Source organism: Achromobacter sp. RTa (assembly GCF_000757485.1).
Taxonomy (GTDB): Bacteria; Pseudomonadota; Gammaproteobacteria; order Burkholderiales; family Burkholderiaceae_B; genus Achromobacter.
Genome location: NZ_JPYO01000047.1, coordinates 1 through 55,240, shown reverse-complemented (window position 1 = coordinate 55,240; position 55,240 = coordinate 1). Strand labels below are relative to the sequence as shown.

At 66.2% G+C, this 55,240-nt stretch carries 56 protein-coding genes and 1 tRNA gene (1 of these 57 cut by a window edge); 40 read left to right on the top strand and 17 right to left on the bottom strand.

Translation table 11 applies throughout. From position 1 onward, the window contains the following. From JL37_RS29405 to JL37_RS29395, 3 genes are all read right to left on the bottom strand, one after another. Positions 1-920, bottom strand: the 5' portion of a protein-coding gene (locus JL37_RS29405) for an aromatic ring-hydroxylating dioxygenase subunit alpha (RefSeq protein WP_043548990.1). The gene continues 229 nt to the left of window position 1, outside the view; the window shows 920 of its 1,149 coding nt (coding positions 1-920); it begins with the start codon at positions 918-920; its stop codon lies beyond the left edge, outside the window. Positions 921-1,273: 353 nt separating this feature from the next. Further along, on the bottom strand, positions 1,274-2,284 hold the full coding sequence (locus JL37_RS29400; RefSeq protein ID WP_043548987.1) for an acyltransferase: 1,011 nt from the start codon (positions 2,282-2,284) through the stop codon (positions 1,274-1,276). A 104-nt stretch (positions 2,285-2,388) separates the two neighbouring features. Then, positions 2,389-3,357: a tripartite tricarboxylate transporter substrate binding protein gene (locus tag JL37_RS29395; RefSeq protein ID WP_043548985.1), complete on the bottom strand. Its 969-nt coding sequence runs from the start codon at positions 3,355-3,357 to the stop codon at positions 2,389-2,391. A gap of 142 nt (positions 3,358-3,499) precedes the next feature. On the opposite strand from JL37_RS29395, the gene JL37_RS29390 reads away from it, so the two are divergent. The 12 genes from JL37_RS29390 (at position 3,500) to JL37_RS29335 (ending at position 13,575) form a co-directional block, all read left to right on the top strand. Next, on the top strand, positions 3,500-4,354 hold the full coding sequence (locus JL37_RS29390) for an IclR family transcriptional regulator (RefSeq protein WP_043548983.1): 855 nt from the start codon (positions 3,500-3,502) through the stop codon (positions 4,352-4,354). Between the two features lie 82 nt (positions 4,355-4,436). Then, complete coding sequence (locus JL37_RS29385) at positions 4,437-4,703, top strand: exodeoxyribonuclease VII small subunit (protein ID WP_043548981.1); 267 nt, start codon at positions 4,437-4,439, stop codon at positions 4,701-4,703. A gap of 7 nt (positions 4,704-4,710) precedes the next feature. Then, a complete protein-coding gene (locus JL37_RS29380; RefSeq protein ID WP_043549063.1) occupies positions 4,711-5,622 on the top strand; it encodes a polyprenyl synthetase family protein in 912 nt (303 codons plus the stop codon). A 53-nt stretch (positions 5,623-5,675) separates the two neighbouring features. After that, on the top strand, positions 5,676-7,538 hold the full coding sequence (gene dxs / locus JL37_RS29375) for a 1-deoxy-D-xylulose-5-phosphate synthase (RefSeq protein WP_043548978.1): 1,863 nt from the start codon (positions 5,676-5,678) through the stop codon (positions 7,536-7,538). A gap of 190 nt (positions 7,539-7,728) precedes the next feature. Then, positions 7,729-8,526 carry a GTP cyclohydrolase FolE2 gene (folE2, locus tag JL37_RS29370; RefSeq protein WP_043548977.1) on the top strand — a complete coding sequence of 266 codons (798 nt, stop codon included), beginning with the start codon at positions 7,729-7,731 and terminating at the stop codon, positions 8,524-8,526. Between the two features lie 8 nt (positions 8,527-8,534). Continuing rightward, positions 8,535-9,449, top strand: coding sequence for a DUF817 domain-containing protein (locus tag JL37_RS29365; protein WP_043548976.1), 915 nt, complete (start codon positions 8,535-8,537; stop codon positions 9,447-9,449). Between the two features lie 219 nt (positions 9,450-9,668). Further along, the gene (gene rpsF / locus JL37_RS29360; RefSeq protein ID WP_043548974.1) at positions 9,669-10,043 is read left to right on the top strand and encodes a 30S ribosomal protein S6; all 375 of its coding nucleotides are present in this window, start codon (positions 9,669-9,671) and stop codon (positions 10,041-10,043) included. A 51-nt stretch (positions 10,044-10,094) separates the two neighbouring features. Beyond that, positions 10,095-10,418: a primosomal replication protein N gene (gene priB / locus JL37_RS29355; protein ID WP_043548971.1), complete on the top strand. Its 324-nt coding sequence runs from the start codon at positions 10,095-10,097 to the stop codon at positions 10,416-10,418. 109 nt (positions 10,419-10,527) lie between these two features. After that, on the top strand, positions 10,528-10,800 hold the full coding sequence (rpsR, locus tag JL37_RS29350) for a 30S ribosomal protein S18 (RefSeq protein ID WP_006218308.1): 273 nt from the start codon (positions 10,528-10,530) through the stop codon (positions 10,798-10,800). A gap of 14 nt (positions 10,801-10,814) precedes the next feature. Then, on the top strand, positions 10,815-11,270 hold the full coding sequence (gene rplI, locus JL37_RS29345) for a 50S ribosomal protein L9 (RefSeq protein WP_043548970.1): 456 nt from the start codon (positions 10,815-10,817) through the stop codon (positions 11,268-11,270). Positions 11,271-11,356: 86 nt separating this feature from the next. Further along, the gene (locus JL37_RS29340; protein WP_043548969.1) at positions 11,357-12,196 is read left to right on the top strand and encodes a hypothetical protein; all 840 of its coding nucleotides are present in this window, start codon (positions 11,357-11,359) and stop codon (positions 12,194-12,196) included. Continuing rightward, positions 12,193-13,575 carry a replicative DNA helicase gene (locus tag JL37_RS29335; RefSeq protein ID WP_043548965.1) on the top strand — a complete coding sequence of 461 codons (1,383 nt, stop codon included), beginning with the start codon at positions 12,193-12,195 and terminating at the stop codon, positions 13,573-13,575. Before JL37_RS29340 ends, JL37_RS29335 begins: the two co-directional genes overlap by 4 nt. 821 nt (positions 13,576-14,396) lie before the next feature. On the opposite strand, the gene JL37_RS29330 is transcribed toward JL37_RS29335, so the two are convergent. The 5 genes from JL37_RS29330 to JL37_RS29310 all read right to left on the bottom strand — a co-directional run bounded on the left by JL37_RS29330 (position 14,397) and on the right by JL37_RS29310 (position 18,095). Next, positions 14,397-15,374, bottom strand: coding sequence for a bile acid:sodium symporter family protein (locus tag JL37_RS29330; RefSeq protein WP_043548964.1), 978 nt, complete (start codon positions 15,372-15,374; stop codon positions 14,397-14,399). Between the two features lie 157 nt (positions 15,375-15,531). Next, on the bottom strand, positions 15,532-16,512 hold the full coding sequence (pdxA, locus tag JL37_RS29325) for a 4-hydroxythreonine-4-phosphate dehydrogenase PdxA (RefSeq protein ID WP_043548963.1): 981 nt from the start codon (positions 16,510-16,512) through the stop codon (positions 15,532-15,534). A gap of 72 nt (positions 16,513-16,584) precedes the next feature. Beyond that, positions 16,585-16,893 carry a hypothetical protein gene (locus JL37_RS29320; RefSeq protein ID WP_043548959.1) on the bottom strand — a complete coding sequence of 103 codons (309 nt, stop codon included), beginning with the start codon at positions 16,891-16,893 and terminating at the stop codon, positions 16,585-16,587. Between the two features lie 42 nt (positions 16,894-16,935). Then, positions 16,936-17,394, bottom strand: a complete 459-nt coding sequence (locus JL37_RS29315) for an Lrp/AsnC family transcriptional regulator (protein ID WP_043548957.1) — start codon at positions 17,392-17,394, stop codon at positions 16,936-16,938. 95 nt (positions 17,395-17,489) lie between these two features. After that, a complete protein-coding gene (locus JL37_RS29310; protein WP_043548954.1) occupies positions 17,490-18,095 on the bottom strand; it encodes a hypothetical protein in 606 nt (201 codons plus the stop codon). Positions 18,096-18,266: 171 nt separating this feature from the next. On the opposite strand from JL37_RS29310, the gene JL37_RS29305 reads away from it, so the two are divergent. Further along, complete coding sequence (locus JL37_RS29305) at positions 18,267-18,512, top strand: hypothetical protein (protein ID WP_043548951.1); 246 nt, start codon at positions 18,267-18,269, stop codon at positions 18,510-18,512. 233 nt (positions 18,513-18,745) lie between these two features. Beyond that, complete coding sequence (locus JL37_RS29300; RefSeq protein ID WP_231570459.1) at positions 18,746-18,973, top strand: hypothetical protein; 228 nt, start codon at positions 18,746-18,748, stop codon at positions 18,971-18,973. Between the two features lie 10 nt (positions 18,974-18,983). Here the strand turns inward: JL37_RS29300 and JL37_RS29295 are convergent, their stop codons facing one another. After that, a complete protein-coding gene (locus JL37_RS29295) occupies positions 18,984-19,547 on the bottom strand; it encodes a DedA family protein (protein ID WP_043548948.1) in 564 nt (187 codons plus the stop codon). Continuing rightward, positions 19,544-20,986 carry a PLP-dependent aminotransferase family protein gene (locus JL37_RS29290; protein WP_043548946.1) on the bottom strand — a complete coding sequence of 481 codons (1,443 nt, stop codon included), beginning with the start codon at positions 20,984-20,986 and terminating at the stop codon, positions 19,544-19,546. Before JL37_RS29290 ends, JL37_RS29295 begins: the two co-directional genes overlap by 4 nt. Positions 20,987-21,155: 169 nt before the next feature. On the opposite strand from JL37_RS29290, the gene JL37_RS29285 reads away from it, so the two are divergent. The 4 genes from JL37_RS29285 to JL37_RS29270 all read left to right on the top strand — a co-directional run bounded on the left by JL37_RS29285 (position 21,156) and on the right by JL37_RS29270 (position 23,781). Further along, a complete protein-coding gene (locus JL37_RS29285; protein ID WP_043548943.1) occupies positions 21,156-21,536 on the top strand; it encodes a hypothetical protein in 381 nt (126 codons plus the stop codon). A gap of 20 nt (positions 21,537-21,556) precedes the next feature. Next, a tRNA-Met gene (locus JL37_RS29280) sits at positions 21,557-21,633 on the top strand. Between the two features lie 225 nt (positions 21,634-21,858). Then, on the top strand, positions 21,859-22,203 hold the full coding sequence (locus tag JL37_RS29275; RefSeq protein ID WP_043548941.1) for a hypothetical protein: 345 nt from the start codon (positions 21,859-21,861) through the stop codon (positions 22,201-22,203). 300 nt (positions 22,204-22,503) lie between these two features. Further along, complete coding sequence (locus tag JL37_RS29270; protein WP_043548940.1) at positions 22,504-23,781, top strand: TIGR03862 family flavoprotein; 1,278 nt, start codon at positions 22,504-22,506, stop codon at positions 23,779-23,781. Here JL37_RS29270 and JL37_RS29265 read toward each other — a convergent pair. Together JL37_RS29265 and JL37_RS29260 are read right to left on the bottom strand one after the other, a co-directional pair. Continuing rightward, a complete protein-coding gene (locus JL37_RS29265) occupies positions 23,763-24,167 on the bottom strand; it encodes a hypothetical protein (RefSeq protein ID WP_043548938.1) in 405 nt (134 codons plus the stop codon). The genes JL37_RS29270 and JL37_RS29265 overlap by 19 nt on opposite strands. A 58-nt stretch (positions 24,168-24,225) precedes the next feature. Next, complete coding sequence (locus JL37_RS29260) at positions 24,226-24,495, bottom strand: hypothetical protein (protein WP_231570458.1); 270 nt, start codon at positions 24,493-24,495, stop codon at positions 24,226-24,228. 206 nt (positions 24,496-24,701) lie between these two features. Here JL37_RS29260 and JL37_RS29255 point away from each other — a divergent pair, with 206 nt between their 5' ends. From JL37_RS29255 to JL37_RS29235, 5 genes are all read left to right on the top strand, one after another. Beyond that, a complete protein-coding gene (locus JL37_RS29255) occupies positions 24,702-24,833 on the top strand; it encodes an entericidin A/B family lipoprotein (RefSeq protein ID WP_042792633.1) in 132 nt (43 codons plus the stop codon). Between the two features lie 186 nt (positions 24,834-25,019). Then, positions 25,020-25,454, top strand: a complete 435-nt coding sequence (locus tag JL37_RS29250; protein WP_043548934.1) for a BPTD_2524 family lipoprotein — start codon at positions 25,020-25,022, stop codon at positions 25,452-25,454. A 3-nt stretch (positions 25,455-25,457) separates the two neighbouring features. Then, positions 25,458-25,868, top strand: a complete 411-nt coding sequence (locus tag JL37_RS29245) for a hypothetical protein (RefSeq protein WP_043548931.1) — start codon at positions 25,458-25,460, stop codon at positions 25,866-25,868. A gap of 97 nt (positions 25,869-25,965) precedes the next feature. After that, a complete protein-coding gene (locus JL37_RS29240; protein ID WP_043548928.1) occupies positions 25,966-27,258 on the top strand; it encodes an aspartate carbamoyltransferase in 1,293 nt (430 codons plus the stop codon). Positions 27,259-27,398: 140 nt separating this feature from the next. Further along, a complete protein-coding gene (locus tag JL37_RS29235) occupies positions 27,399-28,826 on the top strand; it encodes a diguanylate cyclase (RefSeq protein ID WP_043548926.1) in 1,428 nt (475 codons plus the stop codon). Positions 28,827-28,902: 76 nt separating this feature from the next. Here the strand turns inward: JL37_RS29235 and JL37_RS29230 are convergent, their stop codons facing one another. Beyond that, positions 28,903-29,802, bottom strand: coding sequence for a recombination-associated protein RdgC (locus JL37_RS29230; RefSeq protein ID WP_043548923.1), 900 nt, complete (start codon positions 29,800-29,802; stop codon positions 28,903-28,905). A gap of 150 nt (positions 29,803-29,952) precedes the next feature. Between JL37_RS29230 and JL37_RS29225 the strand changes: the two genes are divergently transcribed. After that, positions 29,953-30,162, top strand: coding sequence for a hypothetical protein (locus tag JL37_RS29225; protein WP_043548922.1), 210 nt, complete (start codon positions 29,953-29,955; stop codon positions 30,160-30,162). A gap of 672 nt (positions 30,163-30,834) precedes the next feature. On the opposite strand, the gene JL37_RS29220 is transcribed toward JL37_RS29225, so the two are convergent. The 3 genes from JL37_RS29220 to JL37_RS29210 form a co-directional block, all read right to left on the bottom strand. Next, positions 30,835-32,496 (bottom strand): MFS transporter, encoded by a 1,662-nt coding sequence (locus JL37_RS29220; protein ID WP_043548921.1) that lies wholly within the window; start codon positions 32,494-32,496, stop codon positions 30,835-30,837. Between the two features lie 197 nt (positions 32,497-32,693). Continuing rightward, positions 32,694-34,070 (bottom strand): sensor histidine kinase, encoded by a 1,377-nt coding sequence (locus JL37_RS29215; RefSeq protein WP_156124439.1) that lies wholly within the window; start codon positions 34,068-34,070, stop codon positions 32,694-32,696. A 115-nt stretch (positions 34,071-34,185) separates the two neighbouring features. Then, entirely contained in the window at positions 34,186-34,875 is a 690-nt protein-coding gene (locus tag JL37_RS29210; RefSeq protein ID WP_043548919.1) for a response regulator transcription factor, read from the bottom strand. A gap of 317 nt (positions 34,876-35,192) precedes the next feature. On the opposite strand from JL37_RS29210, the gene recA reads away from it, so the two are divergent. Both recA and recX read left to right on the top strand, forming a co-directional pair. After that, positions 35,193-36,254 (top strand): recombinase RecA, encoded by a 1,062-nt coding sequence (gene recA / locus JL37_RS29205; protein WP_043548914.1) that lies wholly within the window; start codon positions 35,193-35,195, stop codon positions 36,252-36,254. 73 nt (positions 36,255-36,327) lie between these two features. After that, the gene (gene recX / locus JL37_RS29200) at positions 36,328-36,999 is read left to right on the top strand and encodes a recombination regulator RecX (protein WP_043548912.1); all 672 of its coding nucleotides are present in this window, start codon (positions 36,328-36,330) and stop codon (positions 36,997-36,999) included. Between the two features lie 43 nt (positions 37,000-37,042). Here recX and JL37_RS29195 read toward each other — a convergent pair whose 3' ends face one another. After that, complete coding sequence (locus tag JL37_RS29195; RefSeq protein ID WP_043548909.1) at positions 37,043-37,960, bottom strand: LysR family transcriptional regulator; 918 nt, start codon at positions 37,958-37,960, stop codon at positions 37,043-37,045. A gap of 189 nt (positions 37,961-38,149) precedes the next feature. Between JL37_RS29195 and metE the strand changes: the two genes are divergently transcribed. The 14 genes from metE (at position 38,150) to ppa (ending at position 55,063) form a co-directional block, all read left to right on the top strand. After that, positions 38,150-40,447, top strand: coding sequence for a 5-methyltetrahydropteroyltriglutamate--homocysteine S-methyltransferase (metE, locus tag JL37_RS29190; protein ID WP_043548908.1), 2,298 nt, complete (start codon positions 38,150-38,152; stop codon positions 40,445-40,447). 165 nt (positions 40,448-40,612) lie between these two features. Continuing rightward, positions 40,613-44,578, top strand: coding sequence for a Pls/PosA family non-ribosomal peptide synthetase (locus JL37_RS29185; RefSeq protein WP_043548906.1), 3,966 nt, complete (start codon positions 40,613-40,615; stop codon positions 44,576-44,578). Continuing rightward, a complete protein-coding gene (locus JL37_RS29180) occupies positions 44,563-45,135 on the top strand; it encodes a 4'-phosphopantetheinyl transferase superfamily protein (protein ID WP_231570457.1) in 573 nt (190 codons plus the stop codon). Before JL37_RS29185 ends, JL37_RS29180 begins: the two co-directional genes overlap by 16 nt. A gap of 82 nt (positions 45,136-45,217) precedes the next feature. Beyond that, entirely contained in the window at positions 45,218-45,820 is a 603-nt protein-coding gene (locus JL37_RS29175; RefSeq protein WP_043548905.1) for a DUF2889 domain-containing protein, read from the top strand. Positions 45,821-45,830: 10 nt separating this feature from the next. After that, positions 45,831-46,991 carry an ADP-forming succinate--CoA ligase subunit beta gene (gene sucC / locus JL37_RS29170; protein ID WP_043548904.1) on the top strand — a complete coding sequence of 387 codons (1,161 nt, stop codon included), beginning with the start codon at positions 45,831-45,833 and terminating at the stop codon, positions 46,989-46,991. Between the two features lie 100 nt (positions 46,992-47,091). Further along, positions 47,092-47,973, top strand: coding sequence for a succinate--CoA ligase subunit alpha (gene sucD / locus JL37_RS29165; protein ID WP_043548903.1), 882 nt, complete (start codon positions 47,092-47,094; stop codon positions 47,971-47,973). 261 nt (positions 47,974-48,234) lie between these two features. Continuing rightward, positions 48,235-48,933 (top strand): TerC family protein, encoded by a 699-nt coding sequence (locus JL37_RS29160; RefSeq protein ID WP_043548902.1) that lies wholly within the window; start codon positions 48,235-48,237, stop codon positions 48,931-48,933. Between the two features lie 113 nt (positions 48,934-49,046). Further along, positions 49,047-49,766, top strand: coding sequence for a TerC family protein (locus tag JL37_RS29155; protein ID WP_043548900.1), 720 nt, complete (start codon positions 49,047-49,049; stop codon positions 49,764-49,766). Next, complete coding sequence (locus JL37_RS31005) at positions 49,753-49,875, top strand: hypothetical protein (protein WP_042792647.1); 123 nt, start codon at positions 49,753-49,755, stop codon at positions 49,873-49,875. Before JL37_RS29155 ends, JL37_RS31005 begins: the two co-directional genes overlap by 14 nt. A 9-nt stretch (positions 49,876-49,884) precedes the next feature. Next, the gene (gene hemC / locus JL37_RS29145; RefSeq protein WP_043548899.1) at positions 49,885-50,832 is read left to right on the top strand and encodes a hydroxymethylbilane synthase; all 948 of its coding nucleotides are present in this window, start codon (positions 49,885-49,887) and stop codon (positions 50,830-50,832) included. Further along, positions 50,832-51,650: a uroporphyrinogen-III synthase gene (locus JL37_RS29140; protein WP_052097694.1), complete on the top strand. Its 819-nt coding sequence runs from the start codon at positions 50,832-50,834 to the stop codon at positions 51,648-51,650. Before hemC ends, JL37_RS29140 begins: the two co-directional genes overlap by 1 nt. Before the next feature lie 37 nt (positions 51,651-51,687). Then, positions 51,688-52,878, top strand: coding sequence for a uroporphyrinogen-III C-methyltransferase (locus JL37_RS29135; protein ID WP_052097700.1), 1,191 nt, complete (start codon positions 51,688-51,690; stop codon positions 52,876-52,878). Positions 52,879-52,883: 5 nt separating this feature from the next. Then, positions 52,884-54,500 (top strand): heme biosynthesis HemY N-terminal domain-containing protein, encoded by a 1,617-nt coding sequence (locus JL37_RS29130; protein WP_043548897.1) that lies wholly within the window; start codon positions 52,884-52,886, stop codon positions 54,498-54,500. Positions 54,501-54,532: 32 nt separating this feature from the next. Further along, the gene (gene ppa / locus JL37_RS29125; RefSeq protein ID WP_043548895.1) at positions 54,533-55,063 is read left to right on the top strand and encodes an inorganic diphosphatase; all 531 of its coding nucleotides are present in this window, start codon (positions 54,533-54,535) and stop codon (positions 55,061-55,063) included. The last annotated feature ends 177 nt before the right edge of the window (positions 55,064-55,240 follow it).

The following is a 55,240-nucleotide window of genomic DNA, read 5'->3' as shown; positions in this document are numbered from 1 at the left end:
TAGAACTCGACCACGTTCACCGTTTCCTGCGGGCTCTTCGGGTACAGCGTGGAGAGCACCAGCACGTGCGGATAGAGCTCGATCATGTGGGTAGGGAAATACGTGACCCACACGGCGCCGAAATCGGGCGCGTCGCCTTCACGGAACGCCAGCAGGCGGTCATGCCACTGCCTGTAGACATCCGATCCCGGCTGCGCCAGCGCATTGTGCACGCCGACCCGCTGCAGGCTGTACCAGTCGTTGAACTCCCAGGTCAGGTCGTCGCACGTGACGAAGCGGCCCAGGCCGGGATGGAACGGACCGACGTGGTAGTCCTCGAGGTAGACCTCGATGAAGGTCTTCCAGTTGTAATTGCACTGGTGCACTTCGACGTGGTCCAGCACGTAGTCGCCGAAGTCGAACTCGGGACGCGAGAACAGCGGGGCCATGTCGGAGGCCGGATCGCGCGGACCTTCGAACAGCAGGCCGTGGCAATCGCGCAGCCGGAATTTCTGCAGGTTCATGCAGGGTGTGGTGTCGAACTGGGGCGCGCCCAACAACTCGCCCTGGTTGTTGTACGTCCAACGGTGCAGCGGACACACGATGTTGCCGCCGGTAGCCTTCAGATTGCCTGCCGTGTTGCAGTTGCCGGCCACATTGCCGGCCTCGCCGCCAAGCATCAACGCCTGCCGGTGGCGGCAGACATTTGAGATGAGTTCGACGCCTTGCTGGTTGCGGACCAGCACGCGCCCTCCGTTTTCCTGGACCAGCGTACGCCAGTCCCCGGTTTCGGGCACCAATTTCTGGTGGCCGACGTATTGCGAGGATTGCTTGAAAATGAGTTCTTGCTCGCGGGCAAAGAGGGCTTCGTCAAAATATGCGCTGACGGGTAGCTGGGTGCGAGCTGGCACTACATGTGCCATCCGACCGATGTCGGTCATGATTCCCTCCGCTCGGATAAAAAAGCCAGGACGGTTGAGCTTTTGCCAGGCAGCTTTACGTGGTGGCCTTGCCCAGCGTGCATGGTGCGGCTGTCCGGCCGGGCCCGGGGGCTTGGCCGAATCAGCCGGTTGATGCCGGTTGAATTCCGCTGGGCAAATCCGCCAAGTGAATCCGCTGGGTGAATTCCGTTCTGGCGCGAAGAAAAATCGGTGTCTGGCCGATCAAATAAGCCGTGAATTGTACCCCAAGCCCTTCCCCCGCGCCCGTGAAGATCCGTGACGCGTCATGAAGCCGCGGCTGATGCCTTTTGGCCGGCGCGCGAACCCGGTTTCCGACCGTCCGTGTCGGCCTTTCAGACGAGCCTGCGGGTGGCCGGATGCCGCCGCAGCAGCCAGCTGCTTGCCGCCGATAGCGTGAAGACGGACGCGGCCAGCAGGGGCACGGTCCAGGCATCGCTGCGCGCGCCGGTCATGGCGCCGGCGCGGCGCGCCAGGTCCAGGAACAATGGGTGAATCAGGTAGACGCCGAAGGTCAGCGGCGCCAGCGGGGCCAGGCGCGGCACGCGTTGCGACGACACGATCCATTGGAACGCGGCCAGCGACATGAACGGCACGGTCAGGCTGAAATAGTCATAGAAATAGGTATCCAGTGTCCGGTTGCTGGACATCGTGTAGACGCCCAGGGCGGTTGCGGCCACGCTGGCCGCCAGCATCAGGCCCGGCCGCGGCACGCGCATCTGGCCGTCGAAGATCAGGCGGCCGGCCACGAAGTAGCCCAGGTAGGGAAGGAACCAGGTCAGGAAAAAGCCGGCCGGCGCGCCCAGGGCGCGGCGGTACAGGGCGTCCAGGATCGCCACTCCCAGGATGCCGACCACCCATAGTCCGCGCGCCCGGGGAGTGCTGCGGGCATAGAGCAGCCGGGTGAGGGGGGCGAACAGGTACAGCCCTACGATCATGTACAGGTACCAAAGGTGGTAGTAGGGCTCGCCCTGGACGACCTTTCGGGGCCAGAACGAAAAATCGATGCGGCCGTCGTCCCACCAGTCCAGCGCGGTGCGCCACGCCAGGTAGAAAAGCGTCCAGAACACGAGAGGAGCGCAGATCCGGGCCATCCGCCGGCTGTAGAACTGACGGGCGTCTTGGGGCTTGTCGGGATCCAGCAGCAGGGCGCCGCTCACCATGACGAAGACAGGCACGCACCAGCGCGCCGCCGAATCGTAGAGATTCGCGGCCAGCCAAGCTCCCCCGCCGTAGGCGGCGGGGTTGCTGACGATCACGGCGGCGCTGTGCAACAGGACGACGGCCAGGGCCGCCAGCCAGCGCGCCGCGTCCAGGCGCGCATATCTTTCTTCCAGGTACGGCATCGGACTCCCGGCTAGGTGTTTTTTTCACCATAGCAGCCGGGAGTGCGGGGCTGGTGTATCCAGGGGTTAGGGCCTGTTAACGGGGCCTGTTAACGCCGTCCCTCTTACTGCAGGACGATGTTGGCCTGCTTGATCAACTGCGAGACGATCGGCTGTTCGGTCTTGATCTGCTTGTCCAGTTCGGCGGGCGTGCCGGACCGCGGATCGATGCCCATGTCCAGCATGCGCTTCTTCACCGCTTCGTCCTGCAGCGTTTCGGCCAGCGCCTGTTGCAGTTTCTCCATGACGGGGGCGGGCGTGCCCTTGGGCGCCACGAAGCTGAACCAGGCGGTCAGGTCGAACGAGGGGTAGCCCTGCTCGGACAGCGTTTCCAGCTTGGGCAGCGTGGCCAGGCGCGAAGGGCTGGTGATGGCGAACACCTTGACCTTGCCCGCGTCGGCCTGCGGTATGCCGGTGGCCACCATGTCGAAGAACAGGTCCACATCGCCGCTGATGAGCGCGGGCAGCGCCTGGGTCGCGCCCTTGAAGGGCACGTGCAGGATGTCGATGCCGGCGCGCTTCTTGAAGAGCTCGCCGGCGAGGTGGGACGAGGTGCCCGGGCCGAAAGTGGCGAAAGTCAGCTTGCCCGGGTTCTGCTTGGCGTAGGCAACGATGTCCTGGGTGCTCTTGAAAGGTTGCTTGGGGCTGGCCAGCAGGACCAGGGGACCCACGCCCACCATGCCGATGTGGGCGAAACCATCCGGGTCATAGGGCAGTTCCTTGTACAGATAGCGGTTCGTGACCAGCGTGGAGTTGGTGGCCATCAGGATGGTGTAGCCGTCCGGCGCCTCGCGCGAGACGAACGCCGCCCCGATGGAGGTGCCGGCGCCGGCCTTGTTCTCGACGATCATGGGCTGGCCCAGCGTCTTGGCCATGCGCTCGGCCAGCACGCGCGTCAGCACGTCGGTGGCGCCGCCGGCCGGGAAGGGCGAAACGACCTTGATCGGCCGGGAGGGATAGGTGTCGGCCTGGGCGCCCAGCGCCGCGGCGCTGAGGAGCAGGGTGGCCAGCAGTTTGAAGCTCGTGCGTATCATGTGTTCCCCTTGATGTCGCGTACGGGTGTGGGTCGTCGGGTCCGGCTTTGTGCTTGCCAGTTCCCTATGGATGCTTTAAATTCCGTAAAATGGAATTTAATTTTGTTATTCGAAATAAACTATAAAAACGAAGCGAATAGAAATGCAATCTTTTTCTGACTCCAAGCGCATCGTCCACCCCGCCGCCAAGCCGGACGGCAAGGTCGAACTGAGCCTGCCCGCGCGCCGCAAGCGCGCGGCCGGCGGGGGCGAGGGCGCAAACTCGCCCGATTTCATTACGGCGCTGGCGCGCGGGCTGGACGTGCTGCGCTGCTTCCGCCACGGCGTCACCGCGCTCGGCAACCTGGACCTGGCGCGGCTGACCGGCCTGCCCAAGCCCACCATCAGCCGCATCACCTTCACCCTGACCGAGCTGGGCTATCTGCGCTACCACCCGGACACGGGCAAGTATTCGCCGGGCTACGGGGTCCTGGCGCTGGGCTTCGGCCTTCTGGCCGGCCTGGAAGTGCGCGAACTGGCCAAGGCGTCCATGACCGAACTGGCCCGCGGCACGGGCGGCGCGGTCGCCCTGGGCGCCTTCGATGGCGACGCCATGACGTATGTGGAGGCCATCCACGGATCCTCCGCGCTCTACCTGCGCCTGCCGGTCGGCTACCGGGCGAGCCTGGACAGCGCCATGGGCCGGGCCTATCTGGCCAGCCTGCCCGTCTCCGCATGCGACGACGCGCTGTCGCGCCTGGGCCAGGCCGCGCCGGAGGCGGCCGCCATCGAGCGCGCCCGCGTGGAATTGCGCGAGTCGGGCTGCTGTTTCGCCATCGGCGAGTGGCAATCGGGGATCAACGCCGCTGCGGTTCCGTTCTCGTCGGTCACGGGCGAGGGCGTGTTCGTCATGAGCTGCGGAGGGCCGGCCAGCCTGCTGCCGGAGGCAGAGCTGCGGACGCGCGTGGCGCCATCGCTGCGGGCGGCGATCGCGGGGCTGGCGGGGGCGCCCGCCTGAGGCGCGCCACCCATCGGGGTTGGGCCTGGGTATCTCGTACAATTCACGGATTGATCCACCCCTAGCGTCCTCGGAGACCCGTTTGGCCAAACCCTCACAAGCCGACCCGCAGGTCGATGACCGTCCCTTGCCCCAGGATTTCGAAACGGCGCTGGCCGAACTCGAATCGCTGGTCGCGGCCATGGAAGACGGATCGTTGCCGCTCGAGCAATCGCTGGCGGCCTACCGGCGCGGCGTGGCGCTCACGCGAGTCTGCCAGGATCGCCTGGCGCAGGCCGAGCAGCAGGTGAAGGTCCTGGAAGGCGACTTGCTGCGCCCGCTGGATCCGACGGCGCTGGATGACGAATAAGAACCTGATGAAGCAAATTCAACTCGCCTTTCCGGAGTGGCTGCAAGGACGCGTGCGTCACGTCGAAGAGGTCCTGGACGATCTTCTGCCTCCTGCAGACGCGCTACCCGCCCGCCTGCACGAAGCCATGCGGTACGCCGTGCTCGGTGGCGGCAAGCGGGTGCGGGCCGCGCTGGTCTATGCGGCGGGGCAGGCCTGCCCGGTCAGCGGCAGCGTCCTGGCCGTCGAGGCCTCGCTGGACCGCGCCGCCGCGGCGGTGGAACTGATCCACGCATATTCCCTGGTGCATGACGACCTGCCATGCATGGACGACGATACGCTGCGTCGCGGGCGGCCCACCACGCATGTGCAATTCGACGAAGCCACCGCCATGCTGGCGGGCGACGCCCTGCAGCCGCTGGCCTTCGATCTGCTGGCCTCCATGCCCATCGCGCCGGCGCTGATCGTGCAGGCGACCCAGTCGCTGGCGCGCGCCGCGGGCAGCCAGGGCATGGCGGGCGGCCAGGCCATCGATCTGTTCAGCGTGGGCAGGTCGCTGTCGCGCGACGAGCTCCAGACCATGCACAGCATGAAAACGGGCGCCATGCTCGCCTGCAGCGTGGCCCTGGGCGGGATCGTGGCGGGCGCCAGTTCTGCCGCGCGCCAGGCGCTGGACTCCTATGCCCAGGCCATGGGCCTGGCCTTCCAGGTCGTGGACGACATTCTCGACGTGACCGCCGACAGCGCCAGCCTGGGCAAGACGCCGGGCAAGGACGCGGCGGAGAACAAACCTACGTACGTATCGCTCCTTGGGCTGTCCGAGGCGCGGGCATTTGCCGAGGAATTGCGCGAGGACGCGCTGACCGCGTTGGCCCCGCTGGGCGAGGCGGGCTCGCGCCTGGCCCAGTTGGCGGACTTCATCGTCCTCCGAGACCGTTGAGCCGAGACAAGCCCGGGCTGGATGCAGGCCGGGCCAACGAACCATATAAAAGCATGACGACAGATTTATTGGACCGCATTCAATCCCCGGCAGACCTCAAGCGCCTGGACCGCCGCGAGCTGAAGAAGCTTGCGGACGAGCTGCGAGGCTTCGTGCTGGAATCGGTATCCAAAACGGGCGGACACCTGTCGTCCAACCTGGGCACCGTCGAGCTCACGCTGGCCCTGCACCAGGTATTCGACACGCCCCATGACCGCATCGTCTGGGACGTGGGCCATCAGTCCTACCCCCACAAGATCCTGACCGGGCGCCGAGCCGGCATGGCCCGGCTGCGGCAGCAGGGCGGGATCTCGGGCTTTCCGAAGCGCAGCGAATCCGAGTACGACGCCTTCGGCACGGCGCACTCGTCGACCTCGATCTCGGCCGCGCTCGGCATGGCGGTCGCATCGCGCAACGCCGGCGTGCAGCGGCAGCATATCGCCATCATCGGCGACGGCGCGATGTCCGCCGGCATGGCGTTCGAGGCCATGAACAACGCGGGCGTCACGCCCAACATCAATCTGCTGGTGATCCTGAACGACAACGACATGTCGATCTCGCCGCCGGTGGGGGCGTTGAACCGCTATCTGGCCCGCCTGATGTCGGGCCGCTTCTACGCGGCGGCCAAGAACGTCGGCCGCGCGGTATTGCAGCACGTGCCGCCGGTGCTGGAACTGGCGCGCCGCTTCGAAGAACATGCCAAGGGCATGGTCACGCCGGCCACGCTGTTCGAGGAATTCGGCTTCAACTACGTCGGCCCCATCGATGGGCACGACCTGGACGCGCTGGTGCCCACCCTGCAGAACCTGAAGGCGCTGCAGGGCCTGCAATTCCTGCACGTGGTGACGCGGAAAGGGCAGGGCTACAAGCTGGCCGAGGCGGATCCGGTGCTGTATCACGGCCCCGGCAAGTTCGACCCCGCGATCGGCATCCAGCAATCGAAGGCGCCGGGCAAGCGCACCTTCACGCAGGTGTTCGGCCAGTGGTTGTGCGACATGGCCGAGCAGGACGAGCGCCTGGTCGGCATCACCCCCGCCATGCGCGAAGGCAGCGGGCTGGTGGAGTTCGAAAAGCGCTTCCCGCAGCGGTATTTCGACGTGGGCATCGCCGAGCAGCATGCGGTGACCTTCGCCGCCGGCATCGCCTGCGAAGGCCAGAAGCCCGTGGTTGCGATCTATTCCACTTTCCTGCAGCGCGGCTACGACCAGTTCATCCACGACGTTGCCCTGCAGAACCTGGACGTCACCTTCGCGCTGGATCGCGCCGGTATCGTGGGCGCGGATGGCGCCACCCATGCCGGCAACTACGACATCGCTTTCCTGCGCTGCGTGCCCAACATGGTGGTGGCCACGCCGTCGGACGAAAACGAAACGCGCTTGCTGCTGTCCACCTGTTATCAACATCCGGGCCCGGCGTCGGTGCGCTATCCGCGCGGCGCCGGCTGCGGCGCGGCGGAAGCGCCCGGGCTGGAGACCGTCGAACTCGGACGCGGCGTGGTCCGCCGCGAAGGCGTCCGGATCGCCATCCTTGGCTTCGGCACGCTGGTCCAGGCGGCGCTGGGCGCCGCCGAAAAGCTGGATGCCACCGTGGCCGACATGCGCTTCGTCAAGCCGATCGACCGCGAACTGGTGCTTGACCTGGCTTCCCGGCACGATGCGCTGGTCACGCTGGAAGACGCATCCGTCATGGGCGGAGCGGGCAGCGCCGTGCTGGAAACGCTGGCCGCGGCCGGCGTGCAGATTCCGGTGCTGCAACTGGGGTTGCCTGACGAGTTCATCGATCATGGCGAGCAATCGGCCTTGCTGGCCGGCATCGGCCTGGATGCCGCTGGCATCGAGCGTTCGATCCGCGCCCGCTATGCCGACCTGCTCGGCTGAGCGGTTTGCGCGCGGGGCGGGCCGGGCGCCCGGGCCCGCTCCGGTGAAACACACTGTTCCGGCCCCGCCAACCTACGAAGAAAAGGGTTTTCCCTGGCGATTGCCGGAGTATGGGCGATAATGGCCCCCTTCTTTTAGATTCCTAGGTCCGTGCGTATCCACGGTTGAATGCCTAGACAGGTAAGCCGAAATGAATTCTCCGATCGACCCCGCCATTGTGATGCCCGACGTCCAGAGTTCGGCGGACACCCGGCATATCCCGATCCAGCGCGTGGGCATCCGTGGCGTGCGCCACCCCATGCTGATTGAAGGCGGCGACGGTTCGCCCCAGGGCACCGTGGCCAACTGGACGCTGACGGTGGCCTTGCCTCCCGAAGAAAAAGGGACGCACATGTCCCGCTTCGTGGCCCTGCTGGAAAAGTATCGCAGCACGCCCATGACGCCGGCCTTGTTCCGCGCCATGGCGGCCGACATGCTGCCCCTGCTGCATGCCGAACGCGGCGACATCACCGCGTCGTTCCCGTATTTCATCAACAAGTCCGCCCCGATCTCCGGCGTGCAGAGCCTCCTGGACTACGAAGTCCAGTGGATCGCCCGCGCCCAGGGCGAAGAGGTCGAGTTTGAGCTGATCGTGCAGGTGCCCGTCACCAGCCTCTGTCCGTGCTCCAAGGCCATCTCCGAGTACGGCGCGCACAACCAGCGTTCGCATGTCACCGTGTCGGCCATCTTGAATGGCGACATCGGCATGGACAGCGTCATCCGACTGATCGAAGAGGAAGGCTCGTGCGAGCTCTGGGGCCTGCTGAAGCGTCCCGACGAAAAGTACGTCACCGAGCGCGCCTACGACAATCCCAAGTTCGTCGAAGACCTGGTGCGCGACGTGGCGGCCCGCCTGAACGCCCACCCCGGCATCGCCCGCTATCGCGTGGAAGCCGAGAACTTCGAATCGATCCACAACCACTCGGCCTACGCCGTCGTGGAAGGCTGAGCCTTCCGATGCGCCACCCAGCGGCCAGCGATTGGCCGCTAATCGCCCGGTTGCAGGGCTGGGAATCGCGGCTGGCCAGCAATCTGGCCGGCCGCGGCCGTTTCGGCGTCGCGCTCTACGAGTTCTTCCGCTTCGGCGTGAAGCAGGCCTGGGCCTGCCTGTTCGGCGGCCTGATGTGCGCGCTGCTCCTGGGCACGCACTGGTGGTATCCCAAGGACGCCTTCCTGGCCCGTTACGATTTCCTGACCCTGGCCGCGCTGGGTTTGCAGGCGGCGCTGCTGGCGCTGCGCATGGAAACCTGGAGCGAGGCTCGCGTGATCCTGATTTTCCACATCGTGGGCACCGGGATGGAGCTGTTCAAGACGGCGGCGGGGTCCTGGATCTACCCGGAGGCCAGCGTGCTGCGCATCGGCGGCGTGCCGCTGTTCACGGGCTTCATGTACGCGGCGGTGGGCAGCTACCTGGCGCGGGTGTGGCGCCTGTTCGACTTCCGCTTCCGGGCGCATCCGCCTCTGGCGGCCACGGCGCTGCTGTCCGCGCTGATCTACGTGAATTTCTTCGCGCACCATTTCATCCCGGATTTCCGGCTGCTGCTTTTTGCGCTGACCGCCGTCCTTTTCGCCCGCACCTGGGTGTACTTCCGGATCTGGCGCGATTACCGGCGCATGCCCCTCCTGCTGGGGTTTATCCTGGTGGCGCTGTTCATCTGGTTCGCCGAGAACATCGGAACCTTCGCCAACGCCTGGCGCTATCCGAGCCAGTCCGGAGGTTGGCAGTGGGTGTCGGTCGCCAAGCTGGGCTCCTGGTTCCTGCTCATGATCATCAGCTACGTGATGGTCAGCGTGGTGAATCGGCCACGGGAGATCGAGCCGGCCGACGCGGCTTCGGGTCCGGATGCCGGCCCCGAGATGGCCCGTCCCTGATTGTTCAGGGCAGTGTGGCTTGCGCCGAGCAGCCTGATCGGCGATAATCGAGAGCTTTCTTGCTCGACCGCCCATGGTTTTTTGGGCAGCGGGCTGCCCCTTGCGGGCCGGCGTCATCCGTTTTTGCGCGTGAAAACATCCATGCGCAGTGAACATCCGTGATGGAAAGCGCGGATGCAGGACGCCCGGCCAGCAAGACATCCTCAAGGAGTTTTACTCATGCGTCACTACGAAGTGGTGTTTATCGTTCACCCCGACCAAAGCGAGCAAGTGCCCGCCATGGTCGAGCGTTACCAAGCGCTGGTCACGGGCCAAGGCGGCTCGGTTCACCGCCTGGAAGACTGGGGCCGCCGCCAACTGGCCTACCCGATCCAGAAGCTCGTCAAGGCTCACTACGTCTGCCTGAACATCGAGTGCGGCCAAGCCACGCTGGATGAGCTGGAACACTCGTTCCGCTACAACGACGCCGTGCTGCGCCACCTGGTCATCAAGACCAAGAAGGCCCAGACCGCTCCCTCGATCATGATGAAGTCGGTCGAGCGCGAAGAAGCCCGCAAGGCTTCGGCGGAAGCGACCGCGGCTCAGGCCGAGTAAGCAGGGCTCACGCAGAGCTCTTCCCATGTGGTCCCCTCGGTGCCTGGCAGGATGAACAAGCTGGAACTCAGCGCCCGCGTTATCGAATGCGAGCCTTTGCGCCATACTCCCGCCGGACTGCCAGCGCTGGAAATGCTGCTGGCCCACGAGTCCGAAGTCATTGAAGCCGGCCTTCCGCGCCGCGTCGAATTGACGATCACGGCCGTGGCGTTGGGCGATCTGGCGTTGCTGTTGAAGAACACCGCGTTAGGGTCCGAATTGCTGGTGCAGGGGTTTCTGGCTCCCGCCCGCAAGGACTCGGTGAAGGTCAAGCTGCATTTGCAGCAGGCGCGCAAGATCGGTGGCAGTGCTGGACGCGATCCGGTGGTGGCCTGAAGGGAATGAGCAAGTGGCGCGATGAGCGCCTTCTGAATACGGATAGGTTATGGGGATTCGGGCCCGATTCGGGTAAAACCCAGTCCCCTCAAACAAAGAGGCACATATCATGGCTTTCTTCGGAAAACGCAAGGAAAAACGCAAATTCACGCAGCAGAACCCGCTCTTCAAGCGTCGTAAGTTCTGCCGCTTCACCGCAGCCGGTGTGGAAGAGATCGACTACAAGGATCTGGACACCCTGCGCGACTTCGTGCAAGAAAACGGCAAGATCATCCCGGCTCGCCTGACCGGCACCAAGGCAATCTACCAGCGCCAGCTGGACACCGCCATCAAGCGCGCGCGCTTCCTGGCCCTGTTGCCTTACACCGACAACCACAACTAATCCGGGGCACTGAAATGCAAGTTATTCTGCTCGAAAAAGTCGTCAACCTGGGTAACCTCGGCGAAGTCGTCCGCGTGCGTGATGGCTACGCCCGCAACTTCCTGATCCCCCAGAAGAAGGCCCGTCGCGCAACCGACGCCGCCATGAAGGAATTCGAAGCCCGCCGCGCCGAGCTGGAAAAGGCCCAGGCTGAAAAGCTGGCCGCCGCCCAGGCCCTGGGCGAGCGCCTGTCCGGCTTCCAGCTGAAGGTCGTTCAGAAGGCTGGCGTCGACGGCCGTCTGTTCGGCTCGGTCACGAACGCCGACGTCGCCGACGGCCTGCGCAAGGCTGGTTTCGAAGCCGTCGAAAAGGCCCAGGTGCGCATGCCCACCGGCCAACTGAAGTCGGTCGGCGAGTTCCCGATCCAGGTTGCCCTGCACGCCGACGTTCTGGTCGACGTGACGGTCCTGGTCGAAGGCGAACTGTCCTAAGCCGGTACCGGCAGTGAAAAAAAGCCGGCCCGCGCGCCGGCTTTTTTTTGCCTTGTATCGGGCGCGGCATTTCCTCAGAGGCCTCCTTGACCCAGCCACCCGTCCATCACAACGCCCCTCCCGGCTTACGAGCCTGGCTCGACAGCGTGGACGCGTCGCGTGAGCCCTCGGTGCGGGATGTGACCATAGACGGCGTGCGCTGCATCATCAAGCGTCGCCGCCCCAGCTTCGGCCGGGGCGTCAGCTACGTCATGCGCTATGCGCGCGCCCTGTTCCTGGGCATGGGATGCAAGCTTTTCCTGGGTGAATTCCCGCGGCCCGGCGTGTTGCTGCGCAATGGCCTGGCGCACGAATCGCAACGGCTCGGCCAGCTGCTGAAAGCCGGTTGCCGCGTTCCCGAGGTGTGGTGGCAGGAGCAGGGCCTGCTCGTGCTGGAGTACGTGGGCGAGGACCTGGCCGACCTGATCCGCAACGAAGACACGACCTCGAGGCTCTGGCTGGCCCGGGCGGCCGCGGCCGATCTGGCCTCGTTCCATGCCCGGGGCATGTGGCACGGCGGCGCGCAGATCAGGAACGTCACGCTGCAGGACGGCGAGCTGTGGCGCATCGATTTCGAAGAGAATATCGGTTCGACCCTGTCGCGTCCGCTTGCCCAGGCCTATGATCTGTTCCAGATGCTGGCCTCGCTGGCGTCGTTGCGGAAGTTGCCCGACGACGCGGCCCGGACGCTGGGTAAACTGGCGCTCGACGTTTATTTCGAGCACAACCCGGATCCCGAGGTCAAGGCCCGCCTTACGCGCCTGGCGCGGCTCCTCTGCTTTATCGCCGCACCCTTGCGGGTCGTGCTGGGACGCGTGCCCTCACGCGATATCCAGGGGTTCTTCCGCGTCGCGGACATCCTGCAGCCGTTACTATTGAAGCCATGAATACACCTGCCGATCCCCAGCTCGAATACCTGCGCGTTCCTCCCCATTCCATCGAGGCGGAGCAGTCGGTTCTGGGCGGCCTGCTGCTCGATAACGCGGCCTGGGACCGAATCGCCGACGTGCTGGTCGAAGAGGACTTCTACCGCCACGATCACCGGCTGATCTGGCACCACATCGCCCGCCTGATCGGGTTGGCGCGCCCGGCCGACGTCATCACGGTCCACGAGTCGCTGGTCAGCGCCGGCAAGGCCGAAGATTCCGGCGGCCTGGCATACCTGAACGCGCTGGCGCACAACACGCCTTCGGCCGCCAACATCCGGCGCTACGGCGAGATCGTGCGCGAACGCGCCATGCTGCGCAAGCTGGTGTCGATCGCCGACGAAATTTCCTCTGCAGCCATGAATCCGCAGGGCAAGGAAGCGCGCCAGCTGCTGGACGAGGCCGAATCCAAGGTGTTCCAGATCGCCCAGGAGGGCGCGCGTGGCGCCGCCGGCTTCCAGGAGATCCAGCCGCTGCTGACGCAGGTGGTCGAGCGCATCGACGAGCTCTACCACCGCGAAAGCACGTCCGACGTGACGGGCGTGCCTACCGGCTTTACCGACCTGGACAAGATGACGTCCGGCATGCAGGGCGGCGACCTGATCATCGTGGCCGGCCGTCCGTCCATGGGCAAGACCTCTTTTTCCATGAACATCGGCGAGCACGTGGCCATCGAGGAAGGGCTGCCCGTGGCGGTGTTCTCGATGGAAATGGGCGCGGTGCAGCTGGCCATGCGTATGCTGGGCTCGGTCGGCCTGCTGGACCAGCACCGCATGCGTACCGGCAAGCTCATCGCCGAGGACTGGCCGCGCGTGACCCACGCGGTGCAGCTGATGCAGGATGCCCAGGTCTACATCGACGAGTCCCCCGCGCTCAGCCCCATGGAAGTGCGCGCCCGCGCGCGCCGCCTGGCGCGCCAGTGCGGCCAGCTCGGCCTGATCATCATCGACTACCTGCAGCTCATGTCGGGCAATGGCTCGGGCGAGAACCGGGCCACCGAAGTGTCGGAAATCAGCCGCTCGCTCAAGGGCCTGGCCAAGGAATTGAACTGTCCGCTGATCGCGCTGTCGCAGTTGAACCGCAGCCTGGAACAGCGCCCCAACAAGCGCCCGGTGATGAGCGACCTGCGGGAATCCGGCGCTATCGAACAGGACGCGGACGTGATCCTCTTCATTTACCGCGACGAGGTCTACAACCCGGATTCGCCGGACAAGGGCACGGCCGAGATCATCATCGGCAAGCAGCGTAACGGCCCGATCGGCACCGTGCGTCTGACCTTCCAAGGGTCCAGCACGCGCTTCCTGAATTTCTCCGGCGCGCAGCCGCGGGATATGTATTGATTGATAGCGCTCGGTGTCTGACACCCGGCTGGATTCCTTCAATCCGTACGATCTTCCCGTAAGGGTGTCAGACACTAGCTTCACGAGGCTGCCAGGCATCAGCCCGGAGAAATCGGCCTGCGCCAGTGTCTGACGCCCGGCTGGATCCCTTCAATCCGTGCGATCTTCCCGTAAGGGTGTCAGACACTAGCTTCATGAGGCTGCCAGGCATCAGCCCGGAGAAATCGGCCTGCGCCAGTGTCTGACACCCGGCTGGATCCCTTCAGTCCGTACGATCTTCCCGTAAGGGTGTCACAGACACTAGCTTCACGAGGCAGCCAGGCATCAGCCTAGAGAAATCGGCCTGCGCCAGTGTCTGACACCCGTACGGGATGGCCTTGCGGCCCGAGGCCGGCCGTCCTGGGTGTCAGACACTAGCTTCATGAGGCAGCCAGGCATCAGCCCGGAGAAACCGGCCTGCGCCAGTGTCTGACACCCGTACGAGATGGCCTTGCGGCCCGAGGCCGGCCGTCCCGGGTGTCAGACACTAGCTTCATGAGGCTGCCAGGCATCAGCCCGGAGAAACCGGCCTGCGCCAGTGTCTGACACCCGTACGAGATGGCCTTGCGGCCCGAGGCCGGCCGTCCCGGGTGTCAGACACTAGCTTCATGAGGCTGCCAGGCATCAGGCCGGAGAAACCGGCCTGCGCCAGTGTCTGACACCCGTACGAGATGGCCTTGCGGCCCGAGGCCGGCCGTCCTGGGTGTCAGACACTAGCTTCATAAGGGGGTGTCGGGCACTAGCCTCGATCATCCCGCCGTGGGTGTCTGACACTTGTACCTCTAGCCATCGCTCTCCGGCCGCTGACCGAAGCGCGCGGCAAGCACGCCGCAGACCATCAGCTGGATCTGGTGGAACAGCATCAGCGGCAGCACGATTGCGCCTACGGCGTGGCCGGCGAACAGCACCTGCGCCATCGGGATTCCGCTGGCCAGGCTTTTCTTCGAGCCGCAGAACAGCAGTGTGATGCGGTCTTCGACGTTAAAGCCCAGCGCCTTGCCGGCCAGGGCGGACAAGCCCAGCGCCAGCGCCAGGATCACGGCGCAGCACACGACCAGCCCGAGCAGTGCCGGAATGGGCGTGGAGCTCCACAGGCCTTCATTGATGGCCTCGGAGAACGCCGTGTACACCACCAGCAGGATGGAGCCCTGGTCGACGAACTTCAGCATGGCCTTGCGCTTGTGGACCCAGGCGCCGATCCAGCGGCGGGCGAATTGGCCAAGCACGAAGGGCAGCAGCAACTGCAGCATGATCTTGACGACGGCGTCGAACGACACCGGCGCGCTGCCCGCGTTGGCCACCACGGTGCCCACCAGCAGGGGCGTCAGGAAGATGCCCAGCAGGCTGGAGGCCGACGCGCTGCACACGGCGGCGGGCACGTTCCCGCGGGCCATCGAAGTGAACGCGATGGCTGATTGCACGGTGGCGGGCAGGCAGCACAGGAACAGGATGCCCAGGTACAGTTCGGGCGTGACCAGCGGTTCCAGCACGGGCTTGAGCGCCAGGCCCAGCACGGGAAACATCAGGAAAGTCGCCGAGAAGATCGTCAGGTGGAGCTTCCAGTGCGTCAGGCCGGCGATGATCGCTTCGCGGGACAGCCGCGCCCCGTGCAGGAAAAACAGCAGGCCGACCGCGATGTTGGTGATCCATCCGAACACGACCACGCCTTGCCCATGGGCGGGCAGGATGCTGGCGATGACGACGGTGCAGATCAGGTAGAGGGTGAAGCGGTCGGGAAGAAGGCGGGCAAGGCGTGACATTGGAGGGATCGGGGGACGGACGGAAAGCGCCGCAAGGCGCCGGAAACGGGGCGTATTGTAGACCCGGGGCGGCCCGGCTTCCTGACAGGCAGGTGTCGGCCGCGCGCAAGGCGCGGCTTTGACGGGGATATCGATGGGAACGCGGCGCTTGCCGCGTTCAGGGAGTCATGGCGAGCGCGAGGTCGAACGCCGCCACCAGCGAGGCGTGATCGGCCACACCCTTGCCGGCGATGTCGAAGGCCGTGCCGTGATCGACGCTGGTGCGCACGAAGGGCAGCCCGACGGTCACGTTCACGCCATGGTCCAGCCCCAGGTACTTCACCGGGATGAGGCCCTGGTCGTGATATTGAGCTACGACGATGTCGAACTCGCCGCGCCGGGCGCGCATGAAGATCGTGTCGCCGGGCCAGGGGCCGCTGGCGTCGATGCCCTGCGCGCGCGCGGCGGCGATCGCGGGTTCGATGATGTCGATGTCTTCGCGTCCGAACTTCCCGCCTTCGCCGGCATGCGGGTTCAGGCCCGCCACGGCGATCCGGGGATGCGCGATGCCCATTTGCCGGCAGGCCTTGTCCGCCAGCCGCATGGCCGTCAGTTCGGCTTCCGGCGTGATGCGCGCGATCACGTCGGCCAGCGCCACGTGTATGGTCACCAGCAGCACGCGCAACTCGTCGTTGGCGAGCATCATCGCGAAGTCGCGCGTGGCGGAGCGCTCGGCCAGGATCTCGGTGTGGCCCGGGTAGTCGATCCCCGCGGCGTGCATGGATTTCTTGTTCAGAGGCGCCGTGACGATGGCGCGGATACGGCCGGCCTGCGCGTCGTCGATGGCGGCGCAGACGTAGTCGTAGGCCGCGCGTCCGGCGGCCGCATCGATCCGCCCCAGCGGCAGGTGGGCGGGCAGGGCGGGGCTGCAGGCGATGACGTCGATATGCCCTGCGTCGCTGCTCGCCTCGCCGACATCGGCGATTTCCTTCACCGTCAGCCTGGCGCCCAGCTGGGCCGCGGCGCGGCGCAGAGCGCCTGCGTCGCCGTACACCACGCAAGGCGCGCCCAGGCCCTGGGCGCATGCCTTGACGACGATTTCGGGGCCGATGCCTGCGGCATCGCCCATGGTGATTCCCACGGGCAGGGAGGTGTTCACGATGCTTGGTGTCGAGGTTGCGATGCCGATAATGCTACACCCGTTCGCGGGCGCCGCCCGTGGCCGATGGCGCTACTGCTTGTCTTCCTTCGGCGGCTCGATGACGCCGCATTCGAAGGTGACCGTGGCGCGCTTGGAGCCCAGGCCGGTAGCATGGTTGGAGGTGATCTTCGGTTTCTGCAGCTTGCGTCCGATGGACTGGCAGTACTGTTCGGCGCGTTGCAGCGTCTGGTTCTTGAGTTCGACCCACGTCAGCAGCTGGGTGCCGGAACTGTAGGTGACGCTGTAGGTGTCCTTGCCGACGGGGGTGACCTCGCTCATGCTGGAACAGGCGGCCAGCAAGGCGAGCAGGGCGGCGGCGGGGGCAAGACGAGCAAGCATGGAGGGTCCTGAAATCGCGGTAGACATCATTACACCATCATTTCACGGCGCGCCCACGGCGCTGCGGCGGTCCACCTTGCGGCTGAGGACGATGGAGGTCTGCGTCTGCTTGACGCCATCGATGAGCCCGATCCGGTCCAGCAGCCCGTCGAGCTGCTCATGGGTTTCGCAGCGCAGGAAGATCAGGTAATCGTACGGTCCGCTGACGGACGACACTTCCTCCACTTCGGGCATCTTTTCGAGCTCGCGGATCACGGCGGCCGGCGTCTTGGGCAGCACGCTGATGAAGCAATAGGCGCGCACCGCGGCTTCTTCCAGCAGGCGTCCCAGGCGCACGCCATAGCCGGCCACGATGTGTTCGCGTTCCAGCCGGGCGATGCGCGCCACCACGGTGGTGCGGGCCAGCCCGAGCTTGCGCGCCAGAATGGCGGCGGGCTCGCGCGCATTGGCTTGCAGCAGGCTGAGCAATTGCCGGTCGATGGCGTCGAGTCTTTCGTTCATGCGTTTGGGCGGTGGCGTTGGGCGCGGGGGGCGAGACTGCCGACGGTACAGGGCCCGGCCGGCCTGCGTCAATGCGGCGTCCGCGCGAACCCGGCCTAGCCGTCCGATTCCGGCGGAATGCCGCCCTGGTAGATGCGGCCATCGAACTCGAATCGGGTGATGGTCTTGCGCGCCGCGTCGAAGATGCGGTCGCGGCTGGCGGCGTCCAGGCCGTCATGGTCGGCGAAGCTGAAGCGGCAGAGATCGATGTCGCTGTCGTAGAAGGCGGAATGCACGAAGCGGCTGACGTCGAGTTCATGGGCGAAATGCGCGAATTCGCGCAGCTGCTCCATTTCGTGGAAAGACCCGTTGCGGCTGATCAGCAGCATGCCGAACTTGCGCTCTTCGTCCGCGGCGGGCTCCGGGGCCGGCGGGGCGCTGGCGGCCTGCGGTTCCGCATAGTCGAAGCGGGCGCCCAGCTCGTGCATGGAGGCCAGCACGCGCTGCCAGGCGTCTTCGTCCAGGGCGAGGCGGGCCGCCACGAAGAACAGGCGTTGCCGGCCCAGCGAGCGCGGCTCGGGGCCGCCGACAAAACCGGACCACGGGGTGGCGGCGTCCAGGCCCGCCAGCTCCGTCATGCGTGCGTCGCTGTATCCCAGCCTGTCCTGCAGGCACCGCAGGGACCGGGCATCCGGGGGGACGTAGTTCTGGATCGTCTTCATGAGCGCGCTCCGTTTGGCTGCGGGCGCCGCGAAACGGGCCGGCGGCGTGCGCCCGGGCGCCCTTGCGGCTACGCTTTCATGCTAGCGCGCCGCGCCGGGCTTGCCTAGCGCCGGCCCCGCCGGGGCCCATGCTAGGATTTGCGCCGACTTTCAATGCCAGGAGGCTTACCCATGGACATCCAGGAACAAATCGCCGTCATCGTGCACACCATTTCGCACCAGGGCGGCCGTATCGACGCGCTGAATTCGACCCTGCTGTCGATGCTGCATTTGGTGAAGGCCTCGCCCGGCTTGCGCGAGGCGATCGAAGCCCAGCTGGAGCAGAATTACTCCAGCCTGCTGGCCCGCTCCGAGAATCCGCAGTACGTGGCGGGATTCGAAAGCGTGCGCGACATGATCGCGGCGGCCCTAAAGTAGGCGCGGCAAGACGGGGAGTTACCCACAACTTCTGTGGACAAGCCTTGGGATAGCGCGGGCATAGCTGCGCAAATCCCTTTGATTACAACGGCTTGCCGACGGCGCTCAAAGGCGGCTCCCCGCGCGCATTTCCGCAGCGCGCCGCGGACATCGTCATGAGGCGTCCAAGCCGGGTAATATGCGCCCCCATGCGGAATCAGTATTCAATGGAATGCCGGGGCGGATCGATGGCGATGCGCGTTTCGGAAGCGGCAAAGCTGGCGGCATTCGACCCCGGCAAACTCTCGCCCGAGGCGCGCCGGAGCTGGGAGCGCATGGGGCATGGTTTCAAGGCCTGGCACGACTTCGACCAGCGCCATCCCATCCTGCGCCGCCTGGCGCGGCTGCCCCTGATCGGCGGCTGGTATCGCAAGGCCCGCCGCCGTCACGTGCTGCGGGCGAGCGGCCAACTGGTGGTCTGACGCCCTGCGGTCACTTCCGGCGCCGGGCATACAGGTGATAGGCCAGCGCGATGGCTGCACCGATCGCGGCCGCCACCGCCAGCTTGGTCTCGACGCCATGCAGGCGGCCGAGCATGGATTCGATCGTCTGTCCGAACGCATAGCCCAGCGCGCTGAAACACACCGCCCAGATGGCGGCCGCGATGGCGTTCAGCACGAGAAAGCGCAGCGGCGATACGCGCAACACGCCCAGCGCCACGGGGCCGACCGTGCGCAGGCCGTAGAGGAAGCGCAGGGTCAGGATGAAGCCGTGGGGATAGCGGTCTACCAGCGCGAGCGCCTTCTCGAAGGCGGGCTGCTCGCGGACCCGCCTGACGTAGCGGTGGTCGCGGTAACGCCGGCCCAGGTAGAACAGCGTCTGGTCCGCCATGAAAGATCCCGCGAACGCGCACAGCATGACGTCGGGCAGGTGCAGAAGGCGCTGGTGCGCCAGGAAGCCAGCAAGCACCACCACGCTTTCGCCTTCAAGGAAAGTGCCGGCCAGCACCGCCCACAGGCCGTAGTCGACGATGAATTGATGCAGCGCCGGGTTCATTTCTTGGGCCGCTCGCCGACGATGCGGGCCAGGGTCTGCAGGGCCTGGGTGATGTCGGGCGAGATGCGCTGCCCGCAGCTGATACGCAGGAAGTGGTCGTAGCGGGTGCCGTTCGAGAACATGGAGCCCGGCGCAACCCGTATGCCCTGGCGCAGGGCGGCCTCGAATACATCCATGCCGGAGCGGCCGCCCGGCATTTCCACCCACAGCAGCATGCCCCCCTGAGGCATGCTCAGGCGAGTGCCCTGGGGAAAGTGCGCGGCGATCGTTTCGGCGGTCTGGTCGCGCTGGGCCTTCAGGTGCCGGCGCAGTCGCGACAGGTGGCGGTCATAGGCGCGGGACCCCATGAATTCCGCCACGGCTATTTGCGCGAGCGGTTCGTTGGGACGGCTCTGGGCGAATTTCAGCATGGCGATGCGGGCTTTCCAGCGTCCGCCGATCAGCCAGCCCAGGCGCATGCCCGGGGCCAGCGTTTTGTGCATGGACGAGCAATAGATGACATTGCCGGTCGCGTCCCAGGATTTGGCCGCGGGCAGCGGCGTGTCGTCGTCGGTCAGTGCGCCGTAGGTGTCGTCCTCGATCAGCGGCACCTGCTGGCGTTCGCACAGCGCCACCAGCCTGGCCTTTTCCGCTTCGGGCATGACGCAGCCAAGCGGGTTCTGGAAATTGGGCACCACGACCACGGCACGGATGTTGCCGTGCGTCTGGAAGGCCAGGTCCAGCGCCTCGATCGACAGGCCGTGCTGAGGGCTGGTGGGAATTTCCAGTGCGCGCATGCCCAGGCTTTCCAGGACCTGCAACAGGCCGAAGTACGCGGGAGACTCGACGGCGATGGTGTCCCCGGGCCGGGCCACGGCGCGCAGCGCCAGGTTCAAGGCCTCGATACAGCCGTGCGTGACGATGACGTCGTCGGGCGTTGCATTGATGCCGTTGGCCAGCGCCCTGCGCGCGAGCACGGCGCGCAGTTCCGGATGCCCTTGCGGGGGAACGGAACTGACCAGCACCTGGGGCGATTGGCGCAGCGCGCGCGTCATCGCCTGCTTGAGCGCTTCCATCGGATAGGCCTCGGGCACTGCCGCGGCCAGCGCGAAGTTGGCGCTGACCGGATGCGCCTCGCACTTGGCCACGAAGTCCGATACCCGATCGTGGATGCCTACGTACTGCGCGGCCCCCAGCGTCTGGCGGATATCCGGCTCACCCACGGGCGGAATGCTGGTGCGGCGGGGTTTCAGGACGAAATACCCCGAACGCGGACGGGCTTCGATCAGCCCGTCGTCCTCCAGCTGACGGCAGGCCTGCAGCGCGGTGGAGAGGCTGACGTGATGGGTGCGCACCAGCGTGCGCACCGAGGGCATGCGCTGCGCTGGCGCCAGCACGCCCGCCTGGATGGCGCGGCGGTAGTGGTTGGCCAGGCGTAGATAAAGCGGTTGCGGATCCATGCGCCGATCATCCTCCCCAGCGTTGGAATGCAGGTAGGCACAGATTCAGGAAAAGTACACCATAACAGAGCTGAAATCGAGGATCTGCATCGGTACAGAAAGAGAATTTGTGTGGCTGTTGCGCATAGCAGGGGACGCGTAGCCTGTGTCTATCCGACAGGAGGTGACCATGAACTCGAATTTCGTCCTCGATGCCCAGGCGCGCCGCCTGGTGCTGGCCGCCGGGGCCAGCCAGCAGCTTGTCCTGCGCGCGGGCGCCACGGTCGTCTGCGTCGACGGCAGCGTGCGCATCGATGAGCCGGCGACTGGCCCGGAAGCCGCGGGCGGCCTGCCTCGCGCGGTATCCGTGCGCGTCAATGCGGGCGAGGGGCACGGCCTGGCCTATGGGGGCGTGGCGCGCATAACGGCCATCGGGCGAGCGGAGGTGCTTTGCCTGGATCGGCCAGCCCTGGCGCACCGCCTGTTAGGGCGGGCAAGCGATTTTTTTCGCCGGAAAATGGCGGAAACCCGAAAAAATCCCGTGGGTGCGCTGCACAAGATTTCAAAATGATGTATGATTCACACATCAGACGCGGGGTGGAGCAGTCTGGCAGCTCGTCGGGCTCATAACCCGAAGGTCGTAGGTTCAAATCCTGCCCCCGCAACCAGTTTCAAGCAGTGCCCGGACATCCGGGCGGCGCATCCGAAATGCGCCACTCCTCGAAAAAAGCCGCGATCATGTCGCGGCTTTTTTACTTTGCCTGTCTTTCGCTTGCCCTGGGTCAAACCTTTGTTCCAGCCCGGGCTTTCCCGGGGGCGCGTGGCCGCACAGGGCGGCGGCCCTGCGCTACGATGGGTCACGCGCGCTAGGTTGCCGCATTCGAGGAGGGTCCATGGGCACAGCAAAATACGATCATCCCGGCTACGTCGCCGACACAGGCGCTGAAGGCAAGTACCACGTGGGCATCTGGTGCCCGCACGGTTATCCCGCCCATATCCATATCGGCCGCCCAGCAGAGCGCGGCGATCCCCAGGCGCTGCTGCGGCTGCGCATACCGGACGGCGTGTTCCAATCCCTGCCGGACGATCCCGAAACCCTGTGCCGCCGCGCGCTCGGCCAGGCGCTGGATGCAGGCTTGCTGCGCTCGGTTTCGGTGGATGGCGAATTCCAGGAGCTGCGCTTCGAGCTCGACGCCAAGCCCTGGTCGGGGCCGATGCAGGCGGCGATCCGGGCCTAGGAAGCGAACCTGGCGGGCGGGAGCGGCCGGCCGCCGGGGCGGAGTTGCCCACAGCGATTGTGGACAAGCCTTGGGATAGCCCTTGTGCATGTCGGCTTTTTCCCGCCATAACAAGGACTTGCCGCCATCGCTCAATAAACGCCCTCCGGGGCGTTTATTGCGTCTGGAAGCCCGATCCTTGCGCTGTGCGACAATTCTTGCCCGGGACGCGTCCGCGTTCCTTCCCGCATTTCCTCCCGATTTCTCTTCAATGCATCGTGCTTCGCCTGTCCATCCCGTCGGCCTGAAGGCGCTGGCGCCATGAGTCCGACCGTCAAGCGCGTCGCCGTCGTCGGCGGCGGTCCGGCTGGCCTGATGGCGGCGGAGCGATTGAGCGAGCGCGCCGTGCAGGTGGACGTGTTCGATGCAATGCCCTCGGTCGGCCGCAAATTCCTGATGGCGGGACGAGGCGGCCTGAACCTGACTCACAGCGAGCCCGCCGGCCCCTTCCTGGCCCGCTACGGCGCTCGCGCCGCGCAGGTGGCGCCGTGGCTGGCGGCGCTGGATGCCGAGGGGTTGCGGGAATGGGCCCGCGGGCTCGGCATCCAGACCTTCGTGGGTTCGTCGGGGCGCGTGTTTCCCGACGAAATGAAGGCCGCGCCGCTGCTGCGGGCCTGGCTTGCCCGGTTGCGTGCGCGGGGCGTGCGGCTGCACATGAGGCACCGCTGGCTGGGATGGCCGGCCGGTTCGCGGCCGGATGCCGCGGCGCTGCGGTTCGATACGCCCGAGGGCGAACGGGCATATGCGGCGGATGCGGTGGTCCTTGCGCTGGGCGGCGGCAGCTGGGCCAAGCTGGGCTCGGACGGGGCCTGGATGGCGGGCCTGCTGGCGCACGGCATCGAGGTTGCACCGTTGCGCGCCGCCAATTGCGGCTTCGACGTGGACTGGTCGGATCATTTCCGCGAGCGCAATGCGGGGCAGCCCGTGAAATCGGTGGTCATGGCCTGCGAGACCGCCTTGGGCGAGCGGCTGGCCAGGCAGGGCGAGTTCGTTGTTTCGGAATCAGGCATCGAAGGCAGCCTGGTCTATGCGCTGTCGGCGCACTTGCGGGACCGGATCGAGGCCGAAGGCGAGGCGACCGCCATGCTGGATCTGTTGCCGGACTGGCCCCAGGAAAAGGTGATGGCGGCGGTGACGCATCCGCGAGGCGCGCGCTCCATGTCCAGCCACCTGCAGAGCCGTCTGGGGTTGAAGGGCGTAAAGGCGGGCCTGCTGCGTGAGTGCGCAACGGCGGAAGATTTCCGCGACCCGGTCCGCCTCGGTCTGCGCATCAAGGCGCTGCCGCTGAAGCTGGCGCGGCCCCGGCCGGTCGATGAAGCGATCAGCACGGCGGGCGGCGTGTGTTTCGATGCGCTCTCGCCCGGCCTGATGCTGCGTTCGGCGCCCGGCGTCTTCTGCGCAGGCGAGATGCTGGATTGGGAGGCGCCGACGGGCGGCTACCTGCTCACGGCCTGCATGGCGAGCGGCGTGGTTGCGGCCGCCGGCGTGATGGATTTCCTCTTGGCGGGCCAGGCCCGCAATCAGGAGCTCGACGAGTAGCGCGTCATGCCCGCGGGCGCGCGCGGCGCCAGGTCGCCCACGACATGGCCCACGACCGGCGCGCCGCCTTCGGGCTGCGTGATGATGCCGATCACCTGGGTGATGGCGCTGGCCGGGATGCTGGTGCCGTGCGCCGGGTCCTGGACCAACTGCCAGATGGGGGCTTCGTCCGCGCCGGGTTCCTGCTCGGCGGGATTCGTGGTGTCGAGGCAGTCGCGGGCGAAAGACGACCAATCCGCCGCGCTGCAAGGCAGGCCATGCGTGGTGGCCAGCCGCGCCAGCGCCTGGGGGGCGTCAGGCTGGCTGGCGGCGTGCTGGGCGGCGGCGCCCAAGGTGACATCCAGCGACAGCAGTCGGAGAAACTCTACGACATTGTCCGTACTCATTTTAGGTCTCCTGCTATAGCTGTTCTCTTCCTGGTCCTGCCGCCAGGCCGGCCGCGTTTCAGCCGGCTTGGCCCAGCATCGATACCAATGATTGTTTCAGGCGCGCCGAAAAAATCGGCACCGTATGGGAAACGCCGTTGCGGTCCACGCCTTCTTTGAGTTCGACAGACTGGCCGAGGAAAATATCCGGCGCGGCGCCGATCTCGTTATATCGGGCCAGCAACTCGTTCACGTCGCGCTGCGCATCGGCCAGCGTGCTGCTGTCCGCAAGCTTGCCCGCGGCGTGCGCCTGCAGAATTCGATGCAGATCGTCGATGAACAGGGCCAAAGCCGCCTGTCCTCGGCATTGAGGCTGTTCCCAACCCCAGCCTTGAGGGGAGGATCCGGCGCTCTGCGATACATGTTTCTTGATCATTTGCGCATCCTAATCCATTGCCGGCAATTTCGCGACAGGCGAGGCGGGAGGGTGATCCCCAAGTCAGGGGCTTTGCGGTATGCTGGGTTTCGCTTTTCTCGGCCAGACAGGAGATGTTCATGAAAAACAAGGTCTTTCTCGTCATGCTGCTATCGATCGCCGCGCTTTCGGCAGGCTGCAACACTGTTGCGGGTGCTGGCAAGGACATCCAACGCGGCGGGGAAAAGATAGAAGGCGCCGCCACCAAGTAGCAGGCTCGCCCGGTCAACCGCGATACGGGCTCAAGGCCGCACGTGAAATGCCCCAGCATTTCACGCGCGGCTTTTTCGTGGGCGGGAGGCCGCCGTTCTGGCGGCCTGCCCGCATCGCGGGCCTCCCGGGCCCATTTTCGGCTGGGGCATAATCACGGAAATCCGAATCTCGAAGCGGGAAGTGTCATGCGCAAGTCTGTGTGGGTGGGAATGGCGGTCGCGGCCGGGTTGTTGGCCGGCTGCGCGAGCAGGGGCGTCTACGAATCCGACGCCGTCGTGAAGGAAACCTTCAGCGTCAATACCAACTACGAGGCGGCTTTCCGCCGCGCGGGCGAATACGTGCGCGTCTGCCATGTCCAGGTGCAGCACGCATACAACGTGGCCTATGCCTGGCGCCACGTAAAGGGCGAAAAGGGCGCCCCGGACGAGGTGCAGCTCTATAAGGTCACGGAGCCCGCCAAGGTGCTGGAACTGATCTCCGCCGAGACCGATACCCCCTCCACGTCCAAGGTGACCGTCACGGTGCTGGGCGAAGGCCAGTGGGACGCGGCCGAGATCGCGGCCGCCAAGGCGTCCATCCAGAGCGCCACGCCGGTGTGCCGCAAAGGCGCCGAAGGCTGATCCATGGATGCCCGCTCCCAGCAGATCCGCGCCAGCGCCGTATCGTTCTCATTGCTGGTCGGGGCATTCCGTTTCCTGGGCTGGCTCAACGGCGGCGCCGCGCTGGTCCTGACCGGGTTTTCGCTGGGCATCGTGGGCGGCGACATCGCCGCGCCGGACCTGCAGTTGCCGGTGGAGCTGCTGCTTGCGGGGCTGCTGGCGAGCTGCCTGGGCGTCTTGTTCGCCTATCTGGCCCAGGTCAGTTTGTTGCGCCAAGGCTACAACGGGCATCTGACGCGCGCGCACTGGCCGGCCCAGATATTGGCCGTGCTTTGCTACCTGGCCGGCGCGTTGGCCTTCTGTGCGGCCTGCTGGCTGGCGGCCGCGCAGGCCGTTACGGATGCTCCCCAGATGACGGCCTATGCGAGTCGTTGACCTGGGGTAAACCCATGTGCGCAAAAATATTGGACTTGTGTATGTGTTGAGAATAATATGCGCACTGCGTATATAAATCCTCCTCTTTGGGGCCGCCATGACCATTTCCCAGCAAGCCTTCCTGCGCGACGCCATGCGGCGTCTCAACCTGACGCGTGACGTTTTCGCCACCCGCATCGGCGTCAAGCGTCGGGCACTGGACACATGGCTGCTGCCCGAGGGCTCGCAGGAATTCCGGGCGATGCCGGAAGTGGTGCAACGCTTCGTCAGCGAAATCGTGCAGAACGGGGTTTTGCTGGAAAAATATACGCAGAGCGTACAAGAAGGCCCCTTGCGTGACCGCATTGCCGTGGAAGGCAAGCATCAGTTGCTGTCGGTGGATCAGTTCACCCGCGAGTCGGTCGAAGACCTGTTCCGCGTGGCCGACATGATGCAGCCCATCGCGCGCCGCCAGAAAGTGTCGCGCGTGCTGGAAGGCGCCGTGCTGGGCAACCTTTTCTTCGAGGCGAGCACCCGGACCCGCGTGAGCTTCGGCTCGGCATTCTGCCGCCTGGGCGGCTCGGTGTGCGACACCACAGGCTTCACGTTTTCGTCGATGGCCAAGGGCGAGTCCATCTACGACACCAGCCGCGTCATGAGCGGCTATGTCGACGCCATGGTCATCCGCCATCCCGACCAGGGCTCTGTTGCCGAATTCGCCCGCGCCACCAATATTCCCGTGGTGAACGGCGGCGACGGCCCCGGCGAGCACCCCAGCCAGGCCCTGCTGGACCTGTACACGATCCTGACCGAGTTCTCGCGCCTGGGCAAACTGCTGGACGGCGCCCACATCGCCATGGTCGGCGACTTGAAGTACGGCCGCACGGTGCATTCGCTCATCAAGCTGATGGCGCTGTACAAGAACGTGAAGTTCTCGCTGGTGTCGCCCAAGGGCCTGGAGATGCCGTCCTACATCATCGATCAGGCCAGCCGCAACGGCAACGTGATCGAGCAGAAGAGTTCGCTGGCCGACGGCTTGGCCGGCGCGGACGTGATCTATGCGACGCGCGTGCAGAAAGAGCGCTTTGCCAATGAAGAGAACGAGGGCTACACGCCGGACTTCCAGATCAACCGCGCAATCATCGATGCCTATTGCAGCCCCGAGACCATCGTGATGCACCCGCTGCCGCGCGACAGCCGCCCCGGCGCCAACGACCTGAGCGTGGACCTGAACCACGATCCGCGCCTGGCGATCTTCCGCCAGACGGATAACGGCATCCCCATCCGCATGGCGATTTTCGCGGTGCTTCTGGGCGTAGAGGGCCTGGTCCAGCATTCGATGCGCGACGTGACGTGGCAGCACCCGTCGCACGTCGGGCCGGACGATTCCACTTTCCACGGCCTGGATTGAGGCGCCGAGAACGGGCCGAATACCCCTAGGCGCAGGCGTTGGGGCCGTCCCGGCCTGGTGTTTTCAAGCATAATCCGCGCTGGCTTTTCCTGTCGCGTGTCGTTTCCGGACACTCCGTGGGGCCTTTGGGCGGATTATCTATGTCTTCAAGCAGTACCGACCTCCCGTTACTTCCCGAACGGCACGCCGGCCAGGCGTGCTACCTGAGCGCCTCCAACGAGCAGGCCTGGGTAGCGGTGTACCAGTCCGTAGACGCCTATACGCGCGGGCAGGTAGCCGCAGTGGTGGGCGATAGCCTTTCTGAATTGGTCGACGCCTTCTATTCCACGCTGCTGGCCGACGCCGAGGCCGGCCCGCGCCTGTCCCACGAAATCGTGTCGAGCCGCTTGCACGCAGGCATGACGCGCTGGCTCAAGGGCCTGCTATGCGTACGCGAACAGGGCGACGTCGGCGTCTTGATGGCGACGCAAAAAAAGGTCGGCGAAGTGCATGCCCGCGTCCATATCCCCATCCACCTGGTGATGGCCGGCGCACGCATCCTCAAGAACGAAATCGCATTGCGCCTGCGCGCCAGCGACCTGGACGGCATGGCTGCATCGGTGGCGACCCAGTACGTATGCAATCTGTTCGACCTGGCCGTTGAGCAGATGAGCCGCGCCTTCATGCGCGACGTCAATCGCGGCGCCCGCAACGACGAGGCCTACCGCCTCTTCGCCCTGGGGCAGAACATCTCCACCGAACGCGAGCGGCAACGCGCGGCCTTGCTGGAATGGAGCCAGGCGGTGCTGATCGGCTTGCATTACCGTGCGCCAGGACAAAGCCTGCCGCGGTTGGCGGCATCGGAATTCGGGCTGTGGCTGCAGCACAAGGGCGGGGCGATGTTCGAAAGCGCGCCGGGCCTGCAGCAGATCACCGACGCGGTTGGGCAACTGGATAGCGTGGTGTTGCCTCGTCTCATGCGGGGCGAGGAGCAGGGGCAGGCCGCGGTAATGCCTGATCTTGTGCGCGAATTGCAGGAACTCGTGGCGCGCATCAAGCACTTGCTCAATGGCTTGTTCGACATGGTGGCCGAGATCGAGAGCGGCAGCGATCCGTTGACCAACGTGCTCAACCGGCGCTTCCTGCCCTCGGTCGTGGGCCGCGAGATTGCGATTGCGCGGCGCCAGCGCAGCGAGTTCTCGGTCCTGTTGCTGGACATCGATCACTTCAAGGCTATCAATGACCAGCACGGCCACTCTGGCGGCGACCAGGTGCTGCGCCAGTTTGCCGAGGTCCTGCACCAATCATGCCGGTCCAGCGACTTTGTGTTCCGCTACGGCGGCGAGGAATTCCTGGTGGTGCTGGTGGACGCCGCGCAGGAAGCTGCATTGGCTACGGCCGAGAAGCTTGGCGCGGAGATCCGCCGCCATGTGTTCAACATCCCGGAGGCGGGGCCGCTGCAGATCACGGCCAGTATTGGCGTGGCGACGTTCGACGGCCATCCGGACTATGCCTACCTGATCGATCGGGCCGACAAGGCGCTTTACCAGGCCAAGCAGGCAGGCCGGGACCGCGCCATGGCGGCCTGACAAAATCCCGACGCAAAAAAAGAAAGGCCGCCCGGTCAGGGGCGGCCTGCTTGTCAGGCGCGGTGGCGCCCGCCGCTTACACCTTCTTTTCGCCGCCCAGCGCGTCGACCAGCTCGGCCATCATCTTGGCCAGTTCGCCCGTCATGAGCATCATGTCGGAATCGAATTTCTCGTCGTCGTTGGAGGCCACGCCTTCGTTGCCTTCCTTCAGCACGTCCAGGGGGGCGACGCGCTTGATGTCCAGGCCTTCGGTCAGCACGAAGGAGATGCGGTCGGCCCAGGTCATGGCCAGGCGGGTGCACTGCTTGCCGGACTGGATGTGGCGGCGCACGTCGTCGGCGTCGATGGAGTGCTTGACGTAGCGGATGGCCGCGCCGCTTTCTCCGGAGGAACGCAGTTCCGTGTCCTGGTCGATGGAGAAGTTGACGGGAGCCTCGTCTTCGGCCAGCCAGCCCGTCATCGCCGACGCGGGCGATTGCGCCACGTAGAGGTTCTCGAGCGGGAAGGGTTCGACGCACTTGGCCAGCAGGCCGATGACCTCGTCGGCCTTGGCCGAGGCGGCGGCATCGACGACGAGCCAATGGTTCTGCGTATCGATCCACACGCGGGTGTCGCGGTACACGCTGAAGGCGCGCGGCAGGAGCTCGTCGGTGACGCGCTCCTTGATTTCCTTCATCTGCTTGCGGCCCGGCTTGTAGCCTTGCTGCTCTTCGATTTCCTGGGCGCGTGCCTTGGCGACCTGGTTCACGACGGTGCCGGGCAGGAGCTTCTTTTCAGCGCGCAGGCTGAGCAGGATCTGGCCATTGATGACATGGGCCAGCCCGCCGTTCTCGCGGGGCGGGACCCAGCCCAGGCTTTGCATTTCCAGGTTGTTGCCGGCTTGGTAGGCATGCCGCGCCAGCGTTTCTTCAAGCTGGTCGCCGATCAGCGTCCACGGCGAGGAGAGGCGATAAATCTTGAGATTCTTGAACCACATGAGCGTCGGCCAAAAGGGGAGATTCTATACGACGCGAGCCTATTGCCGAAGTGCTGCAATACGGAAGCGCGGCGCGACACCTTCTGTCACTGACAGCCGCCGGCCTATGCGCTAATGTCCGCGGCAGCAACGTCGAACTGGAGAAAACACATGAAGATCATTGGCGTCATCTTGATCGTGCTGGGCATCGCCGCCCTGGCCTACAAGGGCTTCAACTACAAATCCGAGGAGACCGTGCTGCAGATCGGATCGGTAAAGGCCACCGCCGAAACCGAGAAGTCTGTGCCCATCCCTGCCTGGGCCGGCATCGCGGCCATCGTGGCGGGCGTCGTGGCGATCGGCGTGGGCATGCGCCGCTAATTGCACCGGGGTTTCGGGGCCGCGGGCAGGCCCCCCTCAGGCGACCGCCTTGCGGTCGCCTTTTTCGCGTTTGCTTCCGCGAAAAAAAAGCGGCCCGGCTCAATGAAGGCCGGGCCGGTACGGGAGCACACAATACCGCGTCATAAAAGGCTCGCGGGGAACGCGGTATCGGTGTCAGAACACTGGCCCTGCAATCTTCCGACAGGGGGATCAATCGTCGGCAGATCTGGCGCAAGACCGTAATCTGAGCGGCCAGTCTAATGTCGTCGGTCTGACATGGTCCTGAATCGGCGAAATACATCGAATCCGCCATCCGTGCGCCGTCATCCCTTCGCAGGAAACCCGTCCTCGGCCGCTGCATCAAGGCGGACAGCTGTATGGACCGGCAACCTGTTACCCATGTCCTCGTACACCTGTTACCCATGTCTCCGGTCCGTACAGACAGCCCCCTTGGGGGGCAGCAAGCGCGCGGAGCGCGCGCAGCGTGATGGATATCCGCAAGAACAGTCCGTCCCGCCGCCGGGCCGCCCCAAGGCGGGACAGCCCCCTTGGGGGGCAGCAAGCGCGCGGAGCGCGCGCAGCGTGGGGGCTCATATACAAAAAAAAAGCTCCATAAGGAGCTTTTAAAGGCCGGGCGGGCGCAGCAGTCCCGTCCGGCGGGGGATGGAAGGTTTAGGCGTTGATGTCGACGTCCTTGGTTTCGCGCACGAACAGCGTGCCGATGACCAGGGTCATGACCGCGATGATGATCGGATACCACAGACCGTCATAGATATTGCCGGTTGCGGCTACCACGGCGAAGGCCACCGGAGGCAGGAAGCCGCCGAACCAGCCGTTGCCGATGTGGTAAGGAAGGCTCATCGACGTGTAGCGGATGCGCGTCGGGAACATTTCCACCAGCATGGCGGCGATCGGGCCGTACACCATGGTCACGTAGATAACCAGGATGGTCAGCAGGACGACGACCATGACGTTGTTGGTCTGCGCCGGGTCGGCCTTGGCGGGATAGCCGTGGCTGCGGATCGCGGTGGTGAGCGCCTTGTCCAGTTCCGCGGCCTTGGCCTTGAAGTCGGCCGCAGGCATCGTCTTGCCGTCGAACGAGGCGAACTCGTCATTGCCGATCTTGACCTTGGCGACCGAGCCGGCCGGAGCGGCTTCGTTCTTGTAGTTCACCGAGTTGCGGGCCATGAAGGACTTGACCACGTCGCAGGAGCTGGTGAACGACGAGGTGCCCACGGGGTTGAACTGGAACGAGCAGGTGGCCGGATCCGCGATCACGGTGACCGGCGCCGACGCCTGGGCCTTTTCCAGCGCGGGATTGGCGAAGTGCGTGAGGCCCTGGAAGATCGGGAAGTAGGTGACGGCGGCGATCAGGCAGCCCGCCATGATGATGGGCTTGCGGCCGATCTTGTCCGACAGCGCGCCGAAGATCACGAAGAACGGCGTGCCGATCAACAGCGCGAGCGCGATCATGATGTTGGCGGTGTTCGCGTCGACCTTCAGCGTCTGCGTCAGGAAGAACAGGGCGTAGAACTGGCCCGTGTACCAGACCACGGCCTGGCCGGCGGTCAGGCCCAGCAAGGCCAGGATCACGACCTTCAGGTTCTTCCACTGGCCGAAGGATTCGGCGATCGGCGCCTTCGAGCCCTTGCCTTCTTCCTTCATGCGCTTGAAGGTCGGCGATTCGCTCAGCTGCAGGCGGATCCACACCGAGATGCCCAGCAGGACGACCGAGATCAGGAACGGGATGCGCCAGCCCCAGGCCTTGAAGTCGTCTTCGCCCATGAACGTGCGGATGCCCAGGATGACCAGCAGCGACAGGAACAGGCCCAGCGTTGCGGTGGTCTGGATCCAGGACGTGTAGAAACCACGGCGGCCGTGAGGAGCATGTTCCGCGACGTAGGTCGCGGCTCCGCCGTATTCGCCGCCCAGCGCCAGCCCTTGCAGCAGGCGCAGGCCGATCAGGATGGCCGGCGCCGCCAGGCCGATGCTGGCATAGCTGGGCAGGACCCCGACGAGGAAGGTGGACAGGCCCATGATCACGATCGTGACCAGGAAGGTGTACTTACGTCCGACGAGGTCGCCCAGGCGGCCGAACACCAGCGCGCCGAACGGCCGGACGGCGAAGCCTGCCGCGAAGGCCAGCAGCGCGAAGATGAAGCCCGCGGTGGGGTTCACGCCCGAGAAAAAGTGCTGCGCAATGATGGCTGCGAGAGAGCCATAAAGATAGAAGTCGTACCACTCGAAAACCGTGCCCAGCGACGACGCAAAGATGACGCGGCGCTCATCCTTGGTCATCGGGCGCGGACCCGCGGATGGGCCGCGGCCTGCCATGGTTGTTGTGCTCATGATGTCTCCTCGTTTTTGTTGCCGGCGGTGGTCCGCCGTGCACCGCCCTCCGCCGGCGACACCGACATCGAGAGCTATACGTAACATTGGGGGGCGAGGCTGACGAGGTTCTGACGAGATCCTTACTCGAATCTTAAAATTGAAACAAAATGATTCTTTCCCTGGGGGCGCTAGGGATAGCCCTAGCTGTCGAGCAGGGGCGCCGATTCCGCATAGAGCGGGAAAACCACGCGCACGCGCATGCCGGGCAGCGACGAATGCGCGGTGGGATGATCGTGGATTTCGACGCTGGCCTGGTGCTTCTGCGCGATCTCGCGCACGATGGCCAGGCCGAGGCCGCTGCCGTCGGACATCGTGCCCAGGACGCGGTAGAAGCGGTCGAACACGCGTTCGCGCTCCTCGGGCGGGATGCCCGGGCCGGAGTCCTCCACGTCAAGCACGGCGCGCCCGCGCAAGGCCTGCACGCGCACCGTGATGTGGCCGCCCCGCGGCGTGTAGCGCAGCGCGTTGTCGACGAGGTTGTTGAGAAGTTCGGCAAGCAGCAAGGGGTTGCCGTTGATTTCCACGGGCGCGTCCGCGCCCTCGAACCCCAGGTCGGTGCTGAGCGACAGGGCTTGCGGCACCCAGTGCATGGCCTGTTCGTAGGCGATGGCGTTGAGGTCGGTGCGGGTCAGCCCGATGGCGCTGGGGTTTTCCGCGCGGGCCAGCAGCAGCAGCTGGTTCACCAGGCGCGTGGCCCGTTCCGAGCCGGTCACGAGCTGGCGCAGGCTGGACTGCATCTCCTCGGGGCTGGCGTCGCGCAAGGCCAGTTCCGCCTGCGTGCGCAGGCCCGCCAGCGGCGTCTTCAACTGGTGCGCCGCGTCCGCGACGAAGCGGCGCTGGGCCTGGACGTTGGAGGAAAGCCGGTCCAGCAGATCGTTCATGGCGGCCACCAGCGGCGCGATCTCGGACGGCGCGGCGCGCTCGTCGATGGGCGAGAGATCGTCGGGCCGGCGCGCGCGCAGCCGCTGCTGCAGCGCGTTCAGCGGGGCGACGCCGCGCGACAGCCCGAACCACACCAGCAGCACGGCGACCGGCAGCACCACGAACTGCGGAATGATCACGCCCTTGATGATGTCGTTGGCCAGCTGCGTGCGCTTTTCGACCGTCTCGGCCGCTATCAGCAGCGCGGGCTGCGTGTTCGGCAGGTGCAGGTCGACCCAAGTGAACGCCAGCCGTATGCCAAAGCCGCGCAGCGTGGCGTCCTCGTACTGGACCTCGCCGGGGTGGGGCTGGCCCACGCTGGAGGGTAGGGGCAGCGCCCGGTCGCCGCCCAGGTACTCGCCGCGGCTGCCCAGCGCCAGCCAGAATACGCTGTCGGTCTCGTCGGCGTGCAGCACGTCGCGGGCCGCGTCGGACATCTTCAGCACGGCGCGCCCATCCTGCGCGTGAACCTGCCGGGTCAGCACGTGGAGATTGTTGGCGAGCGCGCGGTCGTAGGGCACGTTGGCGATGTTCTGGGCGACCACGTAAGTGATGGCGACGCTCATCGGCCACAGGAGGAACAGCGGCGCGAGCATCCAGTCCAGGATCTCGCCGAGCAGGGAGCGCTGGGGCGGCGCGAAGCTCGGTCCCTTGGAACCGGCTTGCATGACATCCAGTGCTTCCTGGTTGAGCGACTCCGGATGCGCGGGCTCAGCTTGCGAGGTACGCCGCACCCTGGTCCCGCTCAAGACAGTAGCCCAGGCCGCGCACGGTCACGATCTTCACGCCGCTGGGCTCGAGCTTCTTGCGAAGGCGGTGGACATAGACCTCGATGGCGTTGGTGCTGACTTCCTCGCCCCACTCGCAGAGGTGGTCGACGAGCTGGGTCTTGCTGACCATGCGGCCGCTGCGGGTCAGGAGGATTTCGAGCAGGCTGACTTCACGGGCCGACAGATCCAGCGTCTGGTCGTCCACCATGGCCACCCGGCCGGTCTGGTCGAACAGCAGCCGGCCGTGCTTGAGCAGGGTCGCGCCGCCGCCTGCGCCGCGCCGGGTCAGCGCGCGTACGCGGGCTTCGAGCTCCGACAGCGCGAAGGGCTTGGCCATGTAGTCGTCCGCGCCCAGGTCCAGGCCCTTGACGCGTTGTTCGATGCTGTCGGCGGCCGTCAGGATGAGCACGGGCAGGGCGGAGTTGCGGGCGCGCAACCGGCGCAGAACCTCCAGGCCGGCCAGCTGCGGCAGGCCGAGATCCAGGATGAGCAGGTCGAACGGCTGGGCCGCCAGGGCGGAGTCGGCCGCAAGCCCGTCGCGCACGGCATCCACGGCGTAGCCATTGTGGCGCAACGAACGGGACAGGCCGTCGGCCAGGATGCTGTCGTCTTCGGCGATCAGGATACGCATGGGCTACAGTAGAAAATAATCCCGCGCCATGGCTGGGGCGGTCCGGCGGGGGTACGAGGGACGAAACGCCGGGCTCGCCTGGGATTCTGGCATATGGCGGCCGGCTTGCCACTCAGGGTATACGTGCAAAACATTGGCACACTGGTTTTTTGTACAGTATAATCCGATGCCATAATCTGATCCGTAGCCCAAAGCACTGCCAGATCGGCTCGCCGGATCGGCCAGCCAGATTCGGCCAGCCAGATTCGGCCACCGCATCTGGCACGCCAGACCCGCAATCCCCTTCGACACCAGATACGTTACAGACAGGACTCTACATGGACGACAAAACCACCAAGGCCGCCGCATCGGAAAAGGCCAAGGCACTTGCCGCCGCGCTTTCGCAGATCGAAAAGCAGTTCGGCAAGGGCTCGATCATGCGCTACGGCGACAACGAGGTCTCGCACGACATCCAGGTGGTTTCCACGGGCTCCCTGGGGCTGGACATCGCGCTGGGCGTCGGCGGCCTGCCGCGCGGCCGCGTGGTCGAGATCTACGGTCCTGAATCGTCGGGCAAGACCACGCTGACGCTGCAGGTGGTGGCCGAAATGCAAAAGCTCGGCGGCACCTGCGCCTTCGTCGACGCGGAACACGCCCTGGACGTGCAGTACGCCTCCAAGTTGGGCGTGAACCTGGCCGACCTGCTGATCTCGCAGCCGGACACGGGCGAGCAGGCGCTGGAAATCACCGATGCGCTGGTGCGCTCGGGCTCGGTCGACCTCATCGTCGTCGACTCGGTGGCGGCCCTGGTGCCCAAGGCCGAAATCGAAGGCGAAATGGGCGATTCCCTGCCCGGCCTGCAAGCCCGCCTCATGAGCCAGGCGCTGCGCAAGCTCACCGCCACCATCAAGAAGACCAACTGCATGGTCATCTTCATCAACCAGATCCGCATGAAGATCGGCGTGATGTTCGGCAATCCCGAAACCACCACCGGCGGCAACGCGCTCAAGTTCTACTCTTCCGTGCGCCTGGACATCCGCCGCATCGGCTCGATCAAGAAGGGCGACGAAGTCGTCGGCAACGAAACCCGCGTCAAGGTCGTGAAGAACAAGGTCGCGCCTCCGTTCAAGCAGGCCGAGTTCGACATCATGTACGGCGCCGGCATCTCGCGCGAAGGCGAAATCATCGATCTGGGCGTGGCTGCCAACGTGGTGGACAAGTCCGGCGCGTGGTACAGCTACAACGGCAACCGCATCGGCCAGGGCAAGGACAACGTCCGCGAATACCTGAAAGAGCACAAGGAACTGGCCATCGAGATCGAGAACCGCGTGCGCGAGAACCAGGGCATCGTCAGCCGTGCCGCCGAGTTCGTGCCCACGGCGGAAGACACCGCCGAGTAAGCTCCATCGGCTCGGTGATTTGCGGCAGGCGCCAGTACGGGCCTGCCGTTATGCATCAGCAAGCAGGAAACGCATGAGCTGGAAACCGCCCCAGGCGTCAGCCGACCGTCTTCGCGCCAAACTTGACGACGAGTTCGAAACCGTCGCCAGGCCGCAGGGCCTGCGCCGCACTTCGGATGCCCGGCGCGAGCCCGATGAGGCTGCGGCCAGCCCGGAAGAAGGCTGGCGGCGCAGCTCGGAGGAGCGCGCGGCGGGGCGCGGTCGCCAGGCCGCCGAAGGCACGGAGGGCGGCAAGCCCGCGCGCAGCGGCCCATCGCTGAAGATGCGGGCCGTGGGCTACCTGTCGCGGCGCGAGCATGCTCGCGGCGAGCTGGCGCGCAAACTCGCTCCCCATGCCGAAGATCCGTCTGAAATCGAGGCCGTTCTCGACGCCCTGGAAAAAGAAGGCTGGTTGTCCAACGAACGCTTTGCGCAGGGGCTGGTCCACCGGCGCGCTTCGCGCCAGGGCACGGCGCGTATCGTCCAGGAGTTGCGCCAGCATGGCCTGGACGACAATCAGGTCGCCGAATTGCGCGACCAGTTGCGGGCCACCGAATACGACCGCGCGCTGGAGGTCTGGAAGAAGCGCTTCCACGCCCGGCCGGACGATCGCGCGGCCTACGCCAAGCAGGCGCGCTTCCTGGCCAGCCGCGGCTTTGCGCATGACGTCATCCGCCGCATCCTGGGCGAAAGCGACGAAGGCTGATCCTCTCCGCGGCAGGCGCGGGGGCGGGCCGATGGCGGCCTTGCTATTTCGCCGATTTGATGCCGGACAGCGTCTTGAAGCAGACGTCGCGGGTGATCGTCAGGAATTCGTCGATGTACGACGCGTCCGTGTCTTCGCTGCGCACCGTGGCGTACAAGGTGCGCCATACGCCTTGCGGCCCCAGCCTGCATAGCCGCAGCCATCCCTGGTTCATGTATTCCGTCAACGCCCAGTTCGGCAGCGCCGCCACGCCGCGGTTGCTGGCGACCAGCTGCGCGATGATGGGGGTGAGTTCCGCCTTGCGGACGGCCGCCGGCTCTACGTCGGCCGGATCCAGGAAGGCGGTGAAGATATCCAGGCGCTGCTTGTCCACCGGATAGGTGATGAGCGTCTGGTCGGCCAGCTGGTCGGGCATGATGAATTTGCTGCCGGCCAGCGGGTTGGATTCCGACACCGCCAGCACCAGTTCGTACTTGAACAGGGGCAGGTATTCGACAGCATCCAGCGGCTGCGGGTCCGACGTGATGACAAGGTCCAGGTCGCCGCGCACCAGGGCGGGCAGCGGGGCGAACGAAAAGGCGGCCGACAGGTCCAGCGCCACGTCCGGCCATTGGGCCCGGAATGCGTCCAGCGCCGGCATCAGCCATTGGAAGCACGAGTGGCAATCGATGGCCAGGTGCAGGCGGCCGGTGCGGCCGGCGGCCAGCCGCTGCAATTCCCGTTCGGTCGCACGGATGCGCGGCAGCACTTCGTCGGCCAGCGCCAGCACGCGCAGACCGGCGGTGGTCAGGCGGGCCGGCCGGGTGCGCCGATTGAGCAGGGGCGTGCCCAAGCGGGTTTCCAGATCGCGCAACTGGTGCGACAGGGCGGATTGGGTCAGGTGGAGGCGCTCGGCGGCTTCCTGCAGGCTGCCGCCCTCGCGGATGGCGGTCAGCGTTTCGAGATGGCGGATTTCTAGCATGGGCGGAGACGGGAAGATGGAAAGCTGCGGCGGGCGGACGCGGCGGCCCGCTGCGACCCGGCGGGGTAATGAGTTTATATTGTATGAGATTTACTCATTTTATGAATGTAGACATTGATTTTGATTCATTTAACTTTGCCTGCACAATGGCTGTCACTTGAACAAATTTTGTCTAATGGCGGTGTTGTCATGACTACTATTCATAATTTGGGGTTCCCCCGCATTGGCGCCCAGCGTGAATTGAAGCGCGCTGTCGAAGCCTATTGGGCCGGCAGGCAAACCGCCGAGGCGCTCGAGGAAACCGGCCGCGAACTGCGCGCCCGGCACTGGCAGCTGCAGGCTGGCGCCGGCTTGAAGTTCGTGCCGGTGGGCGATTTCGCCTGGTACGACCAGATCCTGGAATGGACTACGCTGCTCGGCGCCGTGCCGGCGCGCTTCGGCCAGAAAGACGGCGAACCGGTTTCGCTGGACACGCTGTTCCGCATGGGTCGTGGCCGCGCGCCGTCCGGCAAGCCCGCCGCGGCCTGCGAAATGACGAAGTGGTTCGACACCAACTACCACTACATCGTGCCGGAACTGGTCCCCGGCCAGACCTTCCGCGTCGCCCGCGAATCGCTGTTCGAACAGATCCAGGAAGCCCAGGCGCTGGGCCACGCCGTCAAGCCCGTGATTCCCGGGCCGCTGACCTGGCTCTACCTGGGCAAGGGCGACGCGTTCGCCGAAGGCGCCGCCGACGCCGGCAAGCTGAAGCTGCTGGCCGCGCTGCTGCCCGTCTACCAGGAGGTGCTGGCGCGTTTTGCCAAGCTGGGCGTGCAGTGGGTGCAGATCGACGAGCCGATCCTGGCCCTGGACTTGCCGCAAGCCTGGCGCGACGCTTTCCGCGAGGTCTACGCCACGCTGTCGGCCAGCCCCGTCAAGCTGCTCGCCGCTACCTATTTCGATGGCTTGAAGGACAACTTGCCGACGGCGCTGGGCTTGTCCGTGGCGGGCCTGCACGTGGACCTGGTCCGCGCGCCGGAGCAATTGGCCGAGGTGGTCGCAGGACTGCGCGGCGACCAGGTGCTGTCGGCCGGCGTCATCAACGGCCGCAATATCTGGCGTACCGATCTGGACGCCGCCATCGCCACGCTGGCTCCCATCAAGCAGCAACTGGGCGAACGCCTGTGGCTGGCGCCCTCGTGCTCGCTGTTGCACGTGCCGGTGGACCTGGCCCACGAAACCGACCTGGACGCCGAACTCAAGGGTTGGCTGTCCTTCGCCGCGCAGAAACTGGACGAACTGAGCTTGCTGGGCCGCGCGCTGGAAAACGCCGCGGACGCGTCGGTGCAGGATGGCCTGGCCAAGCAGCGCGCCGCGCTGGCTGCCCGCCGTTCCTCCGCCCGTATCCACAATCCGGCGGTCGGCCAGCGCATGGCCGCGGCCGCCGGCGTGTCGCGCGACCGCGCGCCATTCGCGGGCCGTATCGCCCGCCAGCAGGAGCAACTGGGCCTGCCCGCCTATCCGACCACTACCATCGGTTCCTTCCCGCAGACGGCCGAAATCCGCGCGCTGCGCCGCGACTGGAAGGCCGGCGCCCTGACGGACTCGGCCTACGAGGCCGCCATCCGCAAGGAGATCGAGGAAGTCATCCGCTTCCAGGAAAAGGTCGGCCTGGACGTGCTGGTGCATGGCGAGCCCGAGCGCAACGACATGGTGGAGTACTTCGGCGAGCTGCTGGCCGGCTTTGCCTTCACCAAGAACGGCTGGGTGCAAAGCTACGGCTCGCGCTGCGTCAAACCGCCGATCATTTTCGGCGACGTGGCCCGTCCGGCCCCGATGACCGTGGGTTGGTCCTCGTACGCGCAGTCGCTGACGGACAAGCCCGTCAAGGGCATGCTGACCGGCCCGGTCACCATCCTGCAGTGGTCCTTCGTGCGCGACGACCAGCCGCGCGAGCAGACCTGCCGCCAGCTGGCGCTGGCGTTGCGCGACGAAGTCGTGGACCTGGAAGCCGCCGGCATCAACGTCATCCAGATCGACGAACCCGCCATCCGCGAAGGCCTGCCGCTGCGCCGCGCCGATTGGCAGGCGTACCTGGACTGGGCGGTGGATTGCTTCCGCCTGTCCACCGCCGGCGTGCGCGAAGAAACGCAGATCCATACCCACATGTGCTATTCGGAGTTCAACGACATCATCGAGTCGATCGCCGCCATGGATGCGGACGTGATCACCATCGAGACCTCGCGCTCCAATATGGAGCTGCTCAAGGCCTTCGAGGACTTTCGCTACCCCAACGACATCGGTCCGGGTGTGTACGACATCCATTCGCCGAACGTGCCCGAGGTGGACTGGATGGTCGGGCTGATGGAGAAGGCGGCTGCCCGCCTGCCCAAGGAGCGCCTGTGGGTGAATCCTGACTGCGGCCTGAAGACGCGCGCCTGGCCCGAAACCGAAGCCGCGCTGATCGGCATGGTGCAAGCGGCCCGCGCCCTGCGCCAGGCGGCATAAGCCGATTCGCCCGGAGCTTCGGCTCCGGGCCGTCCTCAGACAAAAAACGCGTCTTTGCGGAGCAAGCCCACACCATGCGGGCTTTTTTCGTTTTTTGCCTGAACGAAATGGCGCGGCGCGGGTCCATAGGCAAAATTCTCCCTTCGCCGGATCGTTGCCGCCCTCATGATTCTCCACGGCCCTTATCGGGCAGACCTGCTGCGTGCCGAAACGCTGCCCGATATTCTTGAAGCCACGATCCGCCGGCATCCCGCCGCCATCGCCATTCATTGGCAGGATCAAACCCTTACCTATGACATGCTCGGCCAGCGCGCCGACCTGGCCGCGCATCACCTGATCGAGGCCGGCGTCAGGCCCGGGCAGGTTGTGGGCCTGTGCCTGCCGCGCGGAGCGGAGCTGCTGGTCATGCAGGCGGCGATAGCCAAGGCCGGCGCGGCCTGGTTGCCGTTTGAATCCGATACTCCGCCCGATCGCATGCAAGCCTGCCTGCTGGACGCCGGCGCCAACGGCCTGATCGCCGGGAGCGACGTGCGCCTGGAGGGCCTGGAGACATGGACGCCGTGGCTGCTGGCAGATCCGGTGAAAGGGCCATTGCGCGCGCGCGAGGGCCTGCTGCCCGGGCACCCCGCCTACGTGATCTACACATCCGGCTCCACCGGCAAGCCCAAGGGGGTGCCGATCAGCCACGCCAGCATCTGCCATTTCCTGCGCAGCGAAAACGAGGTGCTGGGCGTGCGCCAGGACGACAAGGTCTACCAGGGCTTCTCCGTGGCCTTCGACATGTCGTTCGAGGAAATCTGGATCAGCTACCTGGCGGGCGCCGCGTTGTGGGTCGCGCCCAAAATGCTGACGACGGACCCCGAGGGCCTGCCGCTGGCGCTGGCGCGCGAGGGCGTCACGGTATTGCATGCCGTGCCGACGCTGCTGGCGCTGTTTGCGCATGACGTGCCCAGGCTGCGCATAGTGAACCTGGGCGGCGAAGCCTGCCCCGAATTCCTGGCGCGTCGCTGGGCGACGCCCGGGCGCCGGCTGTTCAACACGTATGGCCCCACGGAAACCACCGTGTCGGCCAGCGTGGCCGAGCTGTTTGCAGATCGACCGGTGACGATAGGTTCGCCCTTGCCCAACTATGGCATGCTGATCCGCGGTGAAGACGGTTCGGTGCTGCCCCAGGGGCAGGTGGGCGAACTGTGCATTACCGGCCCCGGCGTGGCGGACGGCTACCTGGGTCGGCCCGAGTTGACGGCCGAAAAATTCCTGGCCAATCCGCAGCCCGGCGGCGAGCACGACACCCGGATGTACCGCAGCGGCGATCTGGCCCGCATCGACGAGTCCGGCCAGATCGTGTGCCTGGGCCGCAGCGACGACCAGGTCAAGGTGCGGGGCTTCCGCGTCGAGCTGGGCGAGATCGAGGCGGCGCTGTACCGCCAGCCCGGCGTGGGCGCGGCGGCGGTGGTGTTGCGCGATCTCGCCGGCATCGACCAACTGGTGGCCTTCGTGGCGCCCGAAGGCGACGTCCGGCTGGATGCGCACGCCATGCGGGCGGCGCTGGCGGCCGATCTGCCCGCCTATATGATTCCGGCCCGCTTCGAACTGGTGGCCGAGGTGCCGCGCCTGACGTCGGGCAAGATCGATCGCAAGGCGCTCAAGGGACGGCCGCTGGAAGCGCCTGCCGCGGGATTCGCCGGCGACGACGATCTGCCGGCCACGCCTGGCGCGGCGGCGCTTTTCGACGCGCTGCGCCCGCTGTTCCCGGGGCAGCCCCTGCGCCTGTCCAGCGATTTCTTCCGCGACCTGGGCGGCCATTCACTGCTGGCCGCGCGGCTGGTATCGGCGCTGCGCAGGCATCCGCGCTATGCCGCGCTGACGATGCACGAGCTCTACCAGCATCCGGAGCTGGGCGCGCTGGCGGCCCGGCTGGACGCGCTGGCTTCGGCCGGCGAAGAGACCTTGGCGGAAGCGGAGCCTGAACAGGCGCCGACGTGGCGGCGCTGGACCTGCGGGCTGGCGCAACTGGCCGCCTTGCCGCTGCTGATCGGCGTGCGCATGCTGATCTGGTTGACGCCGTTCTTCACCTACCACTATTGGACGGGCGACGAAGGAGATTCCGTCTGGCGCGCCGTGGCCTTGTCCATCGCCAGCTACCTGGCCTGCAACCTCTTGAGTTTTGGCGTGGCGGTCGCATGCAAGTGGACCATCCTCGGGCGGCTCAAGGCCGGCCGGTATCCGCTATACGGATGGACGTTCTACCGATGGTGGCTGGCGGATCGGATCCTGGACATTCCGCCGGCTCACCTGCTGGCCGGCTCGCCGCTCCAGGTTTGGTATCTGCGGGCGCTGGGCGCGAGGATCGGCCGCGACGCCGCCATCAACCGCATCTCGATCCGCGCGCCGGACCTGCTATCGGTGGGCGACGGCGTCAGCATCGGCGCCTCGGTGAACCTGGAGAATTTCGCAGTGCGGGGCGGCGCCTGGGAGGTGGCTCCGATCACGCTGGCGGACGAGACCTATATCGGTTCGTATGCGGTGCTGCAGGGCGACGTGACGATGGGGCAGGGCGCCCGTCTCGAGGGGCTGTCGTCGCTGCCCCGCGGGTCGCGCGTCCCTTCGGGGCAGACCTGGACGGGGGCGCCGGCGCGCCATGATCCGCAGGCGCGGCCGTCCGAACTGCCCGCCCGGCCGGCGCGCCGGCCGGCCTGGCGCCGGCTCGACTGCCTGGCCTACGCGGGGGGCGGCGCGCTGATCGCGGCCCTGTTCTTCATGCCGGTCTTCCCGAGTTTCGTGCTGATCGACTGGATCGACGCCCGCTGGCTGGACCTGATGGGATCGCGCGTAGCCTGGCCCCAGGCCTTCCTGGCCTATCTGCTGCTGGCGCTGCCGGCCAGCGCCTTGCTGCTGCTCCTGACCGTGGTCGTCTCCGCAATGCTGCGCTGGGCGCTGCTGCCGCGGCTGGCCAGCGGCCGCTGGCCCGTCTACGGGCAGATCTACCTGCGCCGCTGGCTGACCAACCAGATCCAGGAGTCCAGCCTCAGCGTACTGCATGGCCTGTACGCGTCCATCTACGCGGGCACCTGGTACCGCCTGCTTGGCGCGAAGGTCGGCCGCGGCACCGAGATATCCACGGCCATGGGCATCGTGCCGGACATGCTGACCCTGGGCCGCGACAGCTTCATCGCCGACGGCGTCATGCTGGGCGACGAGGAGATCGACCGCGGGAGGATGACGATGCGTCCCACCGTCATCGGCAATCGCAGTTTCGTGGGCAATGGCGCCTACGTGCCGGACGGCTCGACGCTGCCCGACGACGTGCTGATCGGCGTGCAGAGCCGCGCGCCGGCCAATGCCCGCATGGCCAGCGGCCAGACCTGGCTGGGCAATCCGCCGATCTCGCTGCCCGCGCGCGAACAGACCGCCGGCTTTCCCGAGCATCTGACGTTCCGGCCCGGCCCGGGGCGCAAAGCCGCGCGCGGGGCGGTCGAGGGCATGCGCATGATCTTGCCGCTGGCCGTGGTGATCGCGGCGGGCTACCTCACGGTGATGAAGGTCATCCCCATCGCCGCCCGCGACGGCTTCCTGGCCGCCTTCGACGAGCTGATGCTGGCCGGCGTGCTGTACGGCGTGGGCGCCTTTCTGTTCCTGGTGGGGTTGAAGTGGGCCTTGATCGGACGCTACCGGCCCCGCGCCGCGCCGATGTGGACGCCCTTCGTCTGGAAGAGCGAGGCCGTCACCAGCCTGTACGAATCCATCGCCGTGCCGAACTTCTTCAATTTCCTGCGGGCGACGCCGTGGCTGCCGCTGGCCCTGCGCTGCATGGGGGCGAGGATCGGCAGGCGGGTCTTCATGGACACCACCGACGTCACCGAGTTCGACTGCGTATCGATCGGCGACGACGCGGTGCTGCATGCGTGGTCGGGGCCCCAGACCCATCTGTTCGAGGACCGGGTCATGAAAATCGGGATGGTCCGCATCGGCAAGGCGGTCAATGTCGGGCCGCGCAGCACCATCCTGTACGACACCTGGGTCGAGGCGGGCGCGCGCCTGGGGCCGCTGACGCTGGTGCTCAAGGGCGAGACCATCCCGGCCGGACAGGCCTGGATCGGCAGTCCGGCCACCCCGTGGACGCCACGGTGAGCCCGGCGCTTTGCCTGAGCGGGGAGGGCGCGGCCGTCGAACTGTGGCTGTTGCGCCTGGCCGCCGCCCGCCAGCGGCAGCGGCAGGCGGCCCGGGACTGGCTGGCGGCGGAGCTTGTCCGGCGCGGCGCGGGAGCGTCGTGGGCGGAGTCTGCCAAGGGGCCGCGGATGCCGGCCGGCGCGCGCTGGCAAAGTTCGTTCTCCTATTGCGGCCCCTATATTCTTTGCGGGCTGTCCCGGCTGGGCGCGCCCGGCGTGGACCTGGCAGGGGGCGAGTCCTGGCCGGGCGACGCGGACGTCGCCCGCCTGTATTGCGGCCCGGAGGTGGCGGCGGGACTCGCGGCCAGCCCGCCGGCGGAGAGGCCGGACGCCTTCGCCCGGGCCTGGAGCGCGCTGGAGGCGCGCCTGAAGGCGTGCCGGCGCGGCCTGGAGGAACACTCCCCGGAACGGGAGCGGCATCTGGCCGCGGCCAGGATCACCTGCCAGGTCCGCCACGATGGCCTGTGGGCCTCGGCCGCGCTGTGCCCGGACGTGGCGGACGCGGCCCCGGGCGGTTGATGAAGGGCCGCCTGCGCTATACTTTCAAGGTTTTGTTGCCGCGCACCATGCGCAGGCCATCTTCGCCCCGCAGGCCCTCAGCATGCCCTTGCCCCCGCCGGACTATCCTCGCCAACCACTGCATACGCGTTCCATACGCGTGCAATCGTATGCGCGCGAAGACGGGCTTTGGGACCTGGAAGCCGAACTGATCGACGTCAAGGCGTACGATTTCCCCAAGCGCGACGGCGAGATGTTCAAGGCCGGCCAACCCATCCACCATATGCACCTGCGCATCACCATCGACGAGAATTTCTCGATCGTGGCCGCGCAGGCCGTCTATGACGCCGCGCCCTACGGCGCGCAATGCATGGCCATCGAGCCGGCTTACACTGATCTGATCGGCATGAACCTGCTCAAGGGATTCCGCCGGCAGGTCAAGGAGCGGTTCGGGCACGTGGAGGGCTGTACGCACATGACCGAGCTGTCGCAGGTGCTTCCTACCGCGGCAGTACAGACCATGGCCAACCGCCGGCGGCAGGAAAACAACCCGGACCGGCGTCCATTTCAACTGGACGGCTGCCATGCGCTCAGCACCAGCGGCCCGGTGGTGGCTGAGCACTATCCCAAGTGGTACACCGGGGGTAGCGCTGAGGCATCGGCCGATTCGTCTACCGATTCACCTTCTCTTACTCATACGTCCTGACAGGTAACACATGAAAATCCACGAGTATCAAGGCAAGGAACTGCTGAAGCAATTTGGCATCCCGGTGCCGCGCGGGATTCCCGCTCTTTCCGTCGACGAGGCCGTGGCTGCCGCTGAAAAGCTGGGTGGACCGGTTTGGGTCGTCAAGGCACAAATCCATGCGGGTGGCCGTGGCAAGGGCGGCGGCGTGAAGCTGGCGCGCTCGCTGGACGACGTGCGCAAGCTCGCCTCCGAAATCCTGGGCATGCAGCTGGTCACGCACCAGACCGGCCCGGAAGGCCAGAAGGTCCGCCGCCTGTACATCGAAGACGGCGCCGACATCCAGAAGGAATACTACGTGTCGCTGGTCACCGACCGCGCCACCCAGAAGGTCGCTTTCATCGCTTCCAGCGAAGGCGGCATGGACATCGAGGAAGTGGCCCACTCCACTCCCGAGAAGATCGTCACCGAATACATCGACCCGCTGACCGGCCTGTCGGCCGAGCAAGCCACCAAGATCGCCAACGCGATCGGCCTGCCCGCTGATTCCACCGCCCAGGCCGTGGACGTGTTCCAGAAGCTCTACAAGTGCTACATGGACACCGACGCTTCGCTGGTCGAGATCAACCCGCTGAACCGCGACAGCAAGGGCAACATCATCGCCCTGGACGCCAAGTTCAACTTCGACTCCAACGCGCTGTTCCGTCATCCGGAAATCGTTGCCTACCGCGACCTGGACGAAGAAGATCCCGCTGAAATCGAAGCCTCGAAGTTCGACCTGGCCTACATCCAGCTCGACGGCAACATCGGCTGCCTGGTGAACGGCGCCGGCCTGGCGATGGCCACCATGGACACCATCAAGCTGTTCGGCGGCGAGCCGGCCAACTTCCTGGACGTGGGCGGCGGCGCCACCGCCGAGAAGGTCACCGAAGCCTTCAAGATCATGCTCAAGAACAAGGGCGTGAAGGCGATCCTGGTCAACATCTTCGGCGGCATCATGCGCTGCGACGTCATCGCCGAAGGCGTGATCGCGGCTTGCAAGGCCGTCAACCTGAACGTGCCGCTGGTCGTCCGCATGAAGGGCACCAACGAAGAACTCGGCAAGAAGATGCTGGCCGACTCGGGCCTGCCGATCATCAGCGCCGACACGATGGCCGAAGCCGCCACCCGCGTCGTAGCCGCCGTCAAGTAAATATGCCCCCACGCCGCGCCCTTCGGCTTGCTGCCCCCCAAGGGGGCGCCTTGCACCTTGGGGCGGCCCGGCGGTACAAAGAAAATCCAAGGATTCACAAATGTCGATTCTGATCAACAAGGACACCAAGGTCATCACCCAGGGCATCACGGGCAAGACTGGCCAGTTCCACACCCGCATGTGCCGCGAGTACGCGAATGGCAAAGCCGCCTTCGTGGCCGGCGTTAACCCCAAGAAGGCCGGTGAGGACTTCGAAGGCGTGCCGATCTTCGCCTCCGTGAAGGAAGCCAAGGCCGACACCGGCGCGACCGTGTCCGTCATCTACGTGCCGCCCGCCGGCGCCGCCGCCGCCATCTGGGAAGCCGTCGAAGCCGAACTCGACCTGGTGATCTGCATCACCGAAGGCATCCCCGTCCGCGACATGCTGGAAGTCAAGAACCGCATGAAGGCCAAGGGCAGCAAGACGCTGCTGCTGGGCCCGAACTGCCCGGGCCTGATCACCCCGGACGAAATCAAGATCGGCATCATGCCGGGCCACATCCACCGCAAGGGCCGCATCGGCATCGTCAGCCGCTCGGGCACCCTGACGTACGAAGCCGTGGCGCAAGTCACCGAGCTGGGCCTGGGCCAATCCAGCGCCGTCGGCATCGGCGGCGACCCGATCAACGGCCTGAAGCACGTCGACGTCCTGAAGATGTTCAATGACGATCCCGATACCGACGCCGTCATCATGATCGGCGAAATCGGCGGTCCGGACGAAGTGAACGCCGCCCAGTGGGCCAAGGACAACATGAAGAAGCCGGTGGTCGGCTTCATCGCCGGCGTCACCGCTCCTCCCGGAAAGCGCATGGGCCACGCCGGCGCGCTGATCTCCGGCGGCGCCGACACGGCCGACGCCAAGCTGGAAGTCATGGAAGCTTGCGGCATCCGCACCACGCGCAACCCCTCCGAAATGGGCAAGTTGCTCAAGTCGGTGCTGTAAACCTGGTTTCGCGCAAGAAAAAGCCCGCTTCGGCGGGCTTTTTTTTGGATTTTTTTTCGCAATCCTAGGGAAATCCCGCGTCCATGTCACGGTCGGGCAACCATACGGAAAGCTGAACGAAACTATAATGAAAGAAAATCCACCGCGTACCCAGCAAGAATGCCGTCGGGCTCGCACCAAGACGGTCAGTACGTTTTCATCTTAGTTTTCACCCATTCATTTGGTTTGTCCTAGGGGGATCAACACCTAGGAAAGAGAGGCATGGAACTTAGTTCAGCGGCATTCTGGATAGCGTTGCTCCAGATCATTTGGGTCAACATTCTGCTATCGGGCGACAACGCCGTGGTTATCGCGCTGGCGGCGCGTTCGCTGCCCCCGGCGCAACAGAAGAAAGCGATCGTGATCGGCTCGGCCGCCGCGATCATCATGCGTATCGTGCTGACGCTCGTCGCCGCCAAGCTGCTGTTGCTGCCGTGGCTCAAGCTGATCGGCGCGCTGCTCCTGGTCTACATCGGCGTCACGCTGCTGTTGCCGGAGGGCGAGGAAGATGGCGCGGGCAAGACGCAGGGCAACCTGCTGACGGCGATCCGCACGATCATGATCGCCGACCTGGTCATGAGCCTGGACAACGTGGTGGCCGTCGCTGCCGCTGCGATGGGCGACACGACCTTGCTGGTCGTAGGCTTGGCCATCAGTATCCCGCTGGTCATTTTCGGCAGCACGCTGCTTCTGAAGGTCATCGAGCGCTTCCCGGTCATCGTCTGGGTGGGCGCGGCGTTGCTGGGCTTCATCGCTGGCGAACTGCTGGTGGGTGATCCGGCGCTGCAGGAACCGGTTGCGCGTATCGACGCCGCCCTGGGCGTGACGCAGCACAGCTTTGCGCTGATGACGGGCGTGCTGGGCGCGGTGCTGGTGCTGGCAATCGGCAAAGTTTTGCTGATGCGCCAGAAAGCTGACTGAAAGCTGAATTATACTAATACGTTGTACTGAATGACCTCGCCGCGCCATGCGCGGCGAGCTGGCCGGACCGGGACCGGCCATTTTTTTCTCATAATGCTCTTCGGGGGTTCATAGTGCTTGAGTTTTTCCAGACGCTGAGTTGGGCAGCGGTATTCCAGATCATCCTCATCGATATCCTGCTCGGCGGCGACAACGCCGTGGTGATTGCACTGGCTTGTCGCAACCTTGCGCCGAAGCAGCGCATGCAGGGCATTCTGTGGGGTACCGCGGGCGCCATCCTGTTGCGCGTCGTGCTGATCGCCTTCGCCCTGACGCTCCTCTCGATTCCCTTCCTGAAGGTCGTGGGCGGCGCGCTGCTGCTGTGGATCGGCGTCAAGCTCCTGATTCCCGAAGACGATGCGCACGGCAACGTGAAGGGCGGCACATCCATCGCCGCCGCCATCAAGACCATCATCATCGCCGACTTCGTGATGAGCCTGGACAACGTGATCGCCATTGCCGGCGCGGCCCAGAACGCCCACGCCGACCACCAGATCGGCCTGGTCGCCTTCGGCCTCATCGTCAGCGTGCCCATCATCATCTGGGGCAGCACCCTGGTGCTCAAGCTCATCGATCGCTACCCGCTGGTCGTTACCTTCGGCGCGGGCCTGCTGGGCTGGATCGCCGGCGGCATGCTGGTCACCGATGTTGTTGTCGAGCGTCAATTCGGCGTTCAGCCGGCTGCGGTTAAAATCGGCGCAGAAATCATTGGCGCCTTGCTCGTTGTTGTCCTTGGACGGTGGCTGGCAAGCCGCAAAACCGCCTCCAAGGAATCAGTACATGAGTCTGCGTAGATCCACCGATCCCCAGCAATCCGAATCGGGCCTGAGCCTGCTTCAAGGCCTGTTCGTGCTGGCCATACTCGGGGTGGTCGCGACGGTCATCGTCTCCAACTTCGTTTGACGACGCCTCGTGTCCCTACCGCAACGCCTGGTCATCGCGACCCGCGCCAGCCGGCTTGCCCTGTGGCAAGCCGAGCATGTGCGCGATCGGCTGCGCACGCTGTACCCGGCGTGCGCGGTTGAGCTGCTCACCCTGACGACCCGAGGCGACCAGATCCTCGACCGCACCCTGTCCAAGGTGGGCGGCAAGGGGCTGTTCGTCAAGGAGCTCGAAAATGCGCTGCTCGACGGGCGCGCCGATCTCGCCGTCCACTCCCTGAAGGACGTGCCGGTGGATCTGCAGGCCCCGTTCGAGCTCTGCGCCGTTCTCGATCGCGCGGATCCGCGCGACGCCTTTGTCTCCAACAACTACGGCTCGCTGGCCGACCTGCCCGCCGGGGCGGTCGTCGGCACGTCCAGCCTGCGCCGCGAATCCCAGATCCGCGCGCGCTATCCGGCATTGGCCGTCAAGCCGCTGCGCGGCAACCTCGACACGCGCCTGGGCAAGCTGGACAAGGGCGAGTACGACGCCATCGTGCTCGCCGCGGCCGGCCTGGAGCGCCTGGGCCTGGGCTCGCGCATCCGGGGCCGGCTCGACCCCTCCGACAGCCTGCCCGCCGCAGGGCAGGGTGCGCTGGGCATCGAGATCCGTGACGATCGCGGCGACATGCGCGCCTGGCTGGCCCCGCTGGCCAGCGCGGACACGACGTCCTGTGTCGCGGCCGAGCGCGCCGTGTCGCGCAAGCTGGGAGGGTCCTGCCAGGTGCCCCTGGCGGCCTATGCCGAGATCGAATCCGGCACCTTGTCGCTGCGCGCGCTGGTGGCGTCGCCCGATGGCGCGCGCATTGTCCGCGCCGTGCGCAGCGGCCCGGTGGCCGATGCGCAGGCCATCGGTGAAGCCGCCGCGCAGGAACTGCTGGACGCCGGCGCGCAAGCGATCCTCAGCGAACTGCTGCAAGACGACGCCCGGCCGGATTGATGGCCATGGGGTCCGCAGCCGCCGAATCGCCTCGGATCGCGATCCTCACGCGGCCCGCGGGGCGCAACGAGGCCCTGGCCGCCCGCCTGAGCGGCGCCGGCTGGCTGCCCTGCATTCTGCCGGCCCTGGAAATCCAGGCGTTGCCGGCCGCCTCGCAGACTCTTCCGCGGCCGGCCGAGTACGACATGGTCGTATTCGTCAGCGGCAATGCAGCCCGGCAATACCTGGACCAATGGGCCCGGGCGGACGGCCCGGCGGCCTGGCCCGAAGGCGTCATCGCCGCCACCGTGGGGCCAGCCAGCGCGCAGGCCTTGCTCGAGTCGGATTGTTTTGGCGCGAATACAACAGTTCTGCATCCACCCGAAAGCGCTCCCAGCCACGATTCCGAGGCCTTGTGGGAAGTGCTGCGGGGGCTGCCCCGCCTGCCGGGGCGGGTGCTGCTCGTGCGCGGGACGCAGGGCAGGGACTGGCTGGGCGACCAGCTCGAGGCCCATGGCGCGGCCGTGACGCGCCACGCCGCCTACCTGCGCCGCCCCGCCGCCTGGGACGCGGGCCAACTGGCCCGCCTGCGGGAATGGGCCGGGGCCGGGCTGAGCGCCACCTGGCTGATCACCAGCGGGGAGGGCGCGGACGCCGTCCGGGCCCGCCTGGACGAGGCCGGCCTGGCGGCCTGGTGGGAAGGCTGCAGCTTCGTGCTGACGCATCCTTCCCTGGCGCGGCGCGTGCCGCCGGCCACTCATGACGTCAGAGCCCCCGCAATGGTAAAAATCTGCTTGCCCAACGACGAGTCGATATTCCACGCCTTTGTTGCTGCTTGATTCGTTGCATCGGACCGACACCGAATACAATCGCGTCATGACAGACAAGACTCCCGCTACCGATCCGGTCGTTCCGACGGCCGCCCCGGGCGCAAGCGCGCCCGCATCGGCCCCGGCCGATCCCGTCAAGGCCCGTCCGGCCAAACGCGGCAGTGGCCCGCTGGTCACTGCCCTGATCATCGTCATTCTCCTGGCCGCCGGCCTGGGCTACGCGCTGTGGAAGCAGCGCACGCAATTCGTGTCCGCCGGACGCGAGGTCGCGACGCGTCTCGATACGCTGGCATCCGACGTGGCGCAGGCCCGCAAGGACACGCGTGAAGCCCTGGCCCTGGCGCAGGCCCAGGCGGGCCGCGTGGCCGAACTCGAAGATACCGTGCGCGAGACGCAAAGCCAGTACAACGCATTGCAGCTGGCCTGGCAGAACTTCAACGACAGCGCCAGCGACGAACTGCTGGCCAACGACGTCGAGCGCCTGCTGACCATTGCCAGCCAGCAACTGCGCCTGGCCGGCAACGTTTCCAACGCCATCGTGGCGCTCGAGACCGCGCAGTCGCGCCTGGCGCGCGCCGATCGGCCGCGCTTCTCCAGCCTGCAGCAATCCATCAACGGGGACCTGGACCGCCTGCGCGCGGTTTCCACGGTGGACATCCCCGCCCAATCGGCCCGTATCGAACGCCTCGTGGCGCTGGTCGGCAAAGCGCCGCTGCTGGTGCCCGATGCTGCCGCCCCGGGAGTCACGCCCGCCGGCGAGGCCCGTCCGGCCGCCGCGGCGCCCGAGGTCGATCCGCAGGCCGGCCTGCCGGCCGACGCGCCCTGGTGGCAGCGCTGGCGCGCCGAGATGGCCTCCTGGCCCGGCCGCGCCGGCTCCGCCCTGGCGCATGAGCTGGGCGGCCTGATCACCATCCAGCGCGTGGACGAGCCCGCGGCGCTGCTGCTGTCGCCCGAACAGGCCGACCTCGTGCGCGGCGCGCTGCGTCAGCGCCTGCTGACCGCCCAACTGGCCATGCTGATGCGCCAGCCCGCCGTCTGGAAGAGCGAGCTCGAAAACGTCGGCACGACGTTGGCCAAGTACTTCGACAACCGCTCTCCGGATACCGTCGCCGCCCAGGGGCTGGCGCGCGAATTGGCCCAGACCGACATCGCCGTGCGCCTGCCGGACGTGGCCGACAGCCTGAACGCCATCGCCGCGCTGCGCGCGGCGGGTTTCAAGACTAGCGAGCAGGACTGAGGCCTATGCGTACCTGGTTCTGGACTCTGCTGCTGGCCGTTGTCGCCGTCGCCCTTGCGGTGGTGCTGCGCTCGCATTCCGGCAACGTGTTGTTGCTGGTCTGGCCGTGGCGCATCGGGATGTCGCTGACGCTGGCCGTCCTGTTGATCGTCGCCGCCTTCATCGTGCTGTACGTGGGCCTGCGCCTGCTGGCCTGGCTGCTGGCCATCCCCGACCGCGTGCGGGCCTGGCGCGGCAAGCGCGCCCAGGCGCGCGACCATGAATTGCTGGAACGCGGCTGGATCGGCCTGCTGGAAGGCCGCTATACCACCGCCGAAAAGGACCTGACCAAGCTGCTCGAGCAGACCAAGGTCCAGAACCGCCGCGTGCTGGCGGCCTTGTCTGCAGCCCGCGCCGCGCACGGCCTGGGCGAGTTCGACCGCCGCGACCGCTTCCTGGCGATGGCACAGGAACAGGCGGGCACGGAGCCTGGCCTGGTCGAAGCCACCGCCACGGTCTCCGCCGACATGCTGCTGGACCAAGGCCGCGCCGAACGCGCGCTGGCGGTGCTGGAGCCCCTGGCCGACGGCGGCGCGCGCCACCTGCACACCATGCGCCTGCTGCTGCGCGCACATACCGCGCTGCGCCATGACGAACAGGTCTTCACGCTGGCTCGCGGCCTCGTGCGCCGCAACGCCCTGGCGCGCACCGAGGCCGATCAGCTGATCGACGCCTCCGGCGCGGCGCGCCTGCGCGCCGCCGCCAGCAGCGAAACCTGGCGCGCCATCTGGAAAGACCTGAAGGCCGAAGAGCGCCTTTTGCCCGAGATCGCGCTGGCCGGGGCGGCGGCTTTCGAAGCTGCCGGCGAGGCCAATGAAGCGGCTCGCGTGCTCGAAGCCGCGGTCGCGGTGAAATTCAATCCGGCGCTGGTGGCGGCATACGCCCGCTGCGAAGCCGAGCAGGTGTCGCGCCGGCTCGCCCGCGCCGAAACCTGGCTGCAGCAGCGTCCCACCGATCCCGAGTTGCTCACCGCTTTGGGCATGCTGTGCCTGAACGGCCAGCTCTGGGGCCAGGCGGAGCGCTATCTGCTGCGCGCCCTCAGCCGCCGCAGCGACGCGCAGACGCATGCTTTGCTGGGCAGCCTGTACGACCGCCTGGATCGTCCCGCCGACGCCGTGCGCCACTGGCGCCTCGCCACGGCGGCCAGCATGGCGCTGCCCGTGCTGGCCTCGGATGCGGCGCTGCCGGCCGCGGACACGGGCTCGGATCCCTATCGCGTGGATGCCGAGGGCGGCTATGCGGTGGGCCTGTCCGATACCGACAGCGACACCGACGTCGGCGGCGATTATCCCGCGCTGCCGCCGGCCGTGGCGGCCTCCGCGTCCGACTACGTGCTGGACCCGGACGCGCGCGTCAGCAAGGAACAGCGCGAGCGCGCGCTCGCCCCCGAGGATGCGCCGCTGGCTGGCGGCAGCACCTCCGATATCGACGAGTACTTCGACAGCGCCCCGATTCCGGCGGCGGCTTTCGATGAGCCCGTGCCCACGTACGCGCCGGCCCCGCCCGCAGGGCCCAAGCCCGCGCCGGCCGCCGCGCCCGTGCCGGCGACCAAGCCGCCGTTCAAGGACGACGGCTCGATTTGAATATTCCTTCAGACAAACAACAAGGTTGAATCATGAGTCTCGATCGCGTCTCCCCTGGCAAGAAGCTGCCGGAAGACTTCAACGTCATCATCGAAATCCCCATGAACGCCGACCCGGTGAAGTACGAGGTCGACAAGGATTCGGGTGCGATTTTCGTTGACCGCTTCATGCTGACCGCCATGCACTACCCGTGCAACTATGGCTACATTCCGCAAACCCTGTCCGAAGACGGCGACCCCGCCGACGTGCTGGTGCTGACTCCGTTCCCGATCCAGATCGGCGCCGTCGTGCGCTGCCGCGCCATCGGCGTGCTGGAAATGGACGATGAATCGGGCGGCGACGCCAAGCTGTTGGCCGTGCCGATCGAAAAGCTGTATCCCCCGTACCGCAACATCAAGACCTACGAAGACCTGCCGGCGGAAGACATCGCCCGCATCCAGCACTTCTTCGAGCACTACAAGGACCTGGAAAAAGGCAAGTGGGTCAAGGTCAAGGGCTGGAAGGGCCTGGACGCCGCGCACGAGGAAATCGTCCGCAGCGCCGAGCGCTACACGAAGGGCTGATTAGCTTTTTGCCGCCGGGCCGCCCCAAGGCAAAAACGGCCCCCTTGGGGGGCAGCAAGCCGAAGGCGCAGCGTGGGGGCTATTTTTGCCGCCGGGCCGCCCCAAGGCAAAAATGGCCCCCTCGGGGGGCAGCAAGCCGAAGGCGCAGCGTGGGGGCTATTTTTGCCGCCGGGCCGC

Excerpts from the sequence above, each read along its gene's own strand:
- metE (WP_043548908.1), top strand. The coding sequence starts at position 38,150 with ATGACTACTATTCATAATTTGGGGTTCCCCCGCATTGGCGCCCAGCGT.
- JL37_RS29235 (WP_043548926.1), top strand. The coding sequence starts at position 27,399 with ATGTCTTCAAGCAGTACCGACCTCCCGTTACTTCCCGAACGGCACGCC.
- JL37_RS29220 (WP_043548921.1), bottom strand. The coding sequence starts at position 32,496 with ATGGCAGGCCGCGGCCCATCCGCGGGTCCGCGCCCGATGACCAAGGAT.
- JL37_RS29390 (WP_043548983.1), top strand. The coding sequence starts at position 3,500 with ATGCAATCTTTTTCTGACTCCAAGCGCATCGTCCACCCCGCCGCCAAG.
- JL37_RS29175 (WP_043548905.1), top strand. The coding sequence starts at position 45,218 with ATGCCCTTGCCCCCGCCGGACTATCCTCGCCAACCACTGCATACGCGT.
- JL37_RS29195 (WP_043548909.1), bottom strand. The coding sequence starts at position 37,960 with ATGCTAGAAATCCGCCATCTCGAAACGCTGACCGCCATCCGCGAGGGC.
- JL37_RS29320 (WP_043548959.1), bottom strand. The coding sequence starts at position 16,893 with ATGCTTGCTCGTCTTGCCCCCGCCGCCGCCCTGCTCGCCTTGCTGGCC.
- JL37_RS29225 (WP_043548922.1), top strand. The coding sequence starts at position 29,953 with ATGAAGATCATTGGCGTCATCTTGATCGTGCTGGGCATCGCCGCCCTG.
- JL37_RS29230 (WP_043548923.1), bottom strand. The coding sequence starts at position 29,802 with ATGTGGTTCAAGAATCTCAAGATTTATCGCCTCTCCTCGCCGTGGACG.
- rpsF (WP_043548974.1), top strand. The coding sequence starts at position 9,669 with ATGCGTCACTACGAAGTGGTGTTTATCGTTCACCCCGACCAAAGCGAG.
- JL37_RS29395 (WP_043548985.1), bottom strand. The coding sequence starts at position 3,357 with ATGATACGCACGAGCTTCAAACTGCTGGCCACCCTGCTCCTCAGCGCC.
- JL37_RS29265 (WP_043548938.1), bottom strand. The coding sequence starts at position 24,167 with ATGAGTACGGACAATGTCGTAGAGTTTCTCCGACTGCTGTCGCTGGAT.
- recA (WP_043548914.1), top strand. The coding sequence starts at position 35,193 with ATGGACGACAAAACCACCAAGGCCGCCGCATCGGAAAAGGCCAAGGCA.
- JL37_RS29285 (WP_043548943.1), top strand. The coding sequence starts at position 21,156 with ATGAACTCGAATTTCGTCCTCGATGCCCAGGCGCGCCGCCTGGTGCTG.
- JL37_RS29310 (WP_043548954.1), bottom strand. The coding sequence starts at position 18,095 with ATGAAGACGATCCAGAACTACGTCCCCCCGGATGCCCGGTCCCTGCGG.
- JL37_RS29160 (WP_043548902.1), top strand. The coding sequence starts at position 48,235 with ATGGAACTTAGTTCAGCGGCATTCTGGATAGCGTTGCTCCAGATCATT.
- JL37_RS29250 (WP_043548934.1), top strand. The coding sequence starts at position 25,020 with ATGCGCAAGTCTGTGTGGGTGGGAATGGCGGTCGCGGCCGGGTTGTTG.
- rplI (WP_043548970.1), top strand. The coding sequence starts at position 10,815 with ATGCAAGTTATTCTGCTCGAAAAAGTCGTCAACCTGGGTAACCTCGGC.
- JL37_RS29365 (WP_043548976.1), top strand. The coding sequence starts at position 8,535 with ATGCGCCACCCAGCGGCCAGCGATTGGCCGCTAATCGCCCGGTTGCAG.
- JL37_RS29400 (WP_043548987.1), bottom strand. The coding sequence starts at position 2,284 with ATGCCGTACCTGGAAGAAAGATATGCGCGCCTGGACGCGGCGCGCTGG.
- JL37_RS29270 (WP_043548940.1), top strand. The coding sequence starts at position 22,504 with ATGAGTCCGACCGTCAAGCGCGTCGCCGTCGTCGGCGGCGGTCCGGCT.
- JL37_RS29295 (WP_043548948.1), bottom strand. The coding sequence starts at position 19,547 with ATGAACCCGGCGCTGCATCAATTCATCGTCGACTACGGCCTGTGGGCG.
- folE2 (WP_043548977.1), top strand. The coding sequence starts at position 7,729 with ATGAATTCTCCGATCGACCCCGCCATTGTGATGCCCGACGTCCAGAGT.
- JL37_RS29335 (WP_043548965.1), top strand. The coding sequence starts at position 12,193 with ATGAATACACCTGCCGATCCCCAGCTCGAATACCTGCGCGTTCCTCCC.
- JL37_RS29130 (WP_043548897.1), top strand. The coding sequence starts at position 52,884 with ATGCGTACCTGGTTCTGGACTCTGCTGCTGGCCGTTGTCGCCGTCGCC.
- JL37_RS29315 (WP_043548957.1), bottom strand. The coding sequence starts at position 17,394 with ATGAACGAAAGACTCGACGCCATCGACCGGCAATTGCTCAGCCTGCTG.
- JL37_RS29300 (WP_231570459.1), top strand. The coding sequence starts at position 18,746 with ATGCGCGTTTCGGAAGCGGCAAAGCTGGCGGCATTCGACCCCGGCAAA.
- JL37_RS29185 (WP_043548906.1), top strand. The coding sequence starts at position 40,613 with ATGATTCTCCACGGCCCTTATCGGGCAGACCTGCTGCGTGCCGAAACG.
- JL37_RS29290 (WP_043548946.1), bottom strand. The coding sequence starts at position 20,986 with ATGGATCCGCAACCGCTTTATCTACGCCTGGCCAACCACTACCGCCGC.
- JL37_RS29275 (WP_043548941.1), top strand. The coding sequence starts at position 21,859 with ATGGGCACAGCAAAATACGATCATCCCGGCTACGTCGCCGACACAGGC.
- JL37_RS29245 (WP_043548931.1), top strand. The coding sequence starts at position 25,458 with ATGGATGCCCGCTCCCAGCAGATCCGCGCCAGCGCCGTATCGTTCTCA.
- JL37_RS29305 (WP_043548951.1), top strand. The coding sequence starts at position 18,267 with ATGGACATCCAGGAACAAATCGCCGTCATCGTGCACACCATTTCGCAC.
- priB (WP_043548971.1), top strand. The coding sequence starts at position 10,095 with ATGAACAAGCTGGAACTCAGCGCCCGCGTTATCGAATGCGAGCCTTTG.
- JL37_RS29380 (WP_043549063.1), top strand. The coding sequence starts at position 4,711 with ATGAAGCAAATTCAACTCGCCTTTCCGGAGTGGCTGCAAGGACGCGTG.
- JL37_RS29215 (WP_156124439.1), bottom strand. The coding sequence starts at position 34,070 with ATGCTCGCGCCGCTGTTCCTCCTGTGGCCGATGAGCGTCGCCATCACT.
- recX (WP_043548912.1), top strand. The coding sequence starts at position 36,328 with ATGAGCTGGAAACCGCCCCAGGCGTCAGCCGACCGTCTTCGCGCCAAA.
- JL37_RS29140 (WP_052097694.1), top strand. The coding sequence starts at position 50,832 with ATGGCCATGGGGTCCGCAGCCGCCGAATCGCCTCGGATCGCGATCCTC.
- JL37_RS29330 (WP_043548964.1), bottom strand. The coding sequence starts at position 15,374 with ATGTCACGCCTTGCCCGCCTTCTTCCCGACCGCTTCACCCTCTACCTG.
- rpsR (WP_006218308.1), top strand. The coding sequence starts at position 10,528 with ATGGCTTTCTTCGGAAAACGCAAGGAAAAACGCAAATTCACGCAGCAG.
- ppa (WP_043548895.1), top strand. The coding sequence starts at position 54,533 with ATGAGTCTCGATCGCGTCTCCCCTGGCAAGAAGCTGCCGGAAGACTTC.
- JL37_RS29210 (WP_043548919.1), bottom strand. The coding sequence starts at position 34,875 with ATGCGTATCCTGATCGCCGAAGACGACAGCATCCTGGCCGACGGCCTG.
- dxs (WP_043548978.1), top strand. The coding sequence starts at position 5,676 with ATGACGACAGATTTATTGGACCGCATTCAATCCCCGGCAGACCTCAAG.
- sucD (WP_043548903.1), top strand. The coding sequence starts at position 47,092 with ATGTCGATTCTGATCAACAAGGACACCAAGGTCATCACCCAGGGCATC.
- JL37_RS31005 (WP_042792647.1), top strand. The coding sequence starts at position 49,753 with ATGAGTCTGCGTAGATCCACCGATCCCCAGCAATCCGAATCGGGCCTG.
- JL37_RS29240 (WP_043548928.1), top strand. The coding sequence starts at position 25,966 with ATGACCATTTCCCAGCAAGCCTTCCTGCGCGACGCCATGCGGCGTCTC.
- JL37_RS29135 (WP_052097700.1), top strand. The coding sequence starts at position 51,688 with ATGACAGACAAGACTCCCGCTACCGATCCGGTCGTTCCGACGGCCGCC.
- sucC (WP_043548904.1), top strand. The coding sequence starts at position 45,831 with ATGAAAATCCACGAGTATCAAGGCAAGGAACTGCTGAAGCAATTTGGC.
- JL37_RS29255 (WP_042792633.1), top strand. The coding sequence starts at position 24,702 with ATGAAAAACAAGGTCTTTCTCGTCATGCTGCTATCGATCGCCGCGCTT.